The following is a 55,057-nucleotide window of genomic DNA, read 5'->3' as shown; positions in this document are numbered from 1 at the left end:
TCCGCGGTGTTACGACAGTCGGGCGGGGCTTCTTTGTACCACCCGTCCGCCACCCGGCACCGGATCGGTCCCGCCCCTGTTCCCAAGGGAGAACCGCCTCGTGATGCCGTCGTTACGCCGAGGCCGGAGGTGATGGTCAGTCACCGAAGGTGATGATCGTCCGCACGTCCATCTCCTCCTCGTCGGACTCACCGCCGACGCGGCCGATGGCGATCAGTGAGCGCCCGTCGGCATAGCGAATCGTGGGATCGAACACGTGCTCGGCCTTTGCGGCCGACGCCGGATGACGCAGGAGCGTTTGCGGAGTGCCGCCCTGCGGTCCGAGCGCCATGATGCCGCCGCCGGTCTCGGCCTTCGAGTCCGGCGCGGCGAGGTACAGCAGCACCTTGCCGTTCTCGACCCGCATCGGCTGCAGGGTCTGCCCGGGCGGCGCCGGCACCTTCCACTTGATCTTGCCGGTCTTCATGTCGAAGGCGACGACGGAGTTGGTGAACGCGCCGTTCACATGAACGGGCTTCGTGGCGAGATAGAACGTGTCGCCGCCGGCGGTCGCACCGAGGCAGTCGTCGAGGTTCTCGTCCCGCTCGCCGCAGTCCAACTCGAACTCCTCCTTGCCGGGATCGGGCTGAGCGAGGAGGGTCCCGTCGTTGCTCAGGAGCGCGATGGCCCACTTCTGCTCCGGCTCGTCCTGCCGCAGCGCGACGACCGGCGGGTCGAGGGAGTAGAACTTGTCGATCCGCCAGCCCTTCTTGACCTTGTACGTCCACACGGTCCTGCCGGTGGCCGGGTCGATGCGCCGCACTTCCTCGTCGTACGTGTCACTCGGCGCCTTGAGACAGTCGACCGCGGCGAGCGGGACGTCGCCGCTGGCGAATCCGTACGGCTGGCAGGTGCCCGGCAGCCGGTCCCACAGATGCTTGCCGTCGCTGATCCGGTAGGCGTCGGTGCGGGTCGTCCGGCCGGCCGTGACGACGTCGCCGTTGACCGCCATGACGACGTGCGAGAGCCCGTCCGACATCGAGGAACGGTCGAGCGTGGCGGTCCAGCCCGCCTTGCCGGTGACCAGGTCGATCATCTGGAGCTTCTCGCAGTCCGCGCCTTCCTCGGTGCTTTCCCTGAGAGCGATGACGATCTTGCCGTCCGGGCTCGGCAGGGACGGCGCGGCGCAGACGTCGGCCGGCAGGCGCAGGCTCCACTTCTGCGAGCCGTCGTCGAGGGAGTAGCCGGACGCCGTGCGGTACATGGCCTTGGCCACGATGTCGCCCGTGATCCACGGGCCGCGCACGGGGACGCCGCCCGACGGCACGTCCACGTCGTTCTTCAGGATCCAGCGGACCTTGGCCTCGCCCTCCTTGAGCTCCTTGTTGAACTCCGCGGCGCCCGGGGCGGGTGTCGGCTTCGGGCTCGGATCGGCGCCGGGCTTCTTCGGGGCGGTGCTCTCCTTCGCGACGGGCTTCTGGTCGTCGGCGTCGTCATCGCCGCCCACCGCGAACCAGACGCCCGTCCCGATGACGAGGACCCCGGCGAGCACGGCGGCGACGAGACCGGCGACCCGGCCCCGCGAACGCCCGCCGCCTGCGGGCCCGCCGGAGGGCGGCTGCTGCGGCTGGCCGTAGGGCACGGTGGGCAACTGGTGCTGCGGCTGCGGGGAGGCGTACGGCCCCGTGGGCTGCTGCGGCTGTGGGTAGCCGTACGGCCCGGCGGGCTGCTGCGGCTGCGGGGAGCCGTACGGCACGGTCGGCGGCTGACCGTACGGGCCGGGCTGCGGCCCCGGCGGGTGCGGGGGCCGCGTGGGGGCTCCGTATGCGCCGGGCTGCGGTTCGTACGGAGCGCCGAAGCCCTCCGGCTCTCCCGGCCTGCCCTGCTGCGGCGGCGGCTGCGACATCGGTGTTGGTCCCCCTCGAACGTACGGTCCCTGCCGCCCCGTTCTACCACCCGCCCCACCGGCCCCACGGGCCCGGTCAGGCGTCCTCGGCCAGTTCCAGCCAGCGCATTTCCAACTCGTCCCGCTCGGTGACCAGTTCACGCAGTTCGGCGTCGAGCTTGGCGACCTTCTCGAAGTCCGTCGCGTGCTCGGCGATCTGCTTGTGCAGCGTGGTCTCGCGGGTGGAGAGCTTGTCGAGCTGCCGCTCGACCTTCTGGAGCTCCTTCTTCGCGGCGCGTGCCTCCTGCGCGGAGACGGCCGGGGCGGCGGCGGGGGCGGCGGCTCCGGACGTGCGGGGGGCGGCGGCGGAGGGGGTGGACTCCTCCTCCATCCGCTGCCGGCGCTCCAGGTATTCGTCGATCCCGCGCGGCAGCATGCGCAGGGCGCGGTCGCCGAGGAGCGCCATGACCTTGTCCGTGGTCCGCTCGATGAAGAACCGGTCGTGGGAGATCACGATCATCGACCCGGGCCAGCCGTCGAGGAGGTCCTCCAGCTGGGTCAGGGTCTCGATGTCGAGGTCGTTGGTGGGCTCGTCGAGGAAGAGGACGTTGGGCTCGTCCATCAGCAGCCGCAGGATCTGGAGCCGGCGGCGCTCACCGCCGGAGAGGTCGCCGACGGGCGTCCACTGCTTCTCCTTGGTGAAGCCGAACTGCTCGCAGAGCTGGCCGGCGGTCATCTCGCGGCCCTTGCCGAGGTCGACCCGGTCGCGCACCTGCTGGACGGCCTCCAGCACCCGGAGGTTCGGGTTCAGCTCGGAGACCTCCTGGGAGAGGTAGACGAGCTTGACGGTCCTGCCGACGACGACCTTCCCGGCGGCGGGCTGCTCGTCGCCCTGCGTACGGGCGGCCTCGGCCAGTGCGCGCAGCAGCGAGGTCTTGCCCGCGCCGTTGACGCCGACCAGGCCGACGCGGTCGCCGGGGCCGAGCTGCCAGGTGAGGTGGGTGAGCAGGGTCTTGGGCCCGGCCTGGACGGTCACGTCCTCCAGGTCGAACACGGTCTTGCCGAGGCGGGCGTTGGCGAACTTCATCAGCTCGCTGGTGTCGCGCGGCGGCGGCACGTCGGCGATGAGCTCGTTGGCGGCCTCGATGCGGTAGCGCGGCTTGGAGGTACGGGCCGGGGCGCCGCGGCGCAGCCAGGCCAGCTCCTTGCGCATCAGGTTCTGCCGCTTGGACTCCTCGGTGGCGGCGATGCGTTCCCGCTCGGCGCGGGCGAACACGTAGTCGCTGTAGCCGCCCTCGTACTCGTGGACGGTGCCCCGCTGGACGTCCCACATGCGGGTGCAGACCTGGTCGAGGAACCACCGGTCGTGGGTGACGCAGACGAGGGCGGAGCGGCGGGCCCGCAGATGGCCGGCCAGCCAGGAGATGCCCTCGACGTCGAGGTGGTTGGTGGGCTCGTCGAGGACGATCAGGTCCTGCTCGTCGATGAGGAGCTTGGCCAGGGCGATACGGCGGCGCTCGCCACCGGAGAGCGGGGCGATGACGGTGTCGAGCCCGTGCTCGAAGCCGGGGAGGGCCAGACCGCCGAAGAGCCCGGTGAGCACGTCACGGATCTTGGCGCTGCCCGCCCACTCGTGGTCGGCGAGGTCGCCGATGACCTCTTGGCGGATGGTCTTCGCCGGGTCCAGCGAGTCGTGCTGGGTGAGGACGCCGAGCCGCAGCCCGCCGTTGTGGGTGACGCGTCCGGTGTCCGCCTCCTCCAGCTTGGCGAGCATCCGGATGAGGGTGGTCTTGCCGTCGCCGTTGCGGCCCACGACACCGATCCGGTCGCCCTCGGAGACCCCGAGGGACACACCGTCGAGCAGGGCACGGGTGCCGTACACCTTGCTGACCTGCTCGACATTGACCAGATTGACGGCCATTTCACTCCTGCACGGTGGGTTGATGCGACCTTTCCAGGGTACGGCGCGTCGGCGGGGCACCGGTCCCGCGGCCTCACCGTCCGGGCGGGAGGGGGTCGCATACCCTCGTCCATGACGTTGACGGCAGAGGTGAATCGGGGGCGTACGGGGTGGTAGTCGTCGCGACGGTACTGCGGTGGATCCTTCTCGCGGCGGCCATGGGCATCCTGATCGCGTTCCTCGTCACCGCCGTCCGGGCCCGCCGCACGGGCACCGGCTTCGGCGAGCTGGCCGACGTGCTGGAGGACCGGTGGTTCGCCATGAACCAGGTGTTCCTCGCCGTGCTGGCCGGTCTTGCCGGGTCCTGGGCCGCGGAGTGGGCGGGCGGCACCCGCGCGCCGATCACCGAGTCCGTGCCCACGCTCGCCCCGCTGGGCATCGTCGCCGCGTTCGCCGTCTGCCGGGCCGCCGGTCCGTTCCGGGTGAAGCCGCTCTCGCTGGTCGCCGCCCCGCTGCTGCTGGGCGGAGTGATGACGGGCTGGTGAGCGCCGGGGGCCGCCCCTCTCCGTGACGGCTCCGGGACGTGCGGTAGCGTGCGCCGACTGATCATGAGGCCTGGGGGGCGGTCGGAGTGGCGGCATCGGCATGGGAACGGTTCATCGGTCACCGGGTGCTGCCGAAGGCGGCCGTGGTGGTGCTCGCCGCGGTGCTGGTGGCCGGGTTCCTGCTCGTACGGTCCGAGCGGCGCGACGCCCGTAACGCCGAGGTCCTGGAAACGGCCTGCGGGGGTGCCCTGCCGCGAGCGACGACGCGAGGCCTGCTGCCCGAGGGCGAGACCTGGGAACTGTACGACGACCTGGACCTGACCGGGCCGTCCGGGCACGGTCCGCGCACCCTGCTGCGGTGCGCGGTGGGGTGGGACGCATTCTGGGGAAGCGCGTCCGGGGGTCTGGAGCTCGCGGCGGTGCCGGTGCTGGACGTTCCGCTGTCCGGCGTACGGCTCGGGGACATCCTCTCCGCACGGACCGCGAAGGAGCCCGACCGGGCCACCGCGTACCGGACCGCAACCACCCAGGTCACCGCCGGCTGCCCGGCCGGCCTGCCCGGCTACCCGCGCCCGGTGACCCGCTTCCGGGTCCATGCCTCGTCCTGGTCCGACGATCCGGAGCACGTCCGCACGGCCGGGGAGCTGGGCGGCGCGGTGGCGGCCGTCGCCAACCACGTACGGGACCGGGGCGGCTGCGGGGGTCCGGCGGTGGAGCCCTCGGACGTACGGCCGCTGCCGAGGTCCGAGGGGGACGGGTCCGAGGAGTCCGACGAGGCCCCGCCCGCCTGCCGTTGGTTCCGGCCGGGGCTGCTCGACGCGAAGGAACCGGGCCCCGACGAGCCGGACGGCCGGGGCGTCACGGGCGACGATGTGGACGCCTGCTCCCTGAGGGTGCCGCGGGCGAAGCCGGCGAACCGGCTGGACCACTTCGCCGGGGTGAGTTCGGTGAGCTGGCGGGGCCCGCTGCTGTCCGAGGCGCGCACGGCGTACGGGTCCGAGCTGGCCGCCCTTTCCCGGGTACCGGAACCGGTGGGCGGCGAGAAGTCGTACACGCTGGCCGTCTGGGCCGAGTCCTCGTGCTCGGGGGCCCGGACGCTGAGCCGGGTGACCGTGACGACGGCCGCGGCTTCTCTCGCCGCCTCCCGGGCCGACCGGGTCCTCGACGCGTATCTGACCTCGTCCGGCTGCCATGCGGTGAAGGTTCTCGGAAAGGTGTGGAAGTGAGCGACGTCCGTTTCTGGCGCAGGCGACGGGTGCGCCGCACGGCGGCCTGGACCGTGACCGCGGCGGTGCTGGCGGGAGGCCTCTTCTGGGTCTCCGGCGGCTACGACTCCTGGCGCGACGACCGGGCCCTGGATTCGGCCTGCGACGGCGATCTGGCGGCCGGTGCGGTGCGGGAGCTGTTCGACGGCATCTCCCTGACCTCGTCGGGCCGTTGGAGCGACCGGCGGCGCTGCACGGTCAGCGCGTCCGACGACGATTCGGACATCGGCCTGGCTCTGTGGGTCGGGCAGACGGAACGCATGATGAATCTGGAGAACTCCGGCGGCTTCGACGCGCCTCTGGGGCACGGCTGGACCGGCTCCTTCCGGTACAACCCGGACAGCGAAAGCCCGGACGAGGCGGCGGCCGTCCTCCTGCTGAACTGCGGCAAGGAGTCCGGTCAGGGGCGGGTGATGACGGTGGACGCCGACCTCGGCCGGGGCGGCTTCGACGATCCGGTGGCCCGGGAAAGGCTCGTGGCCGTCCTCACGGAGACGGCGACGGCGTACACGCGGCGCACCGGGTGCGCGGCACCGACCGGCCAGCGGGTGAAGGACGTCGGCGTCTCGACGAACCCCAGGGACTACAAACCCGTCGCGTCGGCCACGGGAAGCTGCGCGGGCGTGCTGGACGAGAAGACCGCCGCTCGGTGGGGCGTACGCACGGTGCAGGAGATCACGGCGGACCCGGCGCCCCTGGAGGAGTGCGTCCTGGGCGGTCTGCGCGGTGCGTTTCTGTACGGCTTCACCGCGTCCTACGGGCCGTCCGCCCGGTACGCCCGCATGCGGCTGGACGAATGGCAGGACAGCGACGCCGCCGCCCGCAGGGGCCCGGACGCGCTGAGCGGCTCCTATGCGCTGGGCGCCCGGTGCCCCGGAGCGGGCGGGACGGCCCTGTTCGAGGTGGACACCCTCGGCGACGAGGGCAACCCGAAGCTCGCGGCGCCGGTCGTGGACCACCGGGGGCTGCGGGCGGCGCTCCAGCGCTTCGCCGAGCGCTCGGCGAAGAAGCACGGCTGCGAGGCGCCGGGGGCGGTGTAGGGGCGGGGAGGGCTGCGGCTGGCCGGGTTCCTTGCCGCACCCTCCCAGACAGCTGTACGCTTTCCTGTACGTACAGGATGATGTACACCAAGCACGGGAGGCGATCATGCGCACGATGACCTACACGGAGTCCCGCGCGAAGTACGCCGAGACCCTGAGCGCAGTCGTGGACGACCGTGAAGAGGTCGTGGTCACGCGTGCCGGACACGAGCCCGTGGTGATAGTGGCTCTCGACGAGTACGAGTCCCTCAAGGAGACCGCGTACCAGCTCCGGAGCCCGGAGAACGCCCGTCGGCTGCTGGCTTCGATCGACCGGCTGGAGAGCGGCGGCGGCACGGTGCGGGAGCTCGCGGAGTGAAGTTCGTGTGGGACCGGTCACCGTGGGACGACTACGTCTGGTGGCAGAACCAGGATCGCAAGATCCTCAAGAGGATCAACACGCTGCTCCAGGACATCGCCCGGAACGGCAACGAAGGAATGGGCAAGCCGGAATCCCTGAAGCACGGCTTCCACGGGTACTGGTCCCGCCGCATCACCGACGAGCACCGGCTCATCTACAAAGTGGTCGACGACGAGGTCCGCATCGCCGCCTGCCGCTACCACTACGGCCACTGACCCCTACCGCACCCCCGCTCCCCGCCCCGCCCGCTCCACCAGCAGCCAGCCGCCCAGGGTCATCGCCACTGCGGCCGGGGCGCTGACCGGGATCGCGATCAGCAGGGCCGTGCGGCCGTCCAGCAGGCCGTTGAAGCCGACCATGGACAGGCCCAGCACGCCGAGCAGGCAGAGCGTCGCGCCGAGTGCCGCGAGGGGGCCGTGGCCCTGGGCGGGCAGGGCGGGGGCCGGGCGTTCGAAGGTGCGGAAGGCCGCCACGAGTCCGGCGGTGAGGGCCGCCGCGAGGGCGATCCGCAGCGGGACCTGGGCCCACCAGGCGGCCGACGCGGGCTCGGGCAGCGGGACGTCGAGGGCGAGCATGGCCCCGTACACGCCGAACATCGCCGTGAGGTGCCAGAGGAACGCGGTCATCGCGACCCCGTTGGCCGCCACCACCGTGCGCCAGAGGCGGGGTCGCTCCAGCAGGCGGGCGGCCGGGGCGCGGAGCAGTTCGACCGCGCCGACGAGCCAGAGGCCGTGGGCCAGCAGGGCGAGGGTGGGCGGGGCCATGTTGCTGACCTTCTCGCCGGGCATCCCGACCATGGACAGCGGGTACGGCCCGAACGCCACCAGCGCGCAGGCGGTGACCAGACCGCCGGCGGCGAGCAGGGCGGGGCGGCGCAGGCGGAGGTGGCCGTCGGCGCGCAGGAAGCCGAGCTGGTGGACCGCCAGCCAGACGAACGCGAAGTTCAGGAACTCGACGTACGGCACTCCGGCGGCGAACCGGAGGACGTCCACGGCGGCGGCCGCGCCCGCCAGTGCGGCGAACGCCCCCCAGCCGTACCGCTCGTGCAGCTTCAGCAGCGGCGGGGCGAACGCGACCATCGCCAGGTAGATCCCGATGAACCACAGCGGCTGGGTCACCATGCGCAGGGTGACGCCGGTCAGCCCGCCGCCCCCGCCGAGGAGTTGGACCAGCAGCGCGGCCATGCCCCACACCAGGACGAAGACCGTGGTCGGCCGCAGCAGCCGCTGGAGCCGGGCGCGCAGGAACGCGGCGTAGACGGAGTCCGGGGAGCGCCCCGCCGCGGCCTCCGGGCGCTTGCGGAGCAGGGAGCGGTAGGACAGCGCGTGGGAGAAGCCGCCGACGAAGAAGAACACCGGCATGACCTGGAGCAGCCAGGTCAGCGGCTGGAGCGCGGGGACGACGGCGAGCAGATTGCCGACCCCGTCCGGGGTGACGGCGGCCATCAGCCAGTGGCCGAGCACGACCGCGGCGAGCGAGGCGACCCGCAGGAGGTCGACGTAACGGTCCCGGGTGGCGGGGGTTGCCCTGGCCAGTTCACGAACACTTGATCCCATGGACTCAACGTCGCGCGCGCCGGGTGGGGTGCGGCAGGGTGCGCGTACTCAATTCGGCGTCTGAGTAGCCGAGTCGGCGAACGAGCCGGCTCAAAAAGCGTCAGGAAGAGGCAGAAAACGCTGAAATGACTCCGAAGCGTCCTACTGCGTAGTAGATCTGGACAGGGCGGTCGTTGACGAGTAAAACAAGCACAAAATCTGCTCTTCGGCAGGCACACCGGCGGCCCCTCGGCGATCTGCCGCGACGCCTGCCGTTCCCGAGAACCGGAGTACCGACACCGTGCGGTTTTCTCGCCACTTCGCCCCTGTCGCCCTGCTCGGCGTGCTCGCCCTGACAGGGTGCGAGGACAGCACCCCGACCGACGACAGCGCCCCGGCGGCCCCGTCCGCCACCACGCCGACCGCTTCGGCCACCCCCACGGCCACGCCCTCCCCCACGCCCACCGCGACCGTCGCGCCCGATCCGGTCGTGCCGGCACTGCACAGCCGGACCTACGAGGAGGCGCGGGCGGAGTTCGCCCGCCAGGACATATCCACCGCCCGCCTGAAGGCCGCCGCCCAGCACAAGGACGTCACCCTCCCGCAGAACCACGACGGCTGGTACATCTGCGACACCAGCCCAGGGCGCGGCACCCGGCTCACCGCCGACGCCACGGTCACCGTCCGGCTCGCGAAGGACTTCAGCGACTGCACGACCAGCTTCCACGGCTATCTGCACCAGAAGAACGACCCGGCCCACGTCCCGCCCAGGACCGCCGCCCCGAAGCCGGAGCCCACCGCCACCCGGGCTCCCGCCCCGGCCCCCACGAAGGCCACGCCGAAGCCCGCGGGCGGCTCGATGATCACCTGCTCCGACGGCAAGCCGGGGTACGCCTGCACCTCCAACGGCCACCCCGTCGTCGACGGCCAGTTCTGCGCGAAGGCCGACCGCGGCCGCACCCTCATGGCCACCAACAGGACGATGGTCACCTGCTCCTACGACCCCAGCATCACGCCCTACCGCTGGCAGTGACTCACGAGGCCGCCGTGGCCCCCGGCGCCGGCGACACCGCCACGCGCGCCTCGCGGCACGTTCCGGAGGCCATCAGCGCGTCGGCCACCTTGCGGGCCGCCGCCTCGTCCTCCACCAGGAACGCCGTCGTCGGCCCGGACCCGGAGACCAGCGCGGCCAGGGCCCCCGCCCCCGTGCCCGCGGCCAGGGTGTCGGCGAGGGAGGGGCGCAGGGAGAGCGCGGCGGGCTGGAGGTCGTTGCTCAGGGCGCCCGCGAGTGCGCCGGAGTCGCCGGAGCGCAGGGCGGCCAGGAGGGCGGGCGAGGCGGTGGGTCCGGGGACCTCCGCATCGGCCGTGAGGCGGTCGAACTCGCCGTAGACGGCGGGTGTGGAGAGGCCGCCGTCCGCCACGGCGAAGACCCAGTGGAAGGTCCCGCCGACCTCGATCGGGGTCAGGTTCTCGCCGCGTCCGGTGCCGAGCGCCGCCCCGCCGACCAGGCTGAACGGCACATCGCTGCCCAGCTCGGCGCAGATGGCCAACAACTCGTCGCGGCTCGCGCCCGTTCCCCACAGGGCGTCGCAGGCGACCAGGGCGGCCGCCCCGTCGGCGCTGCCGCCGGCCATGCCGCCCGCCACCGGAATGTCCTTGGCGATGTGGAGGTGGACGGCGGGGTCGATGCCGTGCCGCCCGGCGAGCGCGAGGGCGGCGCGGGCGGCGAGGTTGGTGGTGTCCAGCGGGACCTGCGCGGCGTCCGGTCCCGAGCAGGTGATGCGCAGCTCGTCGGCGGGGGTCGCGGTGACCTCGTCGTACAGGCCGACGGCGAGGAAGACGTTGGCCAGGTCGTGGAAGCCGTCCGGCCGGGCGGCGCCCACGGCGAGCTGGACGTTGACCTTGGCGGGGACGCGGACGGTGACAGCGCCGCTCACAGGACCCACAGCACTCACAGGGACACCTCCGGCTTGTTCTCCGCGATGGCCGCGAACTCCTCCACCGTCAGCGCCTCGCCGCGCGCCTGCGGCGAGATCCCGGCGGCGACGAGCGCGGCCTCGGCGGCGGGTGCGGAGCCGGCCCAGCCGGACAGGGCGGCGCGCAGCGTCTTGCGGCGCTGGGCGAAGGCCGCGTCCACGACCGCGAAGACCTCGGCGCGGCTCGCGGTGGTGGCGATGGGCTCGGTGCGCCGGACGAGCGAGACGAGGCCGGAGTCGACGTTCGGGGCGGGCCAGAAGACGGTGCGGCCGATGGACCCGGCGCGCTTGACGTCCGCGTACCAGTTGGCCTTCACCGACGGCACGCCGTAGACCTTGTTGCCCGGCCGGGCGGCGAGCCGGTCGGCGACCTCGGCCTGGACCATGACGAGGGTCCGCTCGATGCTGGGGAAGCGCTCCAGCATGGTGAGCAGGACGGGCACGGCCACGTTGTACGGAAGGTTCGCGACGAGCGCGGTGGGCGCGGGGCCCGGCAGCTCGGTGACCAGCATCGCGTCGGAGTGCACCAGGGCGAAGCGGTCGGCGCGCCCCGGCATCCGGGCCTGGACCGTGGCGGGCAGGGCGGCCGCGAGCACGTCGTCGATCTCGACCGCGATCACCCGGTCCGCCGCCTCCAGCAGCGCCAGGGTCAGCGAGCCGAGCCCGGGGCCGACCTCGACGACCACGTCGTCCGGGCGGACCTCGGCCGTGCGCACGATCCGGCGGACGGTGTTGGCGTCGATGACGAAGTTCTGACCGCGCTGCTTGGTGGGGCGGACCCCCAGCTCGGCGGCCAGGTCGCGGATGTCTGCGGGGCCCAGGAGGGCGTCGGGCTCTGTGCTGCTCACCCGGTAAGCCTACGGCCGCAGTGCGGCCACGGACTCGCCCCCCGCTGCACGTACAGCTTCTTCGCCCGGTACGTCTGCTCGGCGGCGGGTGCGTCCTGGGGCCGGCCGCTGCCGCCGAGCGACTGCCAGGTCCCGGTGTCGAACTGGTACAGCCCGCCGTACGTGCCGCTCGGGTCGACCGCCCCGGGCCGCCCGCCGGACTCGCAGGCGGCGAGCGCGGACCAGTTCAGCCCGTCCGCCCCGGCGACGGAGCCGGGCCGCTGCCGGGTGCCGGTGCGCACGACGCGGCTCACCGGCCGGTGCACCAGTTCCTCGGCGGCCCTGCGCGGCTTCTGCCGGACGCCGTTGACGGTCCGTACCGCGTACGTGACCCGGCGCACGCCGTTGCGGCCCGCCCGCTCGACGACCTCGGTGCCCCGGAACAGCTCGGGGTCCTCGCTCCGTTCGACGGCGTACGGGACGGTCTCCTCGCGCACCTCGCGGGTGTCGGTGATCCGCATGACGGAGATCGTCTGGCCGTCGCGCGGGAAGTGCCCGGGGTCGACGGAGGTGGTGTCGTGGCCGTGCAGGGTGATGCCCGCCTGGGCGAGGGCCTCGCGGACGGTGGCGGCGTTGGTGCGCAGGGTGCGTTCCTGGCCGTCGGCCATGAAGGTCACGGTGCGTTCGGTGCGGACGGTGAGGGTCAGGCCGGTGCGGGCGATCCGTGCGGATCGGGCGGCGGAGAGGTGCGCCCCCTCGGCGCGGATCCCGAGCTCGCGCAGCGCCCCCGCCACGGTGTCGGCGGTCGTCCAGACCTGGCGGCGGACGCCGTCGAGGGTGAGGGTGACGGGCCGCCCGTGGCGGACGACGACCTCGTCACCGTGGTCGAGGGCGGCGCCGGGGGCCGGGGCGACGACGTCGTGCGCGCCGACGGTGACGCCCTCCTCCGCCAGGAGCTCGGTGACGTCGTCGGCGAAGGTGTGCAGGGTCCGGGGCGCGCCGTCGACCTCCAGCCGGACCGCCTTGTCCTGGGCGACGAACGCGGTGGTACCGCCGGCCAGGAACGCGACGACGAGGGCCTTCGGTACGAGGCGTCTCAGGTTCTCGGGGCCGGCGACGAGCCTCCGGCGGCGCTTGGCGGCCCGCCGGGCGTCGGCACGGGTGGGGCCCTGCCGGGGCACCACGGGCGGCGGCCCGGCGAGCGGGGTGTCGACGACCGTCGGGGCGTGGGCGGCGGGGGCGGGGGCGACGGCCCGGGCGTGGGCGGGGCCCGCCGTCCCCACCCCGTCGGCCAGGGTCAGCTGCTCATGGAACGCGCCGACGCGCCTGTCCCGCGCAGTACTCACGCCGCTGTCCTGCGAAATCCTCACGCCGCTCCCGAAGATCAGCCCGCTGCCGGAGATCCGCCCACTGCCACCCCGTCGTGCGCGGGGACGATAGCGGAGCTCCGGTGACTCTCCAAAGCGACACGGCTACGCACGGTGTTCGACCGGGGTCAGAAGTCGAACGCCCGCGCGGTGTTGTCGTAGATCGCGGCGGCCAGCACGTCCTCGTCCAGGCCCTTCACCTCGGCCATGGCGCGGAGCGTGACCGGAATGAGGTACGGCGCGTTGGGCCGTCCGCGGTAGGGGGCGGGGGTGAGGAAAGGGGCGTCCGTCTCGACGAGGACCAGCTCGGCCGGGGCTACGGCCAGCGCGTCCCGCAGCGGCTGGGCGTTCTTGAAGGTCACGTTGCCCGCGAAGGACATGAAGTACCCGGCCCGCGCACAGATCCGGGCCATCTCGGCGTCGCCGGAGTAGCAGTGGAACACGGTCCGCTCGGGTGCGCCCGCGTCCGCCAGCACCCGCAGCACGTCCGCGTGCGCGTCCCGGTCGTGGATGACCAGGGCCTTGCCGTGCCGCTTGGCGATCTCGATGTGGGCCCGGAAGGACTCCTCCTGGGCCGCGACGCCCTCGGGGCCCGTACGGAAGAAGTCCAGGCCCGTCTCGCCGACCCCGCGCACCTGGTCGAGGGCGGCCAGCGCGTCGATCTCCGCCAGCGCCTCGTCCAGGGCCGCCTTGCCGCCGGGCTCCCGCACCCCCTGCCGCGCGGTGCCGTCCGGATCGCCGTGGACGATGCGCGGGGCCTCGTTGGGGTGCAGGGCCACCGAGGCGTGGACGGCGGGGTGGGCGGCGGCGGTGTCGGCGGCCCAGCGGGAGCCGGCCACGTCGCAGCCCACCTGGACGACGGCTCTCACGTTCACCGCGGCGGCCCGGGCGAGGGCCTCCTCGACGGTGGCGTCCTGCATGTCCAGGTGGGTGTGGGAGTCGGCGACCGGCACCCGCAGGGGCTCGGGCAGCGGCGGGGCTTCGGTACGGCTCATGCCGACGACTCTACGAGGGCCCCGCGCCCGTACGGCGTCGGCCTCCGGCGCACCGGAGCAGGTTCACCCGCACCGGAAGGGGTGTCGCCCGCGCCGGAAGGGGTGTCACCTGCGCTGGAAGGGGTGGAGCAGGTCGGACAGCCGCCAGTGGCGGTCCGGGGCGGCGGCGGTCGACACCGTACGGTCCTTCGTGACGGTCTCCGCGGCCTGCGGCATCTGCTGCTTCCGCAGCAGTTCCTGGACGCCGGCGACCCGCCCCGCCCGCATGATGCGCACCACGTGTCCACCACAGTTGGTGCAGGTCGGCGTGGAGAGCGGGGACGGCACACGCTCACCGTCCGCCGTGTAGACGACGAACGCGTGCCCGTGGACATCGACGTGGTGCTGTATCTCGTAGGACTGCTCCCAGCCGTACCCGCACTTCATGCAGGCGAAGGCATATGCCTCGTGGACAGTGGTCGCTGCGATCTCGCTCATTCCTGTTCCTCCTGGCCGCCGGTCAAGCGCTCCGGGGACGGGCGGCCCGCACGAGGGGTTCGAACAGGTGGCCCGTCCCTTCCAGTGGACACCTGCGCCCGGACGGACGCACCAGCCCAGAGGCATTGTTGATGCGTTCTTGGCCTCCTTTTGCCGCCCTTTGCCGCCGCATGGCGCAGGACAGGCCCACGGCAGGACAGCACGTGACCACCGGGCCACCGAGCGCCCCCGAGCGCGCCCTGCTCCGATCGTGAACGCGCCCGCGCACCACCCCCGCCCACGCCCTCCCCCTTCCCTGAATTCCCGGGCTTTCACCCCGCCCGCACCCCATGAATTCATCATTCAATTGAATACGCGATTTACCCGGATGCCCGTCCCCGATTTGCGACGCCCGCATTCCTCCTTTTCACTCATTACGTCCACCCCATTTCCCACAGGACGGGGAACAACCCATGTTCACCACGGACACCACTGCCACCGACATCGAGCTCGACCTCGACGCCGCTCTCAACCCCGGCGAGGTCGAAGGTCTGTACCGCGACTCCCGCGAGTGCGCCTACCTCGCGCTTCTCGCAGGCGGCGGCGCCCTGCTGCTCTCCCCGCCGACCCCGCGCCCGAAGAAGGGCTAGTCGCCGGCACATGGACCAGACACATGCTTCGTCGCCCCTGGCGGGTGCCGTGCATGACCTGGCAACAGAGGTGGTCCTCGCTCTTCGGAGCGGGGACCACCTCGCCACGGTGTGCGGCGCGGCGGGAATCGACGAGGAGAACCGGACCGGAATCGCCGCGGCACGGGTCATCGGGGCCGACCTGCTGCTGCCCAGTGTTCTTCACGGACGTCATCCGCATCCGGGTGATATCGCCGTACTCGACCGGGCGGCGCGGGAATTCCCGCCCAAGCCCGACGCCCCGGCGGCCACGGCCTGGAGCCACTGGCACATGATCTCCACGCTCCAGCGGATGGCGCCGCCTCCGGCGGGAGCGGGCGCCCCCGGAACGACGTACGCGGAGCCCGACGCCTCCTGGCTGGAGGAGGCCCCCTGGCAGGCCTTCACCCACCAGCTCTCGGTGCTCGCGCCGCTCGCCGTCCCGGCCGCCCCCTCGGCCGTGCGGCGGGCCGCGGCGAACCGGGCCGTCGACCTGGCCCGCGGCTTCGTCCGTGCGGTGCGGCGGCGCGACTGGCTCCAGGCGGCGGGCGCGGGCCGCTGGCTCGCGGCGATCGGCGGCGAACCGGCGACGCTGGGCCTGGAGCGCGGCCTCGACTTCGTCGAGCTGATGGGCGGCCACGACCCCCGGGTCACCCTGCACGTCCGGGCCGCCCGGCTGATGGCCGAGGCGAGGGCACGGTGACGACGACCGCCACACAGGACCGCCCCGGGCCGGAAAGCCGCCCGGGGCCGGGCCGGTCCTCCGGCGCCGCGCTCACCGTCCTCCCCGACGTCCTGCGCTCCGCCCTCGCCTGGACCGACGCGCACCGGAGCGACTTCGCGCTCCCCGGCGACGTCCTGGAACCCCACACCCAGGTCAACGCCACGCTCAAACCGCTCGGCGAGCTGGCCCAGCTCGGCTCCACGATCCGCCGCACCACCGTCCCCGGCACCCCGGAACACGAGCTGGCCGGTGACCTCGTCGCGTACGCCTGGGACCAGGTGGCGGCGGGCGAACTCCTCCTGGAGCTGCTGCGCGCCGAGCCGTTCGCCGCCTACCCGTACGAGATCTACGCCGCCTTCGCCGGGTACGGGCTGCGCCACGAGGGGTTCGAGGCGCTGGCCCGCCCGCTGACCGCGACCCGCGCCTGGGCCCACACCGAGCAGCACGCCAACCGGCAGCTGGGCCTGGTCAACGCCGAACGGCGGGTCGGCGTGGTGACCCACACCGACGCGGGCGCGGTCCTGTCCCGGACCTGGCTCGGCGGACTGTCGGAGCCGTGGATGTTCGAGGGCCCGTCCGGCTACGCGCTCACCCACACCGTCTTCCACCTCACGGACTGGGGCCGGATGCCGGACCGGGTGCCGGAGAGGATCGACGGCTATCTGCGGACCTGGCTGCCCGCCTGGGCGGACGGCTGTCTGGAGAGCGGTCAGTGGGACCTGACGGGCGAACTGCTGGCGGTGGCGGCCTCGCTGCCGGGCCCGGCGCCGGAACCGCTGCTGGACGCGGTGTGGCCGGTGCTCGCCGACGTACAGCACCCGACCGGCTGCGTCCCGGAGACCGGCCCGCCGGCGCAGGACACGACCGCGCCGGACCCGTACCCCTTCATCGACTGCTACCACTCCACGCTCGTCACGGCCTTCGCCGCGGCCCTGTCCCTGAGGTCTCTGCGGTCGCCGGGGCAGACGGACGGGTCCGCGCCCGGCCGGGAAAGGCGCACCGCATGAGCAGCGGCATCCAGCAGATCCACGACGTCGGGGCGAAGGCCCTGGGCTGGCTGTACGAACACCGGGAGGGGTTCCGGCTGGAGGCCGACCCGTCGCCGGAGGCGGGGATGCTGGACCGGTTCAAGCCGCTGGGCGAACTGGCGCTGATCGGCAAGGTCATCTTCCGCGAGGGCGTGGCCGGCTCACAGCAGTCCTCGCTCGCCCACAAGCTGCTGGACCACGCCTGGCACGAGCTGCTGGACTCCGGGGGCCGGCTGCTGGAGGGCCAGCGGCGCGAACCGCTCTCGCCGGTGCCGCTGGAGGTCTACGTACCGTTCCGGGAGCTGGGCTACCGGCAGCCGGACCTGGAGTCCGCGATCCGCCTCAACCACCGGCTCGCCAGCTGGGCGGCGCTGGAGGTGCTGCCGGTGCGACGGCTCGGGCTGAGCGCGATCGAGCGGCGGTTCGGGGTGGAGCCGAGTCTTCCGGAGACGGCGGCGCTGGCGCACACCTGGCTGGCGCGGCGGCCCGAGCCGTGGACGGCCGAGGGCCATATCGGCTACGACATCACGCACACGGTGTTCCACCTCACCGACTGGGGCGAGAAGCCGGCCGGGCTGCCGGCCGACATCGCGGAGTATCTGGCCCTCTGGCTGCCGGTCTGGCTGGACGACTGGCTGGACCTGAAACGCTGGGACCTGCTGGGCGAACTGCTGGTGGTCGACGCCTGTCTGCCCGAACCGACGCTGGACCCGGCGGCCTGGCAGGGCTTCGCGCAGGCCCAGCAGCCGGACGGGGCGATGCCGGTGGTGGGCGGGATGCCGGAGGGCGACGAGGAGTCGGTGTTCGACCTCGTCTACCACCCGACGCTGGTCGCCGCGTTCGCCTCGGCGCTCGCGATGTCCCGCGCCCTGTCCGGCCTCTCCGCCGCACCGGCCCCGGCATGACCGGCACGACGGCGGTCCGCGTGAACGCCATCGCCGCCTCGGCCACCGCCCGCCTCCTGGCCGAGGCGGCGCGGGCCGTCGACGCGCCGGACCTGGTGCTCGCGGTCAGCCGGAACGGCGTGCGCACCGTCCACACCGGCGGAAGCGCGGAGCCGGGCCCCGTCGCCCGCGAGCATCTGGCGTACGAGCTGGGCTCGGCGTCGAAGCCGTACGCGGGGCTGCTGCTGGCCCGGCTGGTGGCGCAGGGCCGGGTGCGGTACGAGGACCGGGCGGCGGATCTGCTGGCCCCGGGCTTCCCGGTGCACCCGGCGGTGCGCCGGATCACCCTGCGCCATCTGCTCACCCACACCTCGGGGCTGCCGGGCCTGCCCACCGACTTCTACCCGCAGGCGGTGCCCCGCTGGTCGACCGACCCGTACGGCGGCTACCCGGCCGACCGGGTGGTCCGGGCCTTCCTGCGGGCCCGCCCGCGCCACCTCCCCGGCACCCGCTGGCGCTACTCGAACTTCGCCGTCTCGGTCCTCGGCCACACCCTGGCGGCGGCCACGGGCACGCCGTGGGAGGTTCTGCTGCACCAGCAGGTGCTGGCCCCGCTCGGCCTGGAAGCGACCCGGGTGCGCCCGGGCCCGGAGACCGCGGAGGCGGTGGGTCACCGACGCGACGGCACGCCGGTGCCCGCGCTGGACACCGGCGGCTTCACGGCGGCGGGCGCGGTCCGGGCGACACCGCTGGACCTGCTGACGTTCCTGGAGGCGCATGTGGGCCTGGGGGCGCATGCGGGCCTTGAGGCGCATGCGGGCGGGCCCGAGCCGACGGACGCGCGGCGGAGCGGCCCGGAGCTGACGGGCCCCGCGCTGGCCGGGCCGCTCGCCGAGGTCCGGCGCCCCGTGCTGCGGCGCGGCTGGCGGCACGCGCACACCCACACCCTCACGTGGTTCCACCACCCGTCGCCGTACGGCCCGGTCCTCTTCCACGCCGGGGCGACGCTCGGCCAGCAGGCGTTCCTGGGGTTCCGCCCCGACACGGGCCTGGCGGTCGCCGCGACCGCGACGCGGCGGGTGCACCGGGGTGACACGTTCGTGGCGACGGCGTACGGACTCCTGACGGAAACGCCGTAGGACCGGGCGGTACGGCTACGGCTTCGGCGGGGCCTTCTCCGCGTTCTTGGCGGCCACCACCGCGTCGAACACCTCCCGCTTCGGCAGCCCGGCAGCGGCGGCGACGGCGGCGATGGCCTCCTTGCGCCGCTCCCCCGCCTCCTCCCGCACCCGCACGCGCCGCACCAGCTCGTCGGCGTCGAGGTCCCCGGGGCCGGTATCCGCCGCCCCCTCCACCACGACGGTGATCTCGCCACGCACCCCGTCCTCCGCCCACACGGCCAGCTCACCGAGCGGACCGCGCTTGACCTCCTCGTACGTCTTGGTCAGCTCGCGGCACACGGCGGCGCGGCGCTCGGCGCCGAAGACCTCGGCCATGGCGGCGAGGGTGTCGTCGAGCCGGTGCGGGGCCTCGAAGAAGACCATGGTGCGCCGCTCGTCCCCGACCTCGCGGAGTTTGGAGAGCCGTTCACCGGCCTTGCGCGGCAGAAACCCCTCGAAGCAGAAACGGTCGACGGGCAGCCCGGACAGCGCCAGGGCGGTCAGCACGGCGGACGGCCCCGGGACGGCGGTGACCCGGATGTCCTTCTCCACCGCGGCGGCGACGAGCCGGTAGCCGGGGTCGGAGACGGACGGCATCCCCGCATCCGTGACGAGCAGCACGCGAGCGCCGCCGGCCAGGGCTTCCACCAGCTCCGGGGTACGGGCTGACTCGTTCCCCTCGAAGTAGGAGACGACACGCCCCGAGGTGTGGATGCCGAGCGCCTGGGTGAGGCGGCGCAGCCGCCGGGTGTCCTCGGCGGCGACGACGTCGGCCCGCTCCAGTTCGGCGGCGAGGCGCGGCGGGGCGTCCGCCACGTCACCGATGGGGGTTCCTGCGAGCACGAGCGTTCCAGTCGTTCCAGTCACATCAGCCATCCTCGCAGCACGGGCAGCGCCCTTCGCACAGATGCGTTCCCTACGATGGCGCGGTGACGAGTACCGCATCCGCGACCCAGCGGGGCCAAGACGCCGGGGACCCGCTCGGCGAACAACCGACCTCCTGGCAACGGCGGCTGCGCCGCTTCGGCCATGTTCCGCGCCCGGAGACCTCTCTCCGCGACCGGCTGGACCCGCCGTACACCCGGCCGGGACGGCAGGTGTGGTCGGTGCTCGCGATCTCGCCGCGGGTGGCGGACCGCCTGGTGCGGTGGTCCGGCTGGGGCGGCCCGCTGCTGGTGACGCTCGTCGCGGGCCTGCTGCGCTTCTGGAAGCTGGACCAGCCGCACGCGGTGATATTCGACGAGACGTACTACGCGAAGGACGCGTGGGCGCTGGTCAACCAGGGGTACGAGGGGTCCTGGCCCAAGGACGTCGACAAGCAGATCCTGAACGACCCGTCCTCCGTGCCGATCCCGACCGACCCGGGCTATGTGGTGCATCCGCCGGTCGGCAAGTGGATCATCGGCTTCGGTGAGCAGCTGTTCGGCTTCACGCCGTTCGGCTGGCGGTTCATGGTGGCGGTGCTCGGCACGCTCTCCGTCCTCCTCCTCTGCCGGATCGGCCGGCGGCTGTTCCGCTCCACGTTCCTGGGCTGTCTGGCGGGCCTGCTGCTCGCGGTGGACGGGCTGCACTTCGTGATGAGCCGGACCGCGCTGCTGGACCTGATCGTCATGTTCTTCGTGCTGGCCGCGTTCGGCTGCCTGGTGGTGGACCGGGATCACGCCCGGCGCAGACTCTCCGACGCGCTGCCGGTGGACGAGGAGGGCGTCCTGCGCCCGGACGCCCGGATCGCGGAGACCCTGCGCCTGGGGTGGCGACCGTGGCGGCTGGCGGCGGGCGTGATGCTGGGCCTGGCGTTCGCCACGAAGTGGAACGGCCTCTACGTCCTGGCCGCGTTCGGCCTGATGACGGTGTTGTGGGACGTGGGGGCGCGGCGTACAGCAGGGGCTGTCCACCCGTACCAGGCGGTGCTGCGCCGCGACCTGATCCCCGCGTTCTTCTCCACGGTGCCGGTGGCGATCGTCACGTACATCGTGTCCTGGACCGGCTGGATCGTCACGGACAAGGGCTACTACCGCAACTGGGCGGCCACCGAGGGCAAGAACTCCTCCTGGAACTGGCTGCCGGACTGGCTGCGCAGCCTGTGGCACTACGAGAACCAGGTGTACGACTTCCACGTCGGCCTGACCTCGGGACACACCTACGAGTCCAACCCCTGGAGCTGGCTCGTCCTCGGCCGCCCCGTCTCGTACTTCTACGAGGAACAGACGGGCTGCAAGGAGTCGTCGACGGGCAAGTGCGCCGCCGAGGTCCTGGCCATCGGCACCCCGCTGCTGTGGTGGCTGGCGTGCTTCGCGCTCGCGTACGTGGTGTGGCGCTGGTTCTTCCGCCGCGACTGGCGGGCGGGCGCGATCGCCTGCGGTGTGGTGGCGGGCTGGCTGCCCTGGTTCTTCTACCAGGAGCGCACGATCTTCCTCTTCTACGCGGTGGTGTTCGTCCCGTTCCTCTGTCTGGCCGTGACGATGATGCTGGGCGCGATCGTGGGCCCGGCGACGGACACGGGCACCCGCGCCGAACTGGGCCTCACCTCCCACGACCCCACCGGCGAACGCCGCCGCACGCTGGGGGCGATCGCGGTGGGCGTGCTGGTGCTCCTGATCATCTGGAACTTCATCTACTTCTGGCCGCTGTTCACGGGGACGCAGATCCCGGAGGACCTGTGGCGGGACCGGATGTGGCTGGACACGTGGGTGTAGGCGAAACAGGTGTGACGGGGACGTACGGGAGGGTCCGGCGCATGCGCCGGGCCCTCCCGGCTGCCCGTCGAGTCCTCAGCCACCTCGGCTACCACCGGATCCGGCCCTGCTGCGGCGACGAGGCAGGGCCTTCCCCCAGAGCCTCAGTCCGACAAGGGACACGATCATCGCCCCTCCGGCCACGGTCACCGGTTCCGGATCAGAGTCGCCGTTGCCGCGCCAGAACGATCGCGGCCACCACCGGCAGCGTCAGGAAGAGCAGCGCGCCCCCGCCCGACATCCATGCCAGTAGGGCCGCACCGCCGCCTCCGACATCGGCTTCACGGGCAACCACCTGTGGGTCGTCCGCCTCGTACCGAACAGTCAGGGAGGCGCCCACGGGCTCCTTGCCGCCTCCGCTGCCCACCGGAAGATCGGCCACCACGGTCCGCCCAGCGGCCTCGAACGTCACCTTGCACTGGCCCGCCATACAGCTGCCGCTGGTGTGCAAGGTCGCCTGAGCCCGCTCGCCGCCCTGGAGGGAGCGCAGGTGCTGAGCTGCCGGAAACATCACCAACGCCGACAGCGAGCCGAGCAGCAGCCCGAGGGACAGCGACAGGAGGAGGGACACGCGAGGCCCCAGGGTGCTCGCGCCGCCGCCGGCCGCGACCACGTTCGCCGCGGGGCGCGCCACCGTCGCGCCCCCGTTCTCTTCGCCGTCCACCTGGCTCGCCCCCCTGTCCGTCGGCGCCGAGCCGACGTTCGCTCGCTCGAATCCGATTCCTCGTGTCCGAGCAGGTTAGGCGGGTCGCCGAGGTGATTTCAGGGGGTGATGTCGGCACAGCGGACCGGGCCCGGCTGCCTGCTGTCGGCAACTACGGCCCCCTCGCGTACCTTGAGCGCCGTCGCAGTCGAACGGGAGGAACGAGGAACACGGTGAAGGCGTACGACCTGGGGTTCGGCGAGTCCGCGGACGCGTTGTCGGTCCGGCCCGGCAAGAGCGTCGAGATCGATCTGCCCGGGGCCCGCGTCGCCGGGTGGTGCGGCGGTCGTGCGCCCGGTATCGGGACGGCCTCCTGGCCCCGGAGCCCCGTCACCGGGCTGCCGATGGTCCATGTCATCACCCTCGAACTGCCGGAGGACTACCGGCGCAGGGGCGCGGACCTGGTGGCCGTCTCCCTCTTCCAGGCCGACGACCACGTCGCCGAAGACATCGAGGGCGTCGACGAGCTGCTGGCGGGCGCCGAGCCCACCCCGGAGCAGGCCGCCGATCCGTTCCTCGCCGAGGTGATCGCGGCGGCGGCCGCACGCCACCCGCGGCAGCAGGACCTGGAGGACCTCATCGGTGGCGCGCACGCCCTCATCCGGCTCACCGCCGAGGAGTTCGCCGCCCCGCGCGTCGATCCGCCGGCCGACATCCGGCCGGACGGGCTCGGCGACACGTACCGCCGCGGCCAGAACGCCTGGGACGACAGTGCCCCCGAGAGCACGGTGTGGATCGGCGAGCGCACCGGCGACCCGAACACCGGCATCGCCCCGGCGGAGGACGGCGAGGGCGGCTATGTGGAGGCCTGGTCCTCGGACGACGAGGAGCTCGAAGCGTTCTGGTCGTCCGTCGACGGCCTCTCGCACCTCGGCGGAACGGTGATGCCCTGCCAGGGGCTGCCGGAGGGGCTGACGCCGTACGTCCTCGAGCTGGAGGACGGCGTCGGCGGGGTCAACTTCGGTGGCGGCAACGCGCAGATCGACCTGGAGTCGGGCGTCTTCGACTGGGCGCAGTAGCGGGCGCGGGCTCAGTCTCCCCCGCAGCCGCCGCAGCTCGACCCGCAGCCGGAGCCGCAGCGGTTCCTGTTCCGGTCGTCGTCGCGCCGGGTGCTGCGGGTCGACGAGGTGCGCGGCGGGTTCTTGCGGCGGTCCTCCGCCTCGCGCCTCGCCCGCTCGTCCGCCGCCCGCCGGCGCTCCGCCTCTTCCCGGGCATCGCGGAGCCGCTCGCGCTGCCGGGCGGGGCCGTCCGTCGGTTCCCAGGGGCTCAGCCCGTGGCGCCGGCCCGGGCGGAGCGGGGCGGTGGTCACCGTCGCGGACATCCGGCCCGTGTCCTGGTAGCGGTGATATTCGGCGCAGGCGTATTCGAGGACGACCTCGTCGCCCTCCGCGAGGGTTCCGTACAGCACCGCTTCGAACGGCTCGTGCCTCGGGTCGATGTCGTGGTGCCCGTTCCCCACCCCGTACGCCGAACCGCTGCCCAACAGCCGGGTCATGCTCCGGGTGTCGCGGTTGCGGGGGACGTACGCGATGAGTGGCCGCGCCGTGCGGGTGCGGGCGTCCGCGCAGATCCAGTGACGTCCGTCCGCCCCGGCGCGCACGCCCACGATCAGGGCCGGCTGCTCCTGCTCGTACAGACGCCGCGCCGCCAGACAGGCGAGCTGGCCCCAGCCGCCGAAGGTCGTACCGGCCACGAGGAGCACCAGGCCGATGCGCTGCTGCCCGACGGCGTCGTACGCGATGCCGCCCGAGGTCAGGTCCTCGACCAGGCCGTCGGTCAGGATGCCCGCGGCGACGACGCAGAGCGCCAGCCCGAGGTACACCTGTGCGTGGCCTCGGTAGCCGTCCGATTCCGGGACGCGCTCGGGCAGCGGGAAGCGACGCCTTCCGGCCGATGCGAGGGCCAGGGCCCGCTGCCTGCGGCGGGCCGCCAGCCGCAGGCAGCTTCCCGTGAACGCCATGGCGCAGGCGGTGAGGACGACCAGCCGCCCGGCCGTCGCCGCGCCGCCGGAGGCTCCGGTGGAGGCTGTCGACAGGCCCGTCTCCACGGCCACCTCCACAGCCACGTACAGCGCCGCGGGAACGGCCGCGCCCGGAACGTGCCGGTACCAGAGGGGCAGCACGGTCAGCAGGACCACGCCCGGATACCGCGACCAGTCCGTCCCGTCCCCGGGCCCGCCGCCCCAGACCCCGGCCGCGGCCGCGATCCCGGACAGGAGGACGTACGCCGACGCCACCAGGGCGGCGAGGATCCAGCCGCCCAGGGCCGGGGCGAGCACGGCCGGGACCCCTGTCTTCCGCCACCGTTCGGCCTCGGCCACGGGCCAGACGGCGACCCCGCCGGACAGCCGGGAGACCGTGCCGTTTCCGGCCACGGACCAGGTGACCGAACCGCCGTCGGGCAGGATCTCCGACGGCAGATGCTTGATGTGATACGCCGTCACCGGTCCACCGCCGCGCACCCACACAAGCCCATGCCGCTGCCCATGCCGCACGCCCCCCGACGCTCGCTCCCCCTGCGTTTCCCGCCAGTCTGCCCACGCCGGTCCTCCGCGACACCGCAGAGAGCGCTTTCCAGCCAAGCATTCCGGTCCGGTAACAACGCCCTCACCATCCGCCACAACCCTTTAGGGTTCCTCACAGATGCCCCTTGAACGTGTTCAAGGGACTCTCCTGGGGAGGGGGACTGCGAGATGCGCGGTGGAGCGAAGGTCGCTGTGATCGGCGGAGCGTTCGTCCTGGTGGCCGGCGGGATCGGCTACGGGGCGTACAGCATGCTCGGGGACACGGGCGGCGACGGGGGCGGCGGTACGCAGAGCGCGTCCGAGTCGTCGAAGGTGAAGACAGGGCCGCCGAGCGCGGAGGAGATAGCCGAGACGTCGAAGGGCTTCTTCGACGCGTGGGCGGCCGGGGACGCGTCGGCGGCGGCGCTCCTCACCAACAACGAGTCGGGTGCGGAGCCGGTGCTCGCCTCGTACGGCGAGGACGCCCGCATCGGCAAGGTGAAGATCACCCCGGGCCCGGCGACCGGCACAAAGGTGCCCTACACGGTCAAGGCGACCATCTCCTACGAGGGCACGTCGAAGCCCCTGTCGTACGCCTCGGAGCTGACGGTCGTACGCGGCCTGACGACGGGCAAGGCGCTGGTCGACTGGGCGCCGACGGTCGTGCACCCGCAGTTGACGGAGGGCGCGACGCTGAAGACGGGCGAGTCCTCGACCCCGGCGATCGAGGCCGTCGACCGCAACGGGACGGTGCTGACCAAGGAGAAGTACCCCTCGCTCGGGCCGATCCTGGACACGCTGCGCAAGAAGTACGGTGAAACGTCGGGCGGTTCGGCCGGCATCGAGACCTGGATCGAGCCCGCCGACGAGTCGCAGCCGGACATCAGCCTGGTGACGCTCGCCAAGGGTAAGCCCGGCAAGGTGCAGACGACGCTGGACGCGGGCGCGCAGGCGGCGGCGGAGCGGGCGGTGAAGAAGTTCAGCGAGTCCTCAGTGGTGGCCGTCCAGCCATCCACGGGTGCGATCCGCGCCATCGCCAACAATCGTGTCGACGGCTACAACGCAGCCGTCAGCGGCCAGTTGGCCCCAGGATCCACGATGAAGATCGTGACAGCGGCGATGATCATCCAGAACGGCCTCGGGAACATGAACGCGAAGGTGGAGTGCCCGTCCACGGTGTCATGGGAAGGGGTGACCTTCCACAACCTCAAGGACTTCTCCATCGCCGACGGCACCCTGCGCGAAGCATTCGCACAGTCCTGCAACAGCACCTTCATCAAGCCGATCAAGCCACTCGGCGACCGGGCCGGAACGGCTCTGGGGCAGGAAGCCCGAGACTACTTCGGCCTTGGCCAGAACAACTGGCAGACCGGCATCCCCACCTTCGACGGCAGCATCCCGGAATCCTCGGGGGCCGAGACCGCGGCCTCGTACATCGGGCAGGGCAAAGTACTGATGAGCCCCCTGAACATGGCGTCGGTGACCGCCACGGTGAAGAACGGCGCCTTCTTGCAGCCGTACCTCGTTGCCCGCGAACTGGACAACCGGCCGTTCGCCACCGCTCGCCCGCTGCCGGCGAATACGTCGGAGCAACTGCGGCAGATGATGCGTTACACCGCGACCAGCCCCACTGGCACCGGCACCAAGGCCATGGCAGGCGTCGGGGGCGACAAGGGCGCGAAAACCGGTTCGGCCGAGGTCGACGGGCAGACGTCGAACAGCTGGTTCACCGGTTTCAGCAACGACCTCGCCGCGGCGGCGGTGGTCCAGTCCGGCGGACACGGCGGCGACGCGGCGGGCCCGGTCGTGGCGGAGGTACTGCGCGCGAGCGGCTGAGCCCCGCCCGTCGGGGCCTGACCAGCCGTTGCGCATTCAACACCTCAAACACGCGCGGACAGCGGAGCGCGACGGAATCACCGGGCGATCAAGCATGGTTTTCCGCCGCGCACACCACTGTTTCCGGCCGCGCATCGGCCAGATATAGGGGCATGCGAAAAGTGCACGAATCGAGTGTGACGCAGATCATGGTCCCATTTGAGCAGCTAACCGAAGTGTGACCGCCTTATGCCCCGTGGTGCAGGTCTGGACCTTCACCGTAGACGCGACTTAAGCTCCAAGCCGTAAAGGGACCCGGGGGACTTGAGTACGCCGTGAGCACACGGTCGGTCGAGGAATCTCACGCACTCGAATGAGCTGTTCAAGCAACAATCGAGCGGCACCCGGACCTCCCTTCCGACAACGCGTGACGATCTCCCCACATCAACTCACGGCTTGACTTCCATCTCACCGAGAGAAAGTCCGTAGCATCATGAAGAAGGCCTTCAAGGTCGCAGCTGTCGCGGTAGGGGCTTTCGCCACTTCCATTTCCCTCTCGACGACCGCCAGCGCCGAAACCGTCTACACGAACGACCAGTGCAGCTCAAGCACCAGATGCTTCGGCCTCATGTACAACAGTCGCCAGAGTGGCGGATTCTTTCGCACGGGATGCTTCCTGACCAATAAGTCGGAGTATTCACACACGGGTTACCAGTATTCCCCCAACGGCTCCGCAGTGGTCACCGTCAGGTACCAGTTCGGAAACAGCGGAATAACCCTCGCCAACGGAAGCGGATGCGACAACAGCGGACTCGGGCAGGGGGTGAAGAACAACTCCGCCGGCGGATCGAACTCTGACAGTCGATCGCATCGCGTCTACTACAACACGTCCTACGCAGGCCCGTACCAGACGATCGAGTCCGGAAACAACGAGAACTTGTCCGCAACCCTGTACAACCAGAACGCAAGCAGCGAGAGGCTGTAGCCATGAAGGTGATTCGTTTTCTCTCGATCTCCTCGATCGCGCTCCTCGCTGTTCCTCTGGTCGGATGTGGCCAGCAGGGGGCACAGGAGGTTTCGGCAGCGTCGTCCGTCACCGGGGCGGCTGACTCACCACGCTCGCCCGGCCCTCTCGTGCAGCGCGAGGGCTGGCCGGCCGGGGCGCCCACCAACGGCCTGGTGAAGGGGATGCGGCTCCCCCTGGAAAAGTTCATGCTCTCGTACGCCGATGAGATGCTGATCCAAGAGGCACGAGACAGGGCCGAAATCTCCTGCATGCAGCGGCTCGGATTCCCCGGGTGGAAGACCGAGGCCATCGGCTCGAACCCGCCACAGAGCAGCAACGCGTCGAACATGCACCGCCGTTACGGCCTGAGCGATGCATCTCAGGCAGCGCAGTACGGCTACCGGGTACCGGGAGACAGCCGGCGTAACGGTGCTCCCGACGTAGCCGATCAGGAAACCCCCGAAGCCGCGGTCGCTCTGACCGGGAAGTCGAGCACGGGCGAGACAAGAAGCCAGCTCAAGGGGAAAGCGCTGCCCGAGGACGGGTGCATGGGCGAGGTGCGGCAGAAGGTCGGAAACTCCAACATGGACCTGGTCGAAGAGCTTTCCATCAAGAGCTTCGAACAGTCGCAGCGGTCTCCGGAAGTCCAAGAGGCGACTGCTCGGTGGTCAACCTGCATGAAGGGGAAGGGCTACTCCGTCGACTCCATCTGGGACACGGGTGAACTCATCGACCCCACGAAGGGCTCCTCCGATGTGGACGAGACCCACCTGGCGGTCTCCGAGGTGGAGTGCAAGGAGCAGACGAATCTGATCGACGTCTGGTTCACGACAGAAAAGACAGTTCAGGAACAACTGATCAAGGTTCACTCCGCCGATCTGCTGCAGGCATCGTCCAAGAACGGGGACGTGATCCAGCTGGCCAGGGCAGAGGTTGAAGCATCTTCCTGAAGTCATCAAGGACATCACCCGAATTCATCAGCAGAGGGATAGAAGAGACATGCGACCAGGCATCCGAAGAATGCTCGCCCACACGGCCGGCCTAGTTCTCCTGACTTCCGGCATCACCCTCGGCACAGTATCGACCGCTTCTGCGGCAAGTGGCTGCCCGGGGTCGCTGGTGGGCACGTACTACCTCAAGCAGACCAACGGAACGGTCATGAGCACCGCGCGCGTCTACTACTCTTCCGCGAACGGTGGAACCAACTGCGTGACCAACACCGCAGGCCTTTATTACGGAAAGGTGACCCAGCTCAGCGCGACAATCGAGCGGAACAACCTCACAGGCCGGAAAACCGATATGGGCGACTATCGGTACTATGCGGGCCCCGTGACGGTGACCGGGACCAACGGAAAGTGCATCAACATTGATGTCTCTGCCTCCAACGGTCCCACGTCCGGGCACACGATCATCTGGCAGAGGGCCTGGTACAGCATTCACTGCGGCTGACGGATTCTGACGCCAGGAGGAGGACCGGGGCGGAAGCAGCTGCGCAGCCGTTCGGTGTAGGGGTCGAGCCCCGGCCCCCGAAACATCAGCCGGCCGCCCACTCCCCCCGCCCCGCCAGGTCCAGCACCAGGGCGGCGATGTTCCACGCGTCGTCGTCGCCCCGGTGGTGGCGGCCCTCCAGCGGGAGGCCGGCCACCTCCAGGGCCTGGGCCATACCGGGGCGGCGGCGCAGCCCGTACGCGGCGGTGAAGGCGGTCTTGGCGTTCGTGTGCCGCTGCCCGAAGGGGTACTCCGTACCCGTCGCCCGGCACTGGCGGGTGAACTGGTTGCGGTCGTAGTCGCCCCAACTGGCCCAGGGCAGCAGTCCCGTACGGTGCTCGGCGGCCAGCACCCGGCAGGCCTCGGCGAACGGCAGGCCGCCGGTCACCTCCGCCTGCGTCAGCCCGGTCAGCTCCGTGCAGAACGGGCTGACCTTCGAGCGCGCGGGCCGGACCAGCAGCCGGTGTTTGGCGAGCCGTTCGCCCGCGCGCAGGTCGACGACGGTGAGACCGATCTCGATGATCTCGCTCACCTGCCCGGGCGGTGGCTGCGCCTCCCAGCAGGTCGCCTCGACGTCGACGACGTTCAGCAGATGTTCGTCCTTCTCCCCCATGTCCATGGGGCGAGCGTAGAAGCGCCGCCGCGCCGGGTCATCCGGGTTTCACGGCCTCTCAGAGGTCGTCCACGTCGACGAGGCCGTCCTGGACGGCCCGGGCCACCAGGCTCGCCTTGGTCCGTGCGGGGCGGCCGACGTTCGCGTACTTGATCCGCACCCGGTCCAGGTACGAGTTGACCGTCCGTACGGAGATGCCGAGGCGCTGCGCGACCAGTTCCTTCGACTCCGACTGGAACCACTCGATGAGCACGTTCTCCTCGCGCGAGGAGAGCTGCGGGCGGTCCGCGCGGGCGTTCGTGCCCAGCGCGCCGGCCAGCGCGGGCGGCATGTAGGGCCGCTCGTCGGCTGCTGCCAGAGTCGCCTCGACCAGGTGCTCCTGGCCCTCGCTCTTGGTGAGGAAGGTCGCGGCTCCGAGGTCCAGGCAGGTGAGCGCGGTCTTCTCGTCGTCCCGCATCGAGTAGACGACCACCTGCCGCCCGGCGTCGACGAGTCTGCGGAGGCTGCTGAAGGCGGGTACGGTCTCGCCCAGTTGCAGATCCAGGACGACCACATCGGCCGTACTGCCCGGGGCGGTCCAGGCCTCCCGTACGGAGGCTCCTGCCGCGACCACGGTGATGGGCCGTGGTGAAGCGCTGTACCACATCTCCACGCCCGAGAGGATGGCCGGATGATCGTCGATGACGACCACGCTGACCGGTGCGTCGTTACTCATGGCAGGACAACTCCCGATGACACCGATCTGCTCCAACTCGATTCTGCCCACATGCTTTCACCGCGTCTGGTTCTTACCACGGACACGCGCGGGTCCGCGGCGCGGCTCTGCGACGGGACAGCCGCCGCCTCCGTGCGGTCGTCCGCGCAGTCGACGCCTACAACGCTCACGCGGACGGCGCCGGGGGTCCATACGACCGTCACGCGCGCGGCCGAGCGGGTACGGCCCAGAGTCACCGCCACCGGGTCGATCAGCTCCCTGCGTACCTCCACGGGCACCTCGCCCGGCCTGCCGCGCACGGCCAGGTTCACCTTCACGCCCTGGTGTTCGGCCACCTCGACGCAGGCCCGCAACTCGTTCAGCAGCGGATCGGCGACAGCGTCGCCTTCCGCGAACAGGCGGCGCATCCGGGCGCCCTCCACGCCGCACCGCAGCCTGACCTCCTCGTCGTGCGGGCTCAGTACACCGTGGCCGAGGCCCACCAGCAGCGGCACCGTCGTCGCCGTCAGCGCGCGGTAGCGCTCCTTGTGGTCGCTCTGCAGGTGCTCGTGGATACGTTCCCGGGTACGCAGTTCCTCCTCCCGCGCGGCCGCCGACCCCGCTGCCGGCGCCGTGTCGCGGAGCAGATGCGTCATCAGGACGCCGATGGCGAGCTGGAGGCCGCAGCTGCCGACCGTGGCGATCCCCAGGACGGCCGCCTCGGCCGCGGTCGGCGCCCCGTGCCAGATCACGGCGGCCGCGTTGATCCCTATGTGCGCCCCGAGGAATGCCGCGTACACCCTGACCCGCAGGTCCGCCAGCAGGAACAACGCATGCCAGCCGACCACTCCGAACGCCCAGTCCGCCGGCCCCGTCGAGTGGCCCGGTGGAAGCGTGTACGCGCTCACCGCCGAGACGGCCAGCACCGAACCCAGGCACCAGCCGCGCACCCCCGGCGGGATCCGCCTGCCGCGCAGCAGACAGGCTCCGCCGGTCACCGCGACGGCGACGAGGCAGACGAAGGCGGCCGTCTGTGCCCACGCGGGGTCGTACACGTCCTGGTGGGCCAGGAGCCGGCGCAGCGAGATGGTGAACTGCCACACCAGGCAGATCAGCAGGGCGACCAGCTGGGCCCCGTAGAGGAGCTGCCCGCGGATGAAGCGGACCGCCGCCGTGTGCTGTGCCGGGGTACGGGGCGGGCACGGCAGTCCCGTGTCCTGCCCTCCTCCGTCCTCTGCCTGTGGCGCCCGGTCCCGGTCGTGCCAGCGCCACCGCACGCGGGTTCCGGCGCCCGGACGCGAGGTGATGGAAGCGGTGCCTTCGACCGCGCGCATCCTGCCGATGATGGAGCCGGAGATGCCCCGGCGCCGTACCGGAACCGATTCCGGGTCGAACCCCTCTCCCGCGTCGCACAGTTCGACGACGACGCCGTCGCTCTCCTCTCTCCACGCTCTGAGTTCCGCCTCCCGCACCCCGGCGTGGCGTGACACATTGGTGACGGCTTCCCGGACGCCGTTGAATATCGCGAGCCCCGGTCCGGACGGAATCGCGAGCGGGCCCTCGATGTGCGTCGTGAGCCGCACCCTGGCCTGCCCCTCCCCTTCGGGCACACAGCTCAGAAGCGCCGCGAGGTCGACGCTCCCCGTCTCGAACCCGGGCATGGCGGACAGCGCCTCCAGGTCCTGCCTGGCACGTGGCGGAAGCCACGACCAGTCCCGGCTGTCGCCCTGCGAGACCATCAGCAGCGTCGCGCTGGCCGTGTCGTGCAAGGTCGCCAGGTACTCGCGCTCGGTCGCCCGCCGCGCGGTGGCGACTTCGGCCTCCCGGCGCAGGGCCGCCCTCACCGCGGCCGACCGGTCGGCCGCCCTGGCCCGCGCCCGGACGATGAGATAGCCCGCCCTCGACAGACCCACCTGGATCAGCATGCGCACCAGGGGCACCACATCGGGACCGTGCGCGGGCGAGGAGAGGACGTCACCCAGCACACAGGCGACGCCCCCCGCCACGGCCAGGGCGGCCCCGGCCACCGGACGCGTCGCCCACTCGAACTGGAACGCGATGACGCTGATGCCGACGGCCACCTCCGCCATCGCGTTGGCGCCCTCACCGCCGAGGACCGGCTGAGCGAGCCCCAACAGCGTGACCACCGCCGCGTCCAGCGTCCAGATCAGGGCGAGCGGGAGCGGACGGCGCAGCGCCCGAAGACGCACACCGGAGGCGAGGACAGCCGGTGCCAGCAGCGCCAGCGCCCGGGGCACATCCGACGCATCAGCCCAGACGAGGCCCAGCGCACCGCACAGAAGGACCACGGCGGACCTGAGCCACACCCCGTACCGCTCGACGGTCCGGTTCACCAGGCGCTCGCTGTTTCCCACGTGACCCCCGCGCCGCATGAGGGCGAGGTTAGTTGACCGGCGGACGAGCGGCACCGGATGTGGGGCGAACGACCGGCACACCCCGCGACCGGGCCGGGCTAGCGTGCCCGACGAGAGCCACACGCAAAGACGCGAAGACGGGGAACATTCCATGCAGAGAACTCAGAGGCGGTTCACGCTGCTTCTCGCCGCGGCACTGTCAGCTGTCCTCACCATGCTCGCCGTCGCACCGGCCGGCGCGGCGGGCAAGCCGTCCCGGTCGAACAGCGCGAACACCCGGGTCATCTTCGTCCACGGGCACGCCCCCTTCGGCAAGCACGACTGCACCAAGACGTTCAAGGACGCCCGCAAGCACTTCACGAACAAGAAGTGGAAGGGGAACCTGCTCACCTTCGGCTACTACACGAAGAACAAGAAGTGCTCGGCCAACGTCTCCGGCAGCCGCGAGACGCCCATCAAGGACGTGGCCAAGAAGTTCGCGAACTACGTCTCCAGGAACTACACGGAGAAGGGCATCAAGGTCGACGTCGTAGCCCACTCCATGGGCGGCCTCGTCGTCCGCGCCGCACTGCACTACACCCACAAGCGTGCCGCGGGCTTCCCGAAGAAGCTCTACATCGAGGACGTCGTCACGCTGGGCACCCCGCACGCCGGAATCACCAAGAGCAGGGCGACGCTCTGCGGAAAGGCCCGGCAGTGCACGGACATGAAGCCGGGTAGCAGCTTCCTCAAGGCGCTCGGGAGCAAGATGCCGAGCACCACCAAGAACGGCAACATGAGCACCGACTGGACCACGGTCTCCTCGTACAACGACGGAACCGTCTCCGAGTCCTCCGGCATCGCCGGCACCGCGGACCACGAAGTCCAGTACAAGGCCGGAATCAACCACGGCGAACTCATCACCACCACCACCGGTTCGCACAACGGCAGGATCAAGTACTCCACGAAGTGGACCAAGTTCCACAAGCGCGTCTCGCCCGTGGAACAGGCACGCCTGGCGGTCTACTGGCACGCCACGACCTGATATCCGCACATCCAGCTGCCCGCTGAGGCGCGGGCAACGTAAAGGTGCGGTCGCCCGGCAAGGGCGGCCGCACCTTTCACGTGGCTTACATGACTCACATGGCTTACGTGTCTTACATGTCTTAGGTCCAGGCGGCAGCCGCGCGCCTCGCCAGCACCCGAGCACGCACCGAAGAGCCGTCCAAGGCCGACTGAACCCTAGCCAGGTTTGATAGTGGCGAGCTGCGCGAGTAGTAGGACCAGCCGGTAGGCGTCGCCGAAGTCGGCGGCGGTGAAGGTGACTGTCCGGCCATCTTCACCGCGTGAGACCCCCGGCGCGAGTGTCGCCAGATCGACCATGAACGGCGCGTAGAGGTCGACTTCGACGTCGAGCGGTCCGGCGAGGGTAAGCGGTGGAACCTGGGCGCGCCGCGTGATGGCTTCGGCGGCCGCATGGCGCAGCCGCTCTCGCGCTTCTTCGGGATGCAGGGCGATGGCAGCGCCCTGACCAAGGGCTTGTTTGACCGCAACGGTGACTGCGGACGGGAGCAGATCCTGCAGTTCGGCGCAGGCGCTGTCGTCGCCGCTGAGCAGCACGACCGGTACGTCCAGATGTCCGGCCATGGCGGCGTTGAGGCCGATCTCCCCCATGGAACGTCCGGCCACGCGCACGTCGAGGATGCCGTCGTTCATCGTGTGTGCCAGTACGGCCGGTCCGCCGCCGGCGCGGGCGTGGTGCCGACGAGCAGGACCGCGTCGGTCTGTTCGTCGAGTCCGCCGAGCATGCCCAGAGGCGGGCCGGCGAGGTCTTCCGCCGTACGTTCGGCCACGCCCCGGGCTCGCACCCGGCAGGGTGAGCCCACCACCCGGAACCCGCTCGCATGCATACTGCACCGACCGCTAGCGTGCAGCCATGAGCACACCCGAACCCACCGAAACCGCTTCCGCAGCCCCGGCCGCCCCCGTCTCCCACGCCCACCCCCGGTTCGCCGAGGCGCTGGCCGAACTGGGCCTCCAGGTCGAGGTGCGCCGCTTCCCCGACGCGACCAGGACCGCAGTCGAGGCCGCGGCGGCGATCGGCTGCGAGCTGAGCGAGATCGTCAAGTCGCTGGTCTTCACGGCGGACGGCGTACCGGTACTGGTCCTGATGGACGGGTCGTCCCGGGTGGACGTCGAGCTGGTACGCCGCGAACTCGGCGCGCAGAAGGTCAAGCGGGCGGACGCGGACCTGGTCCGGGAGACGACGGGTTACGCGATCGGAGGCGTACCCCCGTTCGGCCACGCGACCAGGACCCGCGTCCTGGCCGACCGACGCCTCCTCGACCACTCCATGGTGTGGGCGGCCGCAGGTACCCCGCACACGGTGTTCCCGCTCGACCCGAAAACGCTGATCGCCCACGCGGGCGCAACGGTTGCGGATGTGCGCGAGCCCGCCAAGTGACCCCGCTGGTCGCCCTCGCGGTGCTCATAGCCGCGATCACGCACGCCAGTTGGAACGCCATCGCCCACGCGATCAAGGATCAGTTGCTCTCCTTCACGCTGATCTCCGGCGGCGGACTGCTGATCGGTGCGGTGATGGCACTGTTCGCCCCGTTCCCGGCGGCGGCCGCCTGGCCGTACCTCCTGGTCTCGGCCGCGCTGCACGTGGCGTACATGATGCTGCTGATGCGCTCGTTCACGCTGGGCGACTTCGGCCAGATGTACCCGATCGCCCGGGGCACGGCCCCGCTGGTGGTGACGGTCCTGGCGGCGGTGTTCGTCGGCGAGCGCCCGGACGGCTGGGCGACGGCGGGCGTGGCGGTGGCCTCGGCCGGACTGGTCGGGCTGGCGCTGTGGGGCATCCGGGGTTCCGGGAAGCGCCCGCACTGGCCGGCGATCGTGGCGGCCCTCGGCACGGGCCTGGCCATCGCGGGTTACACGACGGTGGACGGCGTCGGCGTCCGAGCCTCCGGCACCCCGCTGGGTTACGTCGCATGGCTGATGGTGCTGGAGGGCCTGGCGATCCCGGCGTACGCGTACTACCGCCGCCGCGCCGAACTGCTGCCGCAGCTACGGCCGTTCGCGGCACGCGGCCTGCTCGGCGCGGCCCTCTCGGTGGTCGCGTACGGGCTGGTGCTCTGGGCTCAGACGCGAGCCCCGCTGGCCCCGATCGCGGCACTCCGCGAGTCGTCGATCATCGTGGGCGCGGCGATCGGCACGCTGTTCTTCAAGGAGCGCTTCGGGGCTCCGAGGATCGCGGCGGCGGGGCTGATGGTGGTGGGCATCGGGCTGATGCTGCACACGAGTTGAGGCCTATCTCTCAACCCGGCACAGCTCTGGATGGATCAGCAGGGCATGATCGGGCAGATGGGAAGTCCGCGCTTTACAGAACTGTTCGAACAAGGGCGAGAGGCGTTTCTGTCCGGGGAGGTCCCACGTCAGGAACCACCCCTGGAGGGCGGAGGGCGCTGGGGGCTCACCGTGGCCCTGCGGCCGGAATCTGCAATCGCGCGACGAATGGAACGCGTTACCGCGGAGGCCATGGCTGTGGCTGGAGACTCGCACTGGCCCACCGGTGCCGAGGTCTCCTCGCACTTCACCATCCGCACGCTGGAGCTTTACCGTCCGACCGTTCCCAAGGATGACGAGCGGGTCCTGCGGTATCAGGCGGCCCTGCGCCAGGCGTCCGCCCGGGCGGGAACCATCAGGCTGGAGCTGACCGGGCTGACGCTCGCTCCCGCGAGCGTCATGCTGTGCGCTTCTCCGTCGGACGAGGCCATCGAACGGTTCGCCGGGTACCTGGCGGAGGAGCTGGCAGGTGACGGCTGGTTCGAGGCCGGGTTCACCCGCGATATCTGGTACTCGAACTTGGTTCACTTCACCGGGCTGCCCGAGAATTCCCAGGCGCTTGTCGAGTGGGTGGCCGCCCGCCGGAGCCTGGACCTGGGGGCGAGCGTGCACACCTTCGCAGATCTGGTCTCTTGGACGTTCAATGGTCGGCACATGGAGCCTGCGACTCTGGCGAGAGCAAAGCTGAGAGGGCCCGCCGGCTGATCATCGCTCGCGCCGCCCTCCGGCTCAAGCGCCTGCGACGTACGAGACGAAGCCGTACCACGCGGCAGGGGCGACGGCGAGGCGGGGGCCCCGCGCGTTCTTGGAGTCGCGTACGTGGACGGCGTCGGGCGCGGCCGCGACCTCGACGCACTCGCTGCCGTTACTGCTGTCGCTGTAGCTGCTCTTGAACCAGCGCAGCCCGGCTGCGCCCTCAGCAAGCGGCTTGCCCATCATGTCTCTCCCAGCACGTGCTCGATGAAGGCCGTCGATTCCCGAGGGGTGAGGGCCTGGGCCCGGATCATGCCACACCGCAGATCAAGGATTCGGACCTGCTTCGGATCCGAGACCGGCCGCCCGCCGAACGCCCCCTCGGACCTCCCGACCGCCGTGCCGTCCTTGAACTTCAGCACCTGGATCTCCCCATCGATTCCTGCGTGCTCTTCCAGGCCCATCGGCATCACCTGCACCGTAACGTTGCGCAACTCACCAACCGCCAGCAGGTGTTCGAGCTGTCGGCGCAACACCATCCTGCCTCCGAGCGGACGCCGGAGCACCACCTCTTCCAGGACGAATCCGAGCGTCGGGGCGGGCGACCGCTCGAAGATGGCCTGCCGAGCCATACGCGCGGCCACTCCACGCTCGATCTCCTCCTGCGGGTAGGAGGGCTGGCGCATCGAGAACAGCGCTCGCGCGTACTCGACCGTCTGCAACAGACCGTGGACACTGCTGTTGCCGTAGGCCAGCACCTCCACCGCCGCGGCCTCCAGCTTCGCCAGCTCCCGGATCTTCTTCGGATACCGCACCTCCGCGATGTCCGCCTTCATCGCCGCGAGCTTGCCACCCGCCCCCACCGCCACGTCCACGCCGTCCATGAACTCCGGGCGCGGGATGCGCCGCCCGCCCTCGACCTTGTAGATGAGGTCCTCGCCGTACCCCATCACGGAGCCCAGCTCGGCCGCCCGCAAACCCGCGGCCTCGCGCCACGCCCTGATCTGGCGACCCACGGCAGCGACCACCGCCGCCCCCGACTCGTCGTCCGGGTCGACATCCCAGCCGGGCTCGTCCGCCCCGCCGCCCCCGTGTCCCGTACCGTCGCCAACCACGCTCATGCGAGCCCCACTTCCGACGTGCGTGCCGTTCTCGTCCCAACCGCTTCCGTTCCCCGCACGTCACTGCCGACAGCCCGGACAACACCGGACAAGGCTCGGACATCGACCGTACGCAAGGGCTCTTCCTCTGGGCACGGTACGCAGGCGCGGCCACGCTGAGTGACATGAACCAAGAAGTCATCCGCACCGAACACACGCCCACCGAGCGTGCGTTCACCGTCCTGCTGTCCCCCACCCGCCGAGGCGCCCGGCTCGCCCGGTTGCTCACCGCTGCCCATCTCGGAGCCTGGGGGCTCCCGTCGGAGGCAGAGGCAGCGGCGCACATTGTCGCCGAGTTGGCGGCCAACGCCACCGTCCACGGCCGCGTGAAAGGCCGGGACTTCCAACTCGCCCTCGCCGTCAGCGCAAACAGACTGCGGATCGAGGTCACGGACACCCGCGGCGACAGCGTTCCGCCCGGCCCTGGGGCCGTAAAGCCGCCCGAGGACGACGCGGAGACCGGGCGCGGCCTGCTCATCGTCGAGGCGCTGGCCGACCACTGGGGCGTGACGCCCGGCCCCGTTCCCCGCAAGACGGTGTGGGCGGAAATCGACCTCGTACGGTAGCCGCCGTCACCGCGTCGCGCTCCGCCGCGATCCGGTGCGGCCCTCGTAAGCCCCACCGGATCTCGCGCCGGCGCGACCCACTGCGGCGCGACATCAACTACTAAAGAACCAAGAGAAAGAACCCCACCCGACCCCACCCCCGGTGGCCACCTGACGGACCCCAGGGGCTTTCGGGCCTCCGTCACTCACACGGGTGACATATCCCAACTCGGCTCGCTTATCGCCCGGTTGCCCGGCATATGCTCACGCCAGACCACATCCCGCACATACGTCGGCCCCCGACCGGGACTGCAATCCCAACCGAGGGCCTGACCACCTAGGAAGAAATCACCTTCCCGATGGATACCCAGCAGAATACTGCCCTCACCCGCGCCCTGGCGGAGGTTCCCGGACCTCTTCCCACCTCCGGCGTCATCCACATCACCATTCCGCACACCGACCGCTTCACCGTCGTCGGCAATCACCTCGCCCAGCACCCCGACCTCAGCTGCACCGCCGTCGGGATCGCCGTACGGATCCAGTCCCTGCCCCAAGGGACCGAGGTCGGCATCAAGGCTCTCGCCGCCCGCTGCAAGGAAGGCCAGAAGCGCATCGCCGCCGCCCTGCGCGAGCTCGAAGCCCACGGCTACCTGGAACGCTTCCGCGACCGACTGCCCGGCAAGAAGGTCATCACCCGCACCGTCTTCTGCAACCAGCCCGCCGCGCTGGTGCACCCCCGTCGCCCGGCAGCGGAGGCACACCCTCGACCCGCCGCGTCGGCACCCGTACGCGTACCAGCGGTCATCTCCGTACAAGCCCCCGCGGCGGAGGCGACCCCCGTGGCCCCGCCCGGACCGCTGCCGCCGACCACGCCGTCAGCCCCGCTCTTCGTGCCGCGCGTACCGCCCCCGACCGCGCCCAAGGCGTCTCGTAGGCCTCTCCCACAGCCCGGCGAGCTCACCCCGGAGCTCGGCCGCGCAGCCACCGCGCTCCTCGGCGATCTGCACCGCCACGCACCCCAGTTCGCCCTGTCCGAGGCCGACGTCCACCGGCTGGTTCCCGGAGTGGCGGCCTGGCTCGAACGCGCAGCCCGCCCGGACACCATCCGCCGTGCCCTCACCGACGACCCGCCGTACCCCCTCAAGCACCCGGCCAAGCTGCTCGCGCACCGGCTCACCGAGCTGCTCCCGCCCACGCCTCCCGGCGTCGACGACCTCGCGGCGCTGGCTCGCCCCCGCGTCACCCTCACGCCCTTCCAGACCTGCGACGACTGCGACCGGGCCTTCCGCTCCCCCACTGCCGGCCGCTGCCGGGATTGCCGGGAGACCCGCGCGGAACACACCCGAGTAGCCGCCTGAGCGGTCGCGGGCCGACAGGTCGAACCCCGGATCGCCGGCGAGCGGCTCGTGGTCGATGGCGAGCCACGGCTCACGCTGCGCCGCAAGAGCGTTGCCGTGGTGGAGATCCCCGTGCAGCAACCGGTCTCCGGGGTCGTCGGCCAGTTCGGCGACGGCGGACGCCGAGCCCCGCAGGAGTCGACGGTCGGCCGGGTCGGTCAGCTGAGCGATCGGCTGCGGGGCCTGCTCCAGCATCGCTGCGGCGACGTCACCGAGGCCGCGCAGTCCCTGCGGCGCGGGGACCGCGACCAGCCGCGCGTGCGGTCCGGCGAGGATGCCCGTCGCCACGTCGTCATCGTCGACGGAGGCCAGGGTGCGGGCTCCGTCCAGCCGTTCCAGAAGCTTGCTGCTGCTCGCGGGGTCGTGATCGAGCAGCCGGACCGGAGCGCTCCATCCCGCCGCAGCTGCCGGCGTTCCAGTATGTCCGTTGCTGGAGAGGGCAGTTCGGCGAGCCAGGCTCTCCCTTCCTCGCTGGAGCTCGTGGCGTACCTGAACGATCTGACGAACCCATGCGGTCGCGGCCCGAACGTGCAGCAGAGCACCGGACAGACGAGTCACCCGCGCATACGGCCTGACGCGGGCGAGGCGACCATCGCTTTGAGGATGCGTTGCAGCTCAACGCGGTCCTGGGGGGTGACCCTCGCCAACCTGCGGTCGTACTCCGCCGCGAGAGCCGCAAGTGCTCGATTGCGTGCATGCGTGCCCTCAGCGGTCAGTACGAGCCGATGACGCCGCAAGTCCGCCTCGTCGATCTCGCGGCGGACAAACCCCTTGGCGACGAGGTTGCGAACGTAGACCGTCACGCTCGCCTTGGGCAGCAGCAGCGCAGTCGCGATCTCAGCCGGGTACGGCGATGCCTCCACCTCGGCCAGGACGAAGAACTCCTTCGTCTCCAACCCCAGCTCGGCCAGCTCCCCCGTGCAGGCATCCATCACAACGCCCAGCAGCCGCTGGTTCAGCGTCCACAGCTGCGCCCCGTCGACCGACATCGACCCTCCATCCATGTAGTACAGTTTCGTATTAGCTTCAGAACGTACAAGATATTGTTTTGTACTGGATTTCTATGGAACAACAATGTCACGAAGGAAGCCAGGCATGCTTCAGCACCTCACGATCCCGCGCGGTCCCATCAACCTCGCCGCGGACCTCCACCTGCCCGACAACGCCGACAGCAGCGCACCGCTGCGCGCCGTGGTGCTCTCCACCCCGGGCAGCAGCGTGAAAGAGCAGGTCGGCGCCAACTACGCCTCCCGCCTCGCCGCCCGCGGCATCGCGGCGCTCGTCTTCGACCCCGCCCATCAGGGCCGGAGCGGAGGCGAGCCCCGCGACCTCGAAGACCCCTACCGCCGAGGTGAGGACATCTCCTACGCCATCGACGTGCTCACCACGACCCCCGGCATCGACCCGCAGCGCATCGGCGTCCTCGGCATCTGCGCCGGTGGCGGCTACGCCGTGCACACCGCCCGCACGGACCACCGCATCAAAGCGGTCGGCACGGTCGTCCCCGTCGACATCGGCGCCTCGTTCCGCGGCTTCCAGCCCGACGGCCCGGCCGCAGCACTCGACGCCCTCGCGGACACACGTACCGAAGAGGCCCGCTCGGGCGAGACGACCCGCGTGAACTGGCTGCCCGACACCCTCGAGGACGCCACGGCAGCGGGCCTGACCGACATCGACACCACGCAGGCCGTCACCTACTACCGCACCGAGCGCGGCGGTAGCGAACACTCCACGAACCGGCGCCTCTTGCGCAGCGACTCCCTCCTGCTGGGCTACGACGCGTTCCACCTGGCCGATCAGCTCATGACCCAGCCACTCCAGGTCATCCTCGCCGGGCGCATCGGCAACACCGGCTCCTACGACACCGGCATGCAGCTGTGGAAGCTGGCCCCCAACCCCGTCGACCTCATGGTGATCGACGGCGCCGGCCACTACGAGATGTACGACGAACCCGAATACGTCGACGCTGCCGTCGAACGACTCACCAGCTTCTGTGCGAACAACCTGTAAGGCATCCGAACCGGTGAACCTTCCCGGTCAGAGCACTACCCGGCCGGCCGTCGCGTGCCAGTCGCGGCGGAGGAGGCCGAAGACCCAGGAGTCGGAGACGTCACCGTTGACGACGCAGTCCTCGCGGAGTGTTCCTTCGCGCACGAAGCCGAGCTTCCCCAGGACCCGGGCGGACGCCACGTTGCGGGTGTCGGTCTCGGCCTGGACGCGGTTCAGGTCCAGGGCGTCGAACGCCCACCGCAGGACGGCGTGCGCGGTCTCCGTGGCGTAACCGTTGCCCCATGCGGCGGCGTCGAAGACATAGCCCAGGGACGCGCTGCGGAAATCCGAGTTCCAGCTGGTCAGGCCGCACCAGCCGAGGAACGAGCCGTCGGAGACGCGTTCGACGGCCACCCGCGCTCCCGAGCCTTCCTCCTCGATCCTCCGGCAGGTCGCGAGGAAGCGCTGGGCACGGGCCGGATCGGTCCACGGCGGGGAGTCCCAGTACCGCAGTACGTGGGCGCTGCTCTGCAGCGCGTAGAGCGCTTCCGCGTCGGCGTCGGTGAACGGCCGCAGTCGCAGGCGCTCGGTGTGCAACTCGGGGGTGGGCAGCGTCATGCGGAGCATCCTGCCGAGTGACACCCGCCCCCGCCATCCGTTTATCGGCGGTGTCGCTCCGCGGGCATCGCGGACGGCCACCCCCACCAACAGCCGGATCTCCGCGCCGCGACTACCATCCCGGCCCATGACCACCACGACCAGCGCCCAGCCCGGCGGAGACGCGTACGTCATCGACACCGATCCGGACCGCGTCGACATCGGCCTCGTACACCACTGGCTCTCCACCGACGCCTTCTGGGCGCTCGGCCGCAGCCGGGACCTCGTCGAGCGGTCCCTGCGCGGTTCGCTCAACTTCGGTGTGTACGACGGCGGAGGGACGCAGGTCGCCTATGCCCGGGTCGTCACGGACCATGCCACCTTCGCCTGGCTCTGCGACGTCTACGTGGACCCCGCGCACCGTGGCCGGGGCCTCGGCGTACGTCTGGCGACCGCCGTGCGCGACCACCTCGCCCCGTACGAACTCAAGCGGACCCTCCTCGCCACGCTCGACGCCCACGAGCTGTACGCCAAGGTCGGGTTCGTCCCCGTGTCCGACCCCACGATGCTGATGATCCTGAGCCCGACGACCTGACCGGCCCTTACTCCGTGACACCGCGCCCGGCGGCGGAAGCCGCCCCGGCGACCGTCCACAGGGCCATGCCCCACAGGCAGAGAGCGGAGACGAGGCCCACGGTCAGGCGTACGGCGCTGTCCGGGCCGTCCGCCAGCCATATGGCCAGGCCCGACAGTCCGGCAGCGACCAGCAGCGCCGCGGGCACCCGGAGCCGGGGCTGCTCGAACACCGCGGCAAGCGGGAGGAAGTGCGCTCCGACCACCAGCGCGACCAGCGGGGGAATCAGCACCGGCACCCCGGCGCGCGAGCACACCACCGCGATGGCGACGATCAGCAGCCACTGGAGACCGTTGATCCGGTTGAACCGCCGTCGCCGATCGGCGGGGAACGGCCCTCCAGCCGACGCGGGAAGGAAACGGCGCGCGGCGAGCATCAGTCCCACCGTGACCGCACAGCCGGCCACCACCGCGACCAGCCGGACCGTGCCGCTGAACGCGCTCGTGGCCAGCAGCCACCAGCCGAGGCCGAACAACGCGAAGAACCCCACCCCTGACTTGAACATGATCGGGAGCCTAGGTGAGGAACCGGCCATTCCACCCGGGCTTTCCCGCGCCTGTCACACCGGCCTCGCCACGGGGCGCTCCTCTTCGCGGTCATGCTGACCGAGCGCCAGGGCGAGCGTCTCCCGGACTGGCTCGCCGCCGTCCGGCAGGACGATCTGCCCCGTCTCCATACCCTTGCTGCCGGCGTCGACCGCGACCGCGATGCCGTCATCGCCGGTCTCACCCTGCCCTGGAGCTCGGGCGCGGTCGAAAGCCATGTCAACCGCATCACCATGATCAAGCGGCAGATGTACGGACGCGCCGCCTCGAACCTTCCGCGCAAGCGGGTACTGCTTGCCACCTGAGCGCACTGTCAGTGGCCAGTGCGACGATCCTCAGACGGCTGCGCGAGGAGAGACATGGGCACGTGGGACGAGGGAGCCGGGTTGTGCTGACCACTACGCACCCGCCGTAGGTACCTCTGGAAAGCCCGGAGGGCCTTACGGAGGCTCCCTGATGTCCCGAACTGTCCGTACGACTCCCAGCCGGCTCCGCCGCCGAGAGGGCGCGTCGGAGTCCACGTTCCTGTATGACCTGCGCTACGCGAACGCTGAACTGGCCCAAGCAGCCCGTGAAGGCCGTCGCCCTGCCCCGGCGAAGACGCTGCGCCGGATGACCTCTTGGCAGTGGATGGTGCTGTACTGCAGGAAGGGCTCGTTCACCGGCGAGATCGCGTCAGCTGAGGGCCGCGCCCGGCTCCAGGGGCGACTCGAGGCCCAGCGGATCCGCGCGCTGCACCGAGCTGGCCACGACCTTGACGACGCGGATATACCGCCGGTCCGCCACCGCCATGGTGTGCTCTGGAACGCCTGGTAGAGGCAGAGCAGCCGGACTGACCGGTACTCACGAGCGCAGGAAGCACGTACTTCACCAGGAGCACCTCGATGCTGCCCTGGCAAGTACCCCAGCGCTGTCGAAAGCCGAGGCGACGCCTGGTCGTCAACCACTACCACCGCTTTCCCCACGGCCGGATGCTCCCGGGAGCATCCGGCCTCTCGGCCTCACGTTCTGGTGAGACGCGGTCTACCCTTGTTGGGGTGCCGCCCCTCGCTGTTACTGCTTCTTCGCACTCATCGGCTTCTGCCGCCATCGTCTACGCGGCGCTCGTGCATGCGGAGTCCTGGCCGCTGTGGTCCGCCCACGCCGACGTCGAGTGGGATGTGCCCGCGGGAATCGACCGACCGGCACGCGTGGGTGACCGGCGTACCATCCGTACCCTCACCGGACGTGTGCACTGCCATGAGCGCGTCGTGGAGATGGTTCCCGACCAGCGGTTCAGCTACGAACAGGCCTCGGGGCTGTTCACATCTCATCGCGGATCCGTGGGCCTTGCCCGATCCCCCCGTGGCGGCACCGACATCACCTGGTCAGCGACCTACCGGCGCACCCTCCCCGGCCTGGAGACGCTCAGGAGGCAGCGTCTGCAGGTCTGGGTCCACGACCTCGCGTCCTATGCCAACTCGATCGTGCGCCGTAGCTCCTAGGGTCGCAGCACGGGTTCACGATCAACGGCCGAGTACGCACACCGCCACTAGGCGAGGAAAACCGCCACCGCTTTCACCCAGCCGCTCCACTCCCGGCCGTCCGAGCCGTCTCGAAGGGCCACGCTGCACGTAATCGATGCGGCGTCACCATTCAGCTTGAGGTCAATCTTCAGATCCCCGTACTGAAACTGATTTTTGTTGGTGTAGTAGAGATCGAATCCCGAAAGAACAGCAAATCCGTTCTGTACATTCTTTTCCGGATCCAAGGCGAGCGTCTGAGTCCTCGCGGTGCCTTTTTCTGCCGGAAATTTGAAATACACTTCCTCGAAGCCGGAATTTCCATACCAGGCCACGCTGACCTCCGCTGATATTTCCGTCGATGGTGGCGCCACACTATCCACGAACCCGATGTTCCCCCCGAACTTCGGCGAAGAGCCGCACGGAATCACCCCAACAGTGCAAAATTGGTGGGGTGCTGAACTTCAATGGTGCGGTCGCGGCCGGCCGGCGCGGAGGGCGTGAGTGCCCATGCCCCTCGGATACCAGGGGAAACAAGCCGAAGCCTCGACGCCGGGTTTCCGGTGATCATCGAGTGTCGAGTTCGCTGATCACCACAACGGAAGACCCTGCCTGCTGTGCAAGGATCACCCACCCTTGCCGGACCGGGCCAACTCTCGGACTGTGATCCGGCCTGCCCCGACTGGAGGAAGCATAATTCTTCCAGGAGCCGTTGCTGTAGTTGATGTTCTCGTGCCCATTCATCCCGAGAATGGTCTCACCACGAAGTCTGGACGCGTTCGGCTCGGTAGGACCGAAGCATGCTCTGGTGAAACCAGGACCGAGGGTCGACTTCCTCGCGTGCCCCGGCAGGCTCACCGGATGAGATGACGTCCTACCGCAGCTCCACCACCACCTCCCCGTCCTCCTCCGCCCCCGTCGGCCGGAAGCCGAGCGCGGTGTACAGGTGGGCGGCGGCCTCGTTCTCCGGGGCGTAGGAGAGGCGTACGGCGGTGCTGTCCTCGCGGGCGGAGAGCCAGGCCGCCAGGGTGCGCACGGCGGCTCCGCCGATGCCGGTGCCCTGGTGGGCGGCGTCGATCAGCACGCCGCCGATCCAGTACGAGCCGTCCTCCTCGTCCCGGGCCCACATGATGTGGCCGGTCACCTGGTCGCCGGCCAGGACCGCCAGCGAGGTCCAGGTGTCCTCGCGGCTGCTCAGCACCAGGTAGCGGGCGGCCAGGGCCGGGACCCAGTCGCGCTGGTCGTCGTGGGGTGCGCTGTCGGCGACCGCCCGCCAGTTGTCCGCGTCCACCGCGCGCAGGGTGACGGGGCGGCCGGTCTTGTCGGTGTGTCCGTGGTTCATCATCCGCGCAGGGTAGGTCCCCCTCGCGGTAGCCGACCACGGAATTACGGCTGCGCCATCGCCTGCCGGAAGCCGGTGTTCACCGCGAGGATCCCGCCGTCCACGCGCAGCGTCGTTCCGGTGATCCAGGCCGCGTCGGTGGAGGCGAGGAAGGCGACGGCGGACGCGATGTCCTCGGGGGTGCCGATCCGGCCGAGCGGGTAGAGCGCCGCTGCCCGGGCCAACTCCGCGTCGCGGCCCGCCCAGGCGTCGGTGCGGATCGTGCCGGGGGCGACCAGGTTGACGCGTACACCGCGCGGTCCCGCGTGGCCCGCGAGCGTACGGGTCAGGCTGGTGAGGCCCGCCTTGGCGGCGCTGTACGCGTGGCCGCCGAAGTCCTGTTCGCCGTTGACCGAGCCGATGGTGACGATCGCGCCCCGGCCCGAGGCGACCAGATGCGGCAGGGCGGCGCGGGCGCAGCGGAACGGGCCGGAGAGGGTGATGTCCAGGTCGCGTTCCCAGCCCTCGTCCGTCTCGTCCTCGAAGAGCCTGGCGTCGTCGCTCGCCGCGTAGGCGTTGTTGACCAGGACGTCCAGGCCGCCGAAGGTCTCGACCGCGTACGCCACCGCCGCCTCCACCGCCGCCCGGTCGGCCACATCGCAGACGAGGGATGCGGCGCTGCCACCCGCCTCGCGGATCGCCGCCGCCGTGTGGGCGGCGCGCTTGGCGTCCAGGTCGGTGACGAGGACGGAGGCCCCTTCCGCCGCCAGACGGCGGGCCGTTGCCGCGCCTATGCCCTGGCCGGCGGCGGTGATCAGGACGCTGTAGCCGTCGAACCGGGCTGATGTCCGCTCGTGTCTCATAGCGCCGACCGTACTGCCCTGACCAGGGCCTGGGCACGGGGGTCGGCGGTGACTCCCTTCTGGAGGCCGTTGGTCACATAGCCGAGCGCGATGCCCGATTCCGGGTCGGCGAAGCCGAGGGAGCCGCCGCGTCCCGGGTGGCCGAAGGAGCCGGGGCCCAGCAGCGGGGAGGCCGGTCCGTGCAGCATGTAGCCGAGGCCGAACCGGGTGTTGACGACCAGGACGCGGTCCGGGCCCGCCGACTCCTCGGTGCGGGCCAGGGTGAGCGTGGCGGGGGCGAACAGCCGGCGGTGGCCGTCGACCGGGCCGATCATCGCGGCGTAGCAGCGGGCCAGGCCCCGGGCGGTCGCGATGCCGCCCGACGCGGGGAGTTCGGCCGCGCGGTAGGCGGGGTCGTTCTCGTCGGGGAACGGGTCGATCGCGGCGAACGCCCGGCGGGTGAGCGAGTCCGGGTCGCGGTAGGCCTCGACCACGGAGCGCTTGGGGCGTACGCGCAGGGCGCCGGACGAGGCGGCTGCGGCCGGGGGCTCGACCGGGCCGATGCGGCCGATGCGATGGGCCTCGTCGGCGGGGAGCCCGAACCAGAAGTCGAGGCCGAGCGGGCGGGCGATCTCCTCGGCGACCCAGCGGCCGATGGTACGGCCGGTGGCGCGGCGGACCAGTTCGCCGATCAGCCAGCTGTAGGTCTGGGCGTGGTAGCCGTGGTCGGTGCCGGGCTCCCACTGCGGGCGCTGGGCGGCGACGGCGGCGGGCCCGGAGACCCCGTCGGCGGCCTCGGCGGGGGTGAGGGCGGTGTCCAGGGCGGGCACCCCGGCCCGGTGGGCGAGGAGGTCGCGGACGAGGACGCGTTCCTTGCCGTTCGTCCTGAACTCCGGCCAGTAGGTGGAGACCGGGGCGTCCAGGTCGACCTGTCCGCGCTGGTGGAGGAGGAGCGGGACGGCGGCGGCGATGCCCTTGCCGGCCGAGCGGACGATCTGGACGGTGTCGACGGCCCACGGTTCGGTGCCGTCGACGTCTCTCGTACCGGCCCACAGGTCGACGACCTTGCGCCCGTGGCGGTAGACGGCGACGGCCGCGCCGCGTTCCCCGCGCTGCTCGAAGTTGCGGACGAACGCGTCCGCGACCGGTTCGAATCCGGGCGCCACCGTGCCCCGTACGTCCACGGCGCCGGCCAGGGCCCCGGACGCTTTCTCTGCCTCGGCCGCGTCCGTACCCGCTCCCACGTCCCTGCCCGCTCCCGCGTGCGGTTCCGGTTCCGCTTCCGCGCCCGTCGTGCTCACTCCCGCGCTCCCGCTCATCCCCCCATGGTGCACGCCCCGGCGGGGTGTTCGCGGAGCGGGTCGCCGTGACCACCGCACTGTCACGATCTGTTTACGGCGATGGAACGGCGACCGAACGCGGGTCGAAGCCGAACGGCAGCTCCAGCCGGTGGGAGCGCATCAGCTGCTCGTCGCAGAGGAGGTCCTGCGTGCGGTCGTCGGCGGCGATGACGCCCTCGCTGAGGATGACGGCACGCGGGCAGAGCTCCAGGGCGTACGGCAGGTCGTGGGTGACCATCAGCACGGTGACGTCCAAGGAGCGCAGGATGTCGGCCAGTTCGCGGCGGGAGGCCGGGTCCAGGTTGGACGAGGGTTCGTCCAGGACGAGGATCTCCGGCTCCATCGCGAGGACGGTGGCCACGGCGACGCGGCGGCGCTGCCCGAAGGAGAGGTGGTGCGGCGGCCGGGCGGCGAACTCCGCCATGCCGACCTGTTTCAGGGCGCGCAGCACCCGCTCCTCCAGCTCCGGGCCGCGCAGCCCGGCGGAGGCCGGCCCGAAGGCGACGTCCTCGCGGACGGTGGGCATGAACAGCTGGTCGTCGGGGTCCTGGAAGACGATGCCGACCCGGCGGCGGATCTCGGCCAGATTCCTTTTGGCGACCGGGAGTCCGGCGACGCGCACCGTGCCCGAGCCGGCGTCGAGGATGCCGTTGAGGTGCAGGACGAGGGTGGTCTTGCCCGCTCCGTTGGGGCCGAGGAGCGCGACGCGTTCGCCGCGTCCGACGGTCAGGTTCACCCCGAAGAGGGCCTGGTGGCCGTCGGGGTAGGCGTAGGCGAGGCCGCTGACTTCGAGCGACGGGGCAGTCGGCGGGGTGTCCGGCGAGGCGTCTTCCATGGCAGGGGTCACAGGGTCCATCCCAACAGACAGATCGCGAGCGCGAGTACGGGGAGCGTCGCCGCGTACGCCCATTGGGTCCGGTCCGCCGTCACCTCGTCGATCACCGGCATCGTGCCCGTGTATCCCCGGCTCACCATGGCGAGGTGGACGCGTTCGCCGCGTTCGTAGGAGCGGATGAACAGAGCGCCCGCCGAGGCCGCGAGCACCCGCCACTGCCGTACGCCGCGCGCCTCGAAGCCACGGGAGCGGCGGGCGATCGCCATGCGCCGCATCTCGTCGGTGACGACGTCCCCGTACCGGATCATGAACGAGGCGATCTGGACGAGCAGCGGCGGCAGTTTGAGGCGCTGGAGGCCGAGCAGGACGGCGCGCAGTTCGGTGGTGGAGGCCAGGAGCACCGAGGCGGCGACGCCGAGGGTGGCCTTGGCCAGCACGTTCCAGGCGCCCCAGAGGCCGGGGACGCTGACGGTGAGGCCGAGCACGGTCGTCTGCTCGCCCGGCACCACGAACGGCATGAGCAGGGCGAACGCGACGAACGGCACCTCGACGACGAACCGCTTCAGCAGGAAGCCTGCGGGTATGCGGGCCACCGCGGCGACGGCGGCGAGCAGCGCCGCGTACAGCCCGAAGGCCCACATCGCCTCGCGCGGGGTGGAGACGACCACGAGCACGAAGCAGAAGACGGCGGCGAGTTTGCAGTGCGGCGGCAGGTCGTGGACCGGCGAGTGTCCCTGCCGGTAGAGCTTGTGGGCGTGGCCCGCACCCATGTCAGCTGTTCTCGTGCTCTCGGGAAGCGGCGGCGTTCTCGCGGGAGACGCCGGCGCTCCCGTCCTCGCGGCGGCGCACCACCCAGAACACCCCGGTGCCGACGACGACGGTCGCGCTGACGCCGATCACCCCGGCGAGGCCGCCGGAGAGCCGGGCGTCGGCGATGTCGCCGACGCCGTAGTCGGCGAGCGGGGAGTCGGCCGCGCCGTGCTCCTCGGCCTTCTCGTCGATGCCCTGGTCGGCGGCGACCTTCTCCAGGCCGTCCGGGTTGGCGGAGGCGTAGAAGGAGACGACCCCGGCGAGCAGGAACGCGGAGACCAGGCCGGTGATCGAGAACCCGCGGTCGGAGCGGGCGGCGGCGGGCTCGGGCTCGCGGGTGGCGGCCGGGGCGTCGACCAGTTCGCCGTCGATCCGGAGCTTGAGGGGGGCGGCGAGTCCGCTGACGCCGTGCACGAGGTCGGGGCGCACGGCCAGGACCGCGCCCACGGTCAGCGCGGTGATGACCGCCTCGCCGATGCCGATCAGGACGTGTACGCCGACCATGGCGGTGAGGACCTTGCCGATCGGGATGTCGGTGGTGCCGCCGATCCCGTAGAGGAGCGTGAAGGCGGCGGCCGCGGCCGGTACGGAGACCAGGGCGGCGACGAAGGCGGAGGCGGTGACCGACCGCCGGGTGCGCGGGAGCACGCCGGTCAGCAGCCGGAACAGGCCGTACGCGACGACGACGGTGACGACGCCCATGACGGTGATGTTGACGCCGAGGGCGGTGAGGCCGCCGTCGGCGAAGAAGATGCCCTGCATCAGCAGCACCACCGCGACGCAGAGCACCCCGGTGTACGGCCCGACGAGGATCGCGGCCAGCGCCCCTCCCATCAGGTGCCCGCTGGTACCGGCGGCCACCGGGAAGTTGAGCATCTGCACGGCGAAGATGAAGGCGGCGACGAGCCCGGCGAGCGGGGCGGTGCGCTCGTCCAGCTCGCGGCGGGCGCCGCGCAGGCTGACGGCCACCGCGCCGGCGGCCACCACCCCGGCGGCCACGGAGACAGGTGCATCGATGAATCCATCGGGTACATGCATGGGAGGCTCCGCTTCCTGCGGGGTCCACGCGGTCTCCGCGCCCGTGCGGACGCGGTCCTGCGGGGCGGGGTCATGAACCCGTCAATAATAGTGCCCTCCTGCGAACCATGCGCAAGAGCAGCAGCCCAGCACCTGGGCCGCGTGAGCCCTCGGGCTCACGCGCTGTCACGTGAGCACACGCTCACCGCGCCGCTTCCGCAAAATATGGGACATTAGAGGGCAGAGCTACATATATAGGAGGAGCCGGCCTATGTCCCCTGTCGTCGAAGTACATGCTCGGGCCCGGCTCATCACCGATGGCCCCCTGACCCGTCCGGTCCCCGTGGACCTGCGCTACGACCCGGCCGACGAACGGCGAACCGTCCACATCGGGCTGCCCGACGGCGTCGACTGGGCGTTCGGCCTCGACCTCCTGGAACGCGGCCTGCGCACCCCGATCGAGCGCGGCGCCGTCCGCGTCTGGCCGTGCGGCCGTACGCAGCTGATCGTGGAACTGCACTCGACCGACGGCGTCGAGGTGTTCCAGTTCGAGATCCGGACGCTGATGCGCTTCCTCGCCCGCGCCCGCGCGCAGGCGTCGGCCGCACCGAAGGACGGCGGCCGGGAGCCGCAGCCGCCGTCACGTACGACCACCACCAACCGCCCGGAGGCAGGCGCGCAGCCGGCCCGCGGCTGATTGGCACAACCGAAGTCCGCACGCACCAAGGAAGAACAGCGTCAGGACAAGCGTCGGAACAACGGAAAGCCCCCGTGCCGTCTCGGCACGGGGGCTTTCGCTGTGCCCCGGCCCCCGTCCCCACAGGTAACCGGCGCTTCCGGGGCCGCGCTCCGCTCAGACGCGGGTCCCGGAGCTCGCAGGGCTCGCAGGCCTCGCAGCGATCGGGTCAGACGCGGACGAGCTCGCGCTCACCCTCGCCGCCGCCGTCACCGGGCCCCTGCTCGGAGCCGGGCTCGTCGGTCAGCTGCTTCTGCAGCTTCTCGCCCTCCACGTCCACGTTGGGCAGCGCCCGGTCCAGCCAGCCCGGCAGCCACCAGGCCTTCCTGCCCAGCAGAGCCAGGACGGCGGGCACGATCGCCATGCGCACCACGAAGGCGTCGAAGAAGACGGCGATGGCGAGCGAGAAGCCGATCATCTTGATCATCTGCTCGCTGGAGCCGATGAAGCCGGAGAAGACCGCCATCATGATCACGGCCGCCGCCGTGACCACGCGCGCCCCGTGCTTGAAGCCGGTCACGATGGCCTGGCCCGGGCTCTCGCCGTGGACGTACGCCTCACGCATCCGGGTGACGAGGAAGACCTCGTAGTCCATCGCCAGACCGAAGACCACACCGACCATGAAGATCGGCATCATGCTCATGATCGGACCGGTCTGCTCGACGCCGAAGAGCGAGCCGAGCCAGCCCCACTGGAAGACCGCGACGACCGCGCCGAGTGCCGCGACCACCGAGAGCAGGAAGCCCAGGGCCGCCTTCAGCGGAACGAGGATCGAGCGGAAGACCAGCATCAGCAGCAGGAAAGCGAGGCCGACGACGAGCGCCAGGTAGGGCAGCAGCGCGTCGTTCATCTTCTGCGAGAAGTCGATGTTCATCGCGGTGGCGCCGGTGACCAGGACCTCGGCCCCGGTGTCGGCCTTGATGTCCTTGCCCGCGTCACGGATGTCGTGGACGACCTCCTCCGTGGCGTGGGAGGACGGCCGGTCCTTCGGGATGACCGTGATCGTCGCGGTGTCGCCGGCCTTGTTGAAGACGGGCGGGATGACGGCGCTGACGCCGAGCGCCTCGATCTCCTCGGCGACCCGGTCGGCGGCGGCCTTCCCGTCGGAGCTGTTCTTCGTGTCGACGACGGTCAGCAGCGGACCGTTGAACCCGGGGCCGAAGCCGTCCGAGAGCATGTCGTACGCCTGGCGCTGCGTGGTCGACTTCGGCTGGGCGCCGTCGTCGGGCAGGCCCATCTCCAGCGAGGCGGCCGGTACGGCGATGATGCCGAGGCCGAGGACGCCGACGAGCATCACCCAGACCGGCTTGCGCAGCACGAACCGCGCCCAGCGGGTGCCCATGTTCGGCTTGGCCTCGGGGCTCTTCTCCGCCTCGGCGGCCTTGCGTGCCTTGCGTCCCATGATCCGCCTGCCCGCGAAGCCGAGGGCGGCCGGGACGAGCGTGAGCGCGATGAGGACGGCGATGGCGACCGTACCGGCGGCGGCGAGGCCCATCTTCGTCAGCATCGGGATGTTGACGACGGCGAGGCCGGCCAGCGCGATGACCACGGTCAGGCCCGCGAAGACGACCGCGGATCCGGCGGTTCCCACGGCCCGCCCGGCGGCCTCCTCGCGCTCCCGGCCCTCCGCCAGCTCGGCGCGGTAGCGGGAGACGATGAAGAGGGCGTAGTCGATGCCGACCGCGAGGCCGATCATCATGGCGAGGATCGAGGTGGTGGAGCCCAGGTCCATCACGCTGGCCAGGGCGGTGATCGTGGAGACCCCGATGCCGACCCCGACGAGCGCGGTCACCAGCGGCAGACCCGCCGCGATCAGCGAACCGAAGGTGATGACGAGGACGATGGCGGCGATGACGACGCCGATGATCTCGGCGGTCCCGGTGTGCGGCATGACCTGGAGGGCGTCGCCGCCGATCTCCACCTTCATGCCGCTGCTCTGCGCCTCCTTGCCCACGTCCTCCAGGGCCTCCCGGGTCGCGTCGGTCAGCTCCATGGAGTTGACCTTGTAGGAGACCGAGATGTACGCCGTCGAACCGTTCTGGCTCACGGCCTGCTGCTGGAACGGGTCGGCGACCACGGCGATCTGGTCCGAGCCGGACTGCAGCTCCTTGACGATGCCGCTGATCTCGCGCTTGTTCTCGGCGTCGGTCACCTTCTCGCCCTCGGGCGCCTGGAAGACGACCCGGGCGGTCGCGCCGTCGGCGCTGCCGCCGGGGTTGCGCTCTTCCAGGAGGTCGAAGGCGCGCTGCGCCTCCGTACCGGGGATCGAGAAGGAACTGGAGGTGGCGGTGGACGCGGTGGCCGCACCGATTCCGGCGACCGCCAGCAACGCCACCCAGATCAGGGCGACGAAGCCGCGGCGGCGGAAGGTGAGCCGTCCGAGCTTGTAGAGGAAAGTGGCCACGGGGGCGTACTCCCGGTCAGGTCGTATGAGTGGAAACTGGGCGTGAGGAACCAGCCCGACGACGAGAGCGGCGTGTCAGGTGGAGCGTCGGGGAGAGGGCCGTGCGGGTGGGTCGGGGACGTCAGACACCGAGGGCGGGGAGAACCACGGAGTCCACGTAATCGACGAGGAACGCCTGGTCGACAGGACGGTCCTCGATCAGCTGCCGGGCGGCCAGCGCGCCGACCAGCATGTGCGGGATGTACTTCAGCGCCGGATTGTCCGGGCTCAGCTCACCCCGGTCCATCGCCCGTTGCAGCATCTGGTCGAACCCGGTCATCTCCGGTTCGATCAGCAGCTCACGCAGGGCCTGGAGCAGCTCGGGGTACTCATGGACGGCATGGCTCAGACCCCGCATCAGCGCGGCGTCCTTCTCCATCTGGCAGTCGTCGGTCCGGCTCAGCGCGGCATGGAAGTCCCCGCGCAGCGAACCGGTGTCGATGTCCGCGAGGTTCCCCGGCTTGTTGTGCCGCAGCGCCTTCGCGACCAGCTCGGGCTTGGAGCCCCACTGGCGGTAGAGGGTGGCCTTGCTGGACCGGGTGCGGGCGGCGATGGCGTCCATGGTCAGGGCGTCGTAGCCGACCTCGCGGAGCAGGTCGAGAACGGCCTCGTAGAGCTCGCCCTCACGCTCGGGGGTCAGCCTGGTGCGTGCCATGTGCCGACCTCCTTCGCTTCACCTGTCCGGTGTCCCGCTCGTGCTCGTTCAGTCCCGCTCGGCATCGAACGAAACTGTTTCGTACACCTGAACCGTACCC

General features: G+C 71.0%; 56 protein-coding genes and 3 pseudogenes. 29 read left to right on the top strand and 30 right to left on the bottom strand.

All coding sequences use genetic code 11. The features are described from left to right. Positions 1-136 precede the first annotated feature (136 nt). The gene (locus tag AC0VY3_RS04135) at positions 137-1,885 is read right to left on the bottom strand and encodes an outer membrane protein assembly factor BamB family protein (RefSeq protein ID WP_475548963.1); all 1,749 of its coding nucleotides are present in this window, start codon (positions 1,883-1,885) and stop codon (positions 137-139) included. A gap of 76 nt (positions 1,886-1,961) precedes the next feature. Further along, positions 1,962-3,785, bottom strand: a complete 1,824-nt coding sequence (locus tag AC0VY3_RS04130) for an ABC-F family ATP-binding cassette domain-containing protein (RefSeq protein WP_475548962.1) — start codon at positions 3,783-3,785, stop codon at positions 1,962-1,964. Between the two features lie 149 nt (positions 3,786-3,934). On the opposite strand from AC0VY3_RS04130, the gene AC0VY3_RS04125 reads away from it, so the two are divergent. From AC0VY3_RS04125 to AC0VY3_RS04105, 5 genes are all read left to right on the top strand, one after another. Continuing rightward, entirely contained in the window at positions 3,935-4,309 is a 375-nt protein-coding gene (locus AC0VY3_RS04125; protein WP_103507147.1) for a hypothetical protein, read from the top strand. A gap of 86 nt (positions 4,310-4,395) precedes the next feature. Further along, positions 4,396-5,535, top strand: a complete 1,140-nt coding sequence (locus AC0VY3_RS04120; RefSeq protein WP_242742435.1) for a hypothetical protein — start codon at positions 4,396-4,398, stop codon at positions 5,533-5,535. Then, positions 5,532-6,614, top strand: coding sequence for a hypothetical protein (locus AC0VY3_RS04115; RefSeq protein ID WP_475548961.1), 1,083 nt, complete (start codon positions 5,532-5,534; stop codon positions 6,612-6,614). The genes AC0VY3_RS04120 and AC0VY3_RS04115 overlap by 4 nt, the downstream gene beginning before the upstream one ends. A gap of 106 nt (positions 6,615-6,720) precedes the next feature. Continuing rightward, positions 6,721-6,972, top strand: a complete 252-nt coding sequence (locus tag AC0VY3_RS04110; protein WP_097869851.1) for a type II toxin-antitoxin system Phd/YefM family antitoxin — start codon at positions 6,721-6,723, stop codon at positions 6,970-6,972. Next, entirely contained in the window at positions 6,969-7,229 is a 261-nt protein-coding gene (locus AC0VY3_RS04105; protein WP_475548960.1) for a Txe/YoeB family addiction module toxin, read from the top strand. Before AC0VY3_RS04110 ends, AC0VY3_RS04105 begins: the two co-directional genes overlap by 4 nt. A gap of 3 nt (positions 7,230-7,232) precedes the next feature. On the opposite strand, the gene AC0VY3_RS04100 is transcribed toward AC0VY3_RS04105, so the two are convergent. After that, positions 7,233-8,570 carry an acyltransferase family protein gene (locus tag AC0VY3_RS04100; RefSeq protein WP_475548959.1) on the bottom strand — a complete coding sequence of 446 codons (1,338 nt, stop codon included), beginning with the start codon at positions 8,568-8,570 and terminating at the stop codon, positions 7,233-7,235. Between the two features lie 280 nt (positions 8,571-8,850). Here AC0VY3_RS04100 and AC0VY3_RS04095 point away from each other — a divergent pair, with 280 nt between their 5' ends. Beyond that, complete coding sequence (locus AC0VY3_RS04095) at positions 8,851-9,582, top strand: hypothetical protein (RefSeq protein WP_475548958.1); 732 nt, start codon at positions 8,851-8,853, stop codon at positions 9,580-9,582. Between the two features lies 1 nt (position 9,583). Here the strand turns inward: AC0VY3_RS04095 and AC0VY3_RS04090 are convergent, their stop codons facing one another. The 5 genes from AC0VY3_RS04090 to AC0VY3_RS04070 form a co-directional block, all read right to left on the bottom strand. After that, the gene (locus AC0VY3_RS04090) at positions 9,584-10,486 is read right to left on the bottom strand and encodes a 4-(cytidine 5'-diphospho)-2-C-methyl-D-erythritol kinase (protein WP_475548957.1); all 903 of its coding nucleotides are present in this window, start codon (positions 10,484-10,486) and stop codon (positions 9,584-9,586) included. A 14-nt stretch (positions 10,487-10,500) separates the two neighbouring features. Continuing rightward, entirely contained in the window at positions 10,501-11,373 is an 873-nt protein-coding gene (gene rsmA / locus AC0VY3_RS04085) for a 16S rRNA (adenine(1518)-N(6)/adenine(1519)-N(6))-dimethyltransferase RsmA (protein ID WP_103507140.1), read from the bottom strand. Beyond that, positions 11,370-12,698 carry a ubiquitin-like domain-containing protein gene (locus AC0VY3_RS04080; protein WP_475548956.1) on the bottom strand — a complete coding sequence of 443 codons (1,329 nt, stop codon included), beginning with the start codon at positions 12,696-12,698 and terminating at the stop codon, positions 11,370-11,372. Before AC0VY3_RS04080 ends, rsmA begins: the two co-directional genes overlap by 4 nt. Before the next feature lie 149 nt (positions 12,699-12,847). After that, positions 12,848-13,714 (bottom strand): TatD family hydrolase, encoded by an 867-nt coding sequence (locus AC0VY3_RS04075; RefSeq protein WP_475548955.1) that lies wholly within the window; start codon positions 13,712-13,714, stop codon positions 12,848-12,850. 105 nt (positions 13,715-13,819) lie between these two features. Continuing rightward, entirely contained in the window at positions 13,820-14,191 is a 372-nt protein-coding gene (locus AC0VY3_RS04070) for a hypothetical protein (RefSeq protein WP_475548954.1), read from the bottom strand. Between the two features lie 452 nt (positions 14,192-14,643). Between AC0VY3_RS04070 and AC0VY3_RS04065 the strand changes: the two genes are divergently transcribed. Genes AC0VY3_RS04065 through AC0VY3_RS04045 form a run of 5 tightly spaced genes read left to right on the top strand, consistent with a single transcriptional unit; the run spans position 14,644 to position 18,613 of the window. Next, positions 14,644-14,820 carry a hypothetical protein gene (locus AC0VY3_RS04065; RefSeq protein ID WP_007455151.1) on the top strand — a complete coding sequence of 59 codons (177 nt, stop codon included), beginning with the start codon at positions 14,644-14,646 and terminating at the stop codon, positions 14,818-14,820. Between the two features lie 10 nt (positions 14,821-14,830). Then, positions 14,831-15,541, top strand: a complete 711-nt coding sequence (locus AC0VY3_RS04060) for a hypothetical protein (protein ID WP_475548953.1) — start codon at positions 14,831-14,833, stop codon at positions 15,539-15,541. Continuing rightward, a complete protein-coding gene (locus AC0VY3_RS04055) occupies positions 15,538-16,569 on the top strand; it encodes a DUF6895 family protein (protein ID WP_475548952.1) in 1,032 nt (343 codons plus the stop codon). The genes AC0VY3_RS04060 and AC0VY3_RS04055 overlap by 4 nt, the downstream gene beginning before the upstream one ends. Next, entirely contained in the window at positions 16,566-17,495 is a 930-nt protein-coding gene (locus AC0VY3_RS04050; RefSeq protein WP_103511355.1) for a DUF6895 family protein, read from the top strand. Before AC0VY3_RS04055 ends, AC0VY3_RS04050 begins: the two co-directional genes overlap by 4 nt. Further along, positions 17,492-18,613, top strand: a complete 1,122-nt coding sequence (locus AC0VY3_RS04045; protein ID WP_475548951.1) for a serine hydrolase domain-containing protein — start codon at positions 17,492-17,494, stop codon at positions 18,611-18,613. The genes AC0VY3_RS04050 and AC0VY3_RS04045 overlap by 4 nt, the downstream gene beginning before the upstream one ends. A gap of 15 nt (positions 18,614-18,628) precedes the next feature. Here AC0VY3_RS04045 and rsmI read toward each other — a convergent pair whose 3' ends face one another. Continuing rightward, on the bottom strand, positions 18,629-19,510 hold the full coding sequence (gene rsmI, locus AC0VY3_RS04040; protein WP_219821365.1) for a 16S rRNA (cytidine(1402)-2'-O)-methyltransferase: 882 nt from the start codon (positions 19,508-19,510) through the stop codon (positions 18,629-18,631). Between the two features lie 53 nt (positions 19,511-19,563). Here rsmI and AC0VY3_RS04035 point away from each other — a divergent pair, with 53 nt between their 5' ends. Then, positions 19,564-21,330: a dolichyl-phosphate-mannose--protein mannosyltransferase gene (locus AC0VY3_RS04035; protein ID WP_475548950.1), complete on the top strand. Its 1,767-nt coding sequence runs from the start codon at positions 19,564-19,566 to the stop codon at positions 21,328-21,330. A gap of 199 nt (positions 21,331-21,529) precedes the next feature. Here AC0VY3_RS04035 and AC0VY3_RS04030 read toward each other — a convergent pair whose 3' ends face one another. Next, entirely contained in the window at positions 21,530-22,033 is a 504-nt protein-coding gene (locus AC0VY3_RS04030; RefSeq protein ID WP_258047320.1) for a hypothetical protein, read from the bottom strand. A 212-nt stretch (positions 22,034-22,245) separates the two neighbouring features. Between AC0VY3_RS04030 and AC0VY3_RS04025 the strand changes: the two genes are divergently transcribed. After that, positions 22,246-23,091, top strand: a complete 846-nt coding sequence (locus AC0VY3_RS04025; protein WP_242742486.1) for a hypothetical protein — start codon at positions 22,246-22,248, stop codon at positions 23,089-23,091. 11 nt (positions 23,092-23,102) lie between these two features. Here AC0VY3_RS04025 and AC0VY3_RS04020 read toward each other — a convergent pair whose 3' ends face one another. Continuing rightward, positions 23,103-24,515: a hypothetical protein gene (locus AC0VY3_RS04020; RefSeq protein WP_475548949.1), complete on the bottom strand. Its 1,413-nt coding sequence runs from the start codon at positions 24,513-24,515 to the stop codon at positions 23,103-23,105. A gap of 249 nt (positions 24,516-24,764) precedes the next feature. Between AC0VY3_RS04020 and AC0VY3_RS04015 the strand changes: the two genes are divergently transcribed. From AC0VY3_RS04015 to AC0VY3_RS04000, 4 genes are all read left to right on the top strand, one after another. Next, a complete protein-coding gene (locus tag AC0VY3_RS04015; protein ID WP_475548948.1) occupies positions 24,765-26,411 on the top strand; it encodes a penicillin-binding transpeptidase domain-containing protein in 1,647 nt (548 codons plus the stop codon). A 472-nt stretch (positions 26,412-26,883) separates the two neighbouring features. Further along, positions 26,884-27,375 carry a hypothetical protein gene (locus AC0VY3_RS04010; protein WP_146065925.1) on the top strand — a complete coding sequence of 164 codons (492 nt, stop codon included), beginning with the start codon at positions 26,884-26,886 and terminating at the stop codon, positions 27,373-27,375. A gap of 2 nt (positions 27,376-27,377) precedes the next feature. After that, the gene (locus AC0VY3_RS04005; RefSeq protein WP_475548947.1) at positions 27,378-28,346 is read left to right on the top strand and encodes a hypothetical protein; all 969 of its coding nucleotides are present in this window, start codon (positions 27,378-27,380) and stop codon (positions 28,344-28,346) included. Positions 28,347-28,416: 70 nt separating this feature from the next. After that, positions 28,417-28,845 (top strand): hypothetical protein, encoded by a 429-nt coding sequence (locus AC0VY3_RS04000; RefSeq protein WP_103511348.1) that lies wholly within the window; start codon positions 28,417-28,419, stop codon positions 28,843-28,845. Between the two features lie 85 nt (positions 28,846-28,930). Here AC0VY3_RS04000 and AC0VY3_RS03995 read toward each other — a convergent pair whose 3' ends face one another. From AC0VY3_RS03995 to AC0VY3_RS03985, 3 genes are read right to left on the bottom strand one after another with little or no spacing between them, the layout of a single operon-like run. Beyond that, on the bottom strand, positions 28,931-29,503 hold the full coding sequence (locus AC0VY3_RS03995; protein ID WP_103511347.1) for a 3'-5' exonuclease: 573 nt from the start codon (positions 29,501-29,503) through the stop codon (positions 28,931-28,933). 52 nt (positions 29,504-29,555) lie between these two features. Continuing rightward, positions 29,556-30,212 (bottom strand): response regulator, encoded by a 657-nt coding sequence (locus AC0VY3_RS03990; RefSeq protein ID WP_170994675.1) that lies wholly within the window; start codon positions 30,210-30,212, stop codon positions 29,556-29,558. Then, the gene (locus AC0VY3_RS03985) at positions 30,209-32,584 is read right to left on the bottom strand and encodes a sensor histidine kinase (RefSeq protein WP_475548946.1); all 2,376 of its coding nucleotides are present in this window, start codon (positions 32,582-32,584) and stop codon (positions 30,209-30,211) included. The genes AC0VY3_RS03990 and AC0VY3_RS03985 overlap by 4 nt, the downstream gene beginning before the upstream one ends. A gap of 133 nt (positions 32,585-32,717) precedes the next feature. On the opposite strand from AC0VY3_RS03985, the gene AC0VY3_RS03980 reads away from it, so the two are divergent. Beyond that, positions 32,718-33,590 (top strand): esterase/lipase family protein, encoded by an 873-nt coding sequence (locus tag AC0VY3_RS03980; protein ID WP_475548945.1) that lies wholly within the window; start codon positions 32,718-32,720, stop codon positions 33,588-33,590. A 197-nt stretch (positions 33,591-33,787) separates the two neighbouring features. On the opposite strand, the pseudogene AC0VY3_RS03975 reads toward AC0VY3_RS03980, so the two are convergent. Continuing rightward, positions 33,788-34,362: pseudogene (locus AC0VY3_RS03975) on the bottom strand (M55 family metallopeptidase); the annotation flags it as partial. 119 nt (positions 34,363-34,481) lie between these two features. Between AC0VY3_RS03975 and AC0VY3_RS03970 the strand changes: the two are divergent. From AC0VY3_RS03970 to AC0VY3_RS03960, 3 genes are read left to right on the top strand one after another with little or no spacing between them, the layout of a single operon-like run. After that, positions 34,482-35,009, top strand: a complete 528-nt coding sequence (locus AC0VY3_RS03970; RefSeq protein ID WP_103511344.1) for a YbaK/EbsC family protein — start codon at positions 34,482-34,484, stop codon at positions 35,007-35,009. After that, on the top strand, positions 35,006-35,857 hold the full coding sequence (locus AC0VY3_RS03965) for a DMT family transporter (RefSeq protein ID WP_103511343.1): 852 nt from the start codon (positions 35,006-35,008) through the stop codon (positions 35,855-35,857). The genes AC0VY3_RS03970 and AC0VY3_RS03965 overlap by 4 nt, the downstream gene beginning before the upstream one ends. Before the next feature lie 30 nt (positions 35,858-35,887). Beyond that, on the top strand, positions 35,888-36,601 hold the full coding sequence (locus AC0VY3_RS03960) for a hypothetical protein (RefSeq protein WP_258047316.1): 714 nt from the start codon (positions 35,888-35,890) through the stop codon (positions 36,599-36,601). A 24-nt stretch (positions 36,602-36,625) separates the two neighbouring features. On the opposite strand, the gene AC0VY3_RS03955 is transcribed toward AC0VY3_RS03960, so the two are convergent. Then, positions 36,626-36,835, bottom strand: a complete 210-nt coding sequence (locus AC0VY3_RS03955) for a DUF397 domain-containing protein (protein WP_103511342.1) — start codon at positions 36,833-36,835, stop codon at positions 36,626-36,628. After that, positions 36,832-37,710, bottom strand: coding sequence for a helix-turn-helix domain-containing protein (locus AC0VY3_RS03950; RefSeq protein ID WP_475548944.1), 879 nt, complete (start codon positions 37,708-37,710; stop codon positions 36,832-36,834). Before AC0VY3_RS03950 ends, AC0VY3_RS03955 begins: the two co-directional genes overlap by 4 nt. A 164-nt stretch (positions 37,711-37,874) precedes the next feature. Here AC0VY3_RS03950 and AC0VY3_RS03945 point away from each other — a divergent pair, with 164 nt between their 5' ends. Both AC0VY3_RS03945 and AC0VY3_RS03940 read left to right on the top strand, forming a co-directional pair. Next, entirely contained in the window at positions 37,875-38,315 is a 441-nt protein-coding gene (locus tag AC0VY3_RS03945) for an ATP-binding protein (RefSeq protein WP_475548943.1), read from the top strand. Positions 38,316-38,653: 338 nt separating this feature from the next. Further along, positions 38,654-39,652: a hypothetical protein gene (locus AC0VY3_RS03940; RefSeq protein ID WP_475548942.1), complete on the top strand. Its 999-nt coding sequence runs from the start codon at positions 38,654-38,656 to the stop codon at positions 39,650-39,652. A gap of 15 nt (positions 39,653-39,667) precedes the next feature. On the opposite strand, the pseudogene AC0VY3_RS03935 reads toward AC0VY3_RS03940, so the two are convergent. Together AC0VY3_RS03935 and AC0VY3_RS03930 are read right to left on the bottom strand one after the other, a co-directional pair. Further along, a pseudogene (locus AC0VY3_RS03935) lies at positions 39,668-40,233 on the bottom strand (aminoglycoside phosphotransferase family protein); the annotation flags it as partial. A gap of 12 nt (positions 40,234-40,245) precedes the next feature. Further along, positions 40,246-40,680 carry a MarR family winged helix-turn-helix transcriptional regulator gene (locus AC0VY3_RS03930; RefSeq protein ID WP_475548941.1) on the bottom strand — a complete coding sequence of 145 codons (435 nt, stop codon included), beginning with the start codon at positions 40,678-40,680 and terminating at the stop codon, positions 40,246-40,248. A gap of 106 nt (positions 40,681-40,786) precedes the next feature. On the opposite strand from AC0VY3_RS03930, the gene AC0VY3_RS03925 reads away from it, so the two are divergent. After that, entirely contained in the window at positions 40,787-41,701 is a 915-nt protein-coding gene (locus AC0VY3_RS03925; protein WP_475548940.1) for an alpha/beta hydrolase, read from the top strand. A gap of 27 nt (positions 41,702-41,728) precedes the next feature. Here AC0VY3_RS03925 and AC0VY3_RS03920 read toward each other — a convergent pair whose 3' ends face one another. Then, complete coding sequence (locus AC0VY3_RS03920; protein ID WP_475548939.1) at positions 41,729-42,298, bottom strand: GNAT family N-acetyltransferase; 570 nt, start codon at positions 42,296-42,298, stop codon at positions 41,729-41,731. A 127-nt stretch (positions 42,299-42,425) separates the two neighbouring features. Between AC0VY3_RS03920 and AC0VY3_RS03915 the strand changes: the two genes are divergently transcribed. Further along, positions 42,426-42,872, top strand: coding sequence for a GNAT family N-acetyltransferase (locus tag AC0VY3_RS03915; RefSeq protein ID WP_475548938.1), 447 nt, complete (start codon positions 42,426-42,428; stop codon positions 42,870-42,872). Between the two features lie 7 nt (positions 42,873-42,879). Here AC0VY3_RS03915 and AC0VY3_RS03910 read toward each other — a convergent pair whose 3' ends face one another. Next, a complete protein-coding gene (locus AC0VY3_RS03910; RefSeq protein ID WP_475548937.1) occupies positions 42,880-43,416 on the bottom strand; it encodes a hypothetical protein in 537 nt (178 codons plus the stop codon). Between the two features lie 84 nt (positions 43,417-43,500). On the opposite strand from AC0VY3_RS03910, the pseudogene AC0VY3_RS03905 reads away from it, so the two are divergent. From AC0VY3_RS03905 to AC0VY3_RS03895, 3 genes and pseudogenes are all read left to right on the top strand, one after another. Beyond that, positions 43,501-43,761, top strand: a pseudogene (locus tag AC0VY3_RS03905) (transposase); the annotation flags it as partial. Positions 43,762-43,912: 151 nt separating this feature from the next. Further along, complete coding sequence (locus tag AC0VY3_RS03900) at positions 43,913-44,272, top strand: hypothetical protein (RefSeq protein ID WP_103511333.1); 360 nt, start codon at positions 43,913-43,915, stop codon at positions 44,270-44,272. A gap of 221 nt (positions 44,273-44,493) precedes the next feature. Continuing rightward, a complete protein-coding gene (locus tag AC0VY3_RS03895) occupies positions 44,494-44,940 on the top strand; it encodes an SRPBCC family protein (RefSeq protein ID WP_475548936.1) in 447 nt (148 codons plus the stop codon). Between the two features lie 47 nt (positions 44,941-44,987). On the opposite strand, the gene AC0VY3_RS03890 is transcribed toward AC0VY3_RS03895, so the two are convergent. The 7 genes from AC0VY3_RS03890 to AC0VY3_RS03860 all read right to left on the bottom strand — a co-directional run bounded on the left by AC0VY3_RS03890 (position 44,988) and on the right by AC0VY3_RS03860 (position 51,144). Continuing rightward, a complete protein-coding gene (locus AC0VY3_RS03890; RefSeq protein WP_242742506.1) occupies positions 44,988-45,341 on the bottom strand; it encodes a hypothetical protein in 354 nt (117 codons plus the stop codon). A gap of 491 nt (positions 45,342-45,832) precedes the next feature. Further along, entirely contained in the window at positions 45,833-46,303 is a 471-nt protein-coding gene (locus AC0VY3_RS03885; protein WP_242742507.1) for a GNAT family N-acetyltransferase, read from the bottom strand. Between the two features lie 41 nt (positions 46,304-46,344). Then, positions 46,345-47,142: an SDR family NAD(P)-dependent oxidoreductase gene (locus AC0VY3_RS03880; protein ID WP_103511330.1), complete on the bottom strand. Its 798-nt coding sequence runs from the start codon at positions 47,140-47,142 to the stop codon at positions 46,345-46,347. Beyond that, a complete protein-coding gene (locus tag AC0VY3_RS03875) occupies positions 47,139-48,305 on the bottom strand; it encodes a serine hydrolase domain-containing protein (RefSeq protein WP_103511361.1) in 1,167 nt (388 codons plus the stop codon). Before AC0VY3_RS03875 ends, AC0VY3_RS03880 begins: the two co-directional genes overlap by 4 nt. Before the next feature lie 208 nt (positions 48,306-48,513). Further along, positions 48,514-49,296: an energy-coupling factor ABC transporter ATP-binding protein gene (locus AC0VY3_RS03870; RefSeq protein ID WP_475551634.1), complete on the bottom strand. Its 783-nt coding sequence runs from the start codon at positions 49,294-49,296 to the stop codon at positions 48,514-48,516. Positions 49,297-49,304: 8 nt separating this feature from the next. Continuing rightward, the gene (cbiQ, locus tag AC0VY3_RS03865; RefSeq protein ID WP_103511328.1) at positions 49,305-50,066 is read right to left on the bottom strand and encodes a cobalt ECF transporter T component CbiQ; all 762 of its coding nucleotides are present in this window, start codon (positions 50,064-50,066) and stop codon (positions 49,305-49,307) included. 1 nt (position 50,067) lies between these two features. Then, positions 50,068-51,144, bottom strand: coding sequence for an energy-coupling factor ABC transporter permease (locus tag AC0VY3_RS03860; protein ID WP_475548935.1), 1,077 nt, complete (start codon positions 51,142-51,144; stop codon positions 50,068-50,070). Between the two features lie 250 nt (positions 51,145-51,394). Between AC0VY3_RS03860 and AC0VY3_RS03855 the strand changes: the two genes are divergently transcribed. Next, positions 51,395-51,820 carry an SsgA family sporulation/cell division regulator gene (locus AC0VY3_RS03855; RefSeq protein WP_242742508.1) on the top strand — a complete coding sequence of 142 codons (426 nt, stop codon included), beginning with the start codon at positions 51,395-51,397 and terminating at the stop codon, positions 51,818-51,820. 208 nt (positions 51,821-52,028) lie between these two features. Here the strand turns inward: AC0VY3_RS03855 and AC0VY3_RS03850 are convergent, their stop codons facing one another. Then, the gene (locus AC0VY3_RS03850) at positions 52,029-54,263 is read right to left on the bottom strand and encodes an MMPL family transporter (protein ID WP_475548934.1); all 2,235 of its coding nucleotides are present in this window, start codon (positions 54,261-54,263) and stop codon (positions 52,029-52,031) included. 121 nt (positions 54,264-54,384) lie between these two features. Next, positions 54,385-54,957 carry a TetR/AcrR family transcriptional regulator gene (locus tag AC0VY3_RS03845; RefSeq protein ID WP_103511324.1) on the bottom strand — a complete coding sequence of 191 codons (573 nt, stop codon included), beginning with the start codon at positions 54,955-54,957 and terminating at the stop codon, positions 54,385-54,387. Between the last annotated feature and the right edge of the window lie 100 nt (positions 54,958-55,057).

This window comes from Streptomyces sp. iso_384 (assembly GCF_056172905.1).
The sequence above is the reverse complement of the archived record's forward strand: the minus strand, read 5'-3'. Positions and strand labels throughout refer to the sequence as shown.

Coding starts and splice junctions, on each gene's coding strand:
- AC0VY3_RS04100 (WP_475548959.1), bottom strand. CDS start 8,570: ATGGGATCAAGTGTTCGTGAACTGGCCAGGGCAACCCCCGCCACCCGG.
- AC0VY3_RS03910 (WP_475548937.1), bottom strand. CDS start 43,416: ATGTTCAAGTCAGGGGTGGGGTTCTTCGCGTTGTTCGGCCTCGGCTGG.
- AC0VY3_RS03940 (WP_475548942.1), top strand. CDS start 38,654: ATGGATACCCAGCAGAATACTGCCCTCACCCGCGCCCTGGCGGAGGTT.
- AC0VY3_RS03920 (WP_475548939.1), bottom strand. CDS start 42,298: ATGACGCTGCCCACCCCCGAGTTGCACACCGAGCGCCTGCGACTGCGG.
- AC0VY3_RS03960 (WP_258047316.1), top strand. CDS start 35,888: ATGGATCAGCAGGGCATGATCGGGCAGATGGGAAGTCCGCGCTTTACA.
- AC0VY3_RS04045 (WP_475548951.1), top strand. CDS start 17,492: ATGACCGGCACGACGGCGGTCCGCGTGAACGCCATCGCCGCCTCGGCC.
- AC0VY3_RS03980 (WP_475548945.1), top strand. CDS start 32,718: ATGCAGAGAACTCAGAGGCGGTTCACGCTGCTTCTCGCCGCGGCACTG.
- AC0VY3_RS03990 (WP_170994675.1), bottom strand. CDS start 30,212: ATGAGTAACGACGCACCGGTCAGCGTGGTCGTCATCGACGATCATCCG.
- AC0VY3_RS04075 (WP_475548955.1), bottom strand. CDS start 13,714: ATGAGCCGTACCGAAGCCCCGCCGCTGCCCGAGCCCCTGCGGGTGCCG.
- AC0VY3_RS03950 (WP_475548944.1), bottom strand. CDS start 37,710: ATGAGCGTGGTTGGCGACGGTACGGGACACGGGGGCGGCGGGGCGGAC.
- AC0VY3_RS03915 (WP_475548938.1), top strand. CDS start 42,426: ATGACCACCACGACCAGCGCCCAGCCCGGCGGAGACGCGTACGTCATC.
- AC0VY3_RS03860 (WP_475548935.1), bottom strand. CDS start 51,144: ATGCATGTACCCGATGGATTCATCGATGCACCTGTCTCCGTGGCCGCC.
- AC0VY3_RS04130 (WP_475548962.1), bottom strand. CDS start 3,785: ATGGCCGTCAATCTGGTCAATGTCGAGCAGGTCAGCAAGGTGTACGGC.
- AC0VY3_RS04000 (WP_103511348.1), top strand. CDS start 28,417: ATGCTCGCCCACACGGCCGGCCTAGTTCTCCTGACTTCCGGCATCACC.
- AC0VY3_RS03945 (WP_475548943.1), top strand. CDS start 37,875: ATGAACCAAGAAGTCATCCGCACCGAACACACGCCCACCGAGCGTGCG.
- cbiQ (WP_103511328.1), bottom strand. CDS start 50,066: ATGGGTGCGGGCCACGCCCACAAGCTCTACCGGCAGGGACACTCGCCG.
- AC0VY3_RS04070 (WP_475548954.1), bottom strand. CDS start 14,191: ATGAGCGAGATCGCAGCGACCACTGTCCACGAGGCATATGCCTTCGCC.
- AC0VY3_RS04110 (WP_097869851.1), top strand. CDS start 6,721: ATGCGCACGATGACCTACACGGAGTCCCGCGCGAAGTACGCCGAGACC.
- AC0VY3_RS04015 (WP_475548948.1), top strand. CDS start 24,765: ATGCGCGGTGGAGCGAAGGTCGCTGTGATCGGCGGAGCGTTCGTCCTG.
- AC0VY3_RS04060 (WP_475548953.1), top strand. CDS start 14,831: ATGGACCAGACACATGCTTCGTCGCCCCTGGCGGGTGCCGTGCATGAC.
- AC0VY3_RS04050 (WP_103511355.1), top strand. CDS start 16,566: ATGAGCAGCGGCATCCAGCAGATCCACGACGTCGGGGCGAAGGCCCTG.
- AC0VY3_RS03900 (WP_103511333.1), top strand. CDS start 43,913: ATGTCCCGAACTGTCCGTACGACTCCCAGCCGGCTCCGCCGCCGAGAG.
- AC0VY3_RS03855 (WP_242742508.1), top strand. CDS start 51,395: ATGTCCCCTGTCGTCGAAGTACATGCTCGGGCCCGGCTCATCACCGAT.
- rsmI (WP_219821365.1), bottom strand. CDS start 19,510: ATGGCTGATGTGACTGGAACGACTGGAACGCTCGTGCTCGCAGGAACC.
- AC0VY3_RS03970 (WP_103511344.1), top strand. CDS start 34,482: ATGAGCACACCCGAACCCACCGAAACCGCTTCCGCAGCCCCGGCCGCC.
- AC0VY3_RS03955 (WP_103511342.1), bottom strand. CDS start 36,835: ATGATGGGCAAGCCGCTTGCTGAGGGCGCAGCCGGGCTGCGCTGGTTC.
- AC0VY3_RS03985 (WP_475548946.1), bottom strand. CDS start 32,584: ATGCGGCGCGGGGGTCACGTGGGAAACAGCGAGCGCCTGGTGAACCGG.
- AC0VY3_RS03870 (WP_475551634.1), bottom strand. CDS start 49,296: ATGGAAGACGCCTCGCCGGACACCCCGCCGACTGCCCCGTCGCTCGAA.
- AC0VY3_RS03880 (WP_103511330.1), bottom strand. CDS start 47,142: ATGAGACACGAGCGGACATCAGCCCGGTTCGACGGCTACAGCGTCCTG.
- AC0VY3_RS04065 (WP_007455151.1), top strand. CDS start 14,644: ATGTTCACCACGGACACCACTGCCACCGACATCGAGCTCGACCTCGAC.
- AC0VY3_RS03845 (WP_103511324.1), bottom strand. CDS start 54,957: ATGGCACGCACCAGGCTGACCCCCGAGCGTGAGGGCGAGCTCTACGAG.
- AC0VY3_RS03885 (WP_242742507.1), bottom strand. CDS start 46,303: ATGATGAACCACGGACACACCGACAAGACCGGCCGCCCCGTCACCCTG.
- AC0VY3_RS04135 (WP_475548963.1), bottom strand. CDS start 1,885: ATGTCGCAGCCGCCGCCGCAGCAGGGCAGGCCGGGAGAGCCGGAGGGC.
- AC0VY3_RS04010 (WP_146065925.1), top strand. CDS start 26,884: ATGAAGAAGGCCTTCAAGGTCGCAGCTGTCGCGGTAGGGGCTTTCGCC.
- AC0VY3_RS03925 (WP_475548940.1), top strand. CDS start 40,787: ATGCTTCAGCACCTCACGATCCCGCGCGGTCCCATCAACCTCGCCGCG.
- AC0VY3_RS03930 (WP_475548941.1), bottom strand. CDS start 40,680: ATGTCGGTCGACGGGGCGCAGCTGTGGACGCTGAACCAGCGGCTGCTG.
- AC0VY3_RS03995 (WP_103511347.1), bottom strand. CDS start 29,503: ATGGACATGGGGGAGAAGGACGAACATCTGCTGAACGTCGTCGACGTC.
- AC0VY3_RS04005 (WP_475548947.1), top strand. CDS start 27,378: ATGAAGGTGATTCGTTTTCTCTCGATCTCCTCGATCGCGCTCCTCGCT.